46 protein-coding genes, 2 tRNA genes and 1 pseudogene (1 of these 49 running past the window's edge) are annotated in these 57,671 nt (G+C 60.4%); 25 read left to right on the plus strand and 24 right to left on the minus strand.

All coding sequences use genetic code 11. The features are described from left to right. Nucleotides 1–78 precede the first annotated feature (78 nt). A complete protein-coding gene (locus FHS49_RS18305; protein ID WP_221240585.1) occupies nt 79–444 on the plus strand; it encodes a transposase in 366 nt (121 codons plus the stop codon). A 490-nt stretch (nt 445–934) separates the two neighbouring features. Here the strand turns inward: FHS49_RS18305 and FHS49_RS18310 are convergent. Then, nucleotides 935–1,009 (minus strand) — tRNA-Glu (locus FHS49_RS18310). A 397-nt stretch (nt 1,010–1,406) separates the two neighbouring features. Beyond that, on the minus strand, nt 1,407–1,673 hold the full coding sequence (locus FHS49_RS18315) for a hypothetical protein (protein ID WP_184021742.1): 267 nt from the start codon (nt 1,671–1,673) through the stop codon (nt 1,407–1,409). Nucleotides 1,674–1,983: 310 nt separating this feature from the next. On the opposite strand from FHS49_RS18315, the gene FHS49_RS18320 reads away from it, so the two are divergent. Continuing rightward, nucleotides 1,984–4,974, plus strand: coding sequence for a TonB-dependent receptor plug domain-containing protein (locus tag FHS49_RS18320; RefSeq protein WP_246351025.1), 2,991 nt, complete (start codon nt 1,984–1,986; stop codon nt 4,972–4,974). A 155-nt stretch (nt 4,975–5,129) separates the two neighbouring features. Here FHS49_RS18320 and FHS49_RS18325 read toward each other — a convergent pair whose 3' ends face one another. Beyond that, complete coding sequence (locus FHS49_RS18325) at nt 5,130–5,819, minus strand: HPP family protein (protein ID WP_184021842.1); 690 nt, start codon at nt 5,817–5,819, stop codon at nt 5,130–5,132. 476 nt (nt 5,820–6,295) lie between these two features. Between FHS49_RS18325 and FHS49_RS18330 the strand changes: the two genes are divergently transcribed. The 4 genes from FHS49_RS18330 to FHS49_RS18345 all read left to right on the plus strand — a co-directional run bounded on the left by FHS49_RS18330 (nt 6,296) and on the right by FHS49_RS18345 (nt 16,542). After that, nucleotides 6,296–11,977 (plus strand): Ig-like domain-containing protein, encoded by a 5,682-nt coding sequence (locus tag FHS49_RS18330; RefSeq protein ID WP_184021745.1) that lies wholly within the window; start codon nt 6,296–6,298, stop codon nt 11,975–11,977. A 47-nt stretch (nt 11,978–12,024) separates the two neighbouring features. Then, complete coding sequence (locus FHS49_RS18335) at nt 12,025–13,242, plus strand: TolC family protein (RefSeq protein ID WP_221240583.1); 1,218 nt, start codon at nt 12,025–12,027, stop codon at nt 13,240–13,242. After that, nucleotides 13,242–15,362, plus strand: a complete 2,121-nt coding sequence (locus FHS49_RS18340) for a type I secretion system permease/ATPase (RefSeq protein ID WP_184021751.1) — start codon at nt 13,242–13,244, stop codon at nt 15,360–15,362. The genes FHS49_RS18335 and FHS49_RS18340 overlap by 1 nt, the downstream gene beginning before the upstream one ends. 79 nt (nt 15,363–15,441) lie before the next feature. Further along, on the plus strand, nt 15,442–16,542 hold the full coding sequence (locus tag FHS49_RS18345) for a beta-barrel domain-containing protein (RefSeq protein ID WP_246351027.1): 1,101 nt from the start codon (nt 15,442–15,444) through the stop codon (nt 16,540–16,542). Here the strand turns inward: FHS49_RS18345 and FHS49_RS18350 are convergent. From FHS49_RS18350 to FHS49_RS18365, 4 genes are all read right to left on the minus strand, one after another. Then, the gene (locus tag FHS49_RS18350) at nt 16,523–17,242 is read right to left on the minus strand and encodes a response regulator transcription factor (protein ID WP_184021757.1); all 720 of its coding nucleotides are present in this window, start codon (nt 17,240–17,242) and stop codon (nt 16,523–16,525) included. The two genes, FHS49_RS18345 and FHS49_RS18350, sit on opposite strands and share 20 nt — an antisense overlap. Nucleotides 17,243–17,739: 497 nt before the next feature. Then, entirely contained in the window at nt 17,740–18,423 is a 684-nt protein-coding gene (locus FHS49_RS18355) for a hypothetical protein (protein ID WP_184021762.1), read from the minus strand. A 209-nt stretch (nt 18,424–18,632) separates the two neighbouring features. Continuing rightward, on the minus strand, nt 18,633–18,851 hold the full coding sequence (locus tag FHS49_RS18360; RefSeq protein WP_184021764.1) for a hypothetical protein: 219 nt from the start codon (nt 18,849–18,851) through the stop codon (nt 18,633–18,635). 295 nt (nt 18,852–19,146) lie between these two features. Beyond that, nucleotides 19,147–21,249 (minus strand): TonB-dependent siderophore receptor, encoded by a 2,103-nt coding sequence (locus FHS49_RS18365; protein WP_425502729.1) that lies wholly within the window; start codon nt 21,247–21,249, stop codon nt 19,147–19,149. Nucleotides 21,250–21,362: 113 nt separating this feature from the next. On the opposite strand from FHS49_RS18365, the gene FHS49_RS18370 reads away from it, so the two are divergent. The 3 genes from FHS49_RS18370 to FHS49_RS18380 are packed head-to-tail and all read left to right on the plus strand — an operon-like array spanning nt 21,363 to nt 23,556. After that, nucleotides 21,363–21,689 (plus strand): hypothetical protein, encoded by a 327-nt coding sequence (locus FHS49_RS18370; RefSeq protein WP_184021767.1) that lies wholly within the window; start codon nt 21,363–21,365, stop codon nt 21,687–21,689. Then, entirely contained in the window at nt 21,686–23,278 is a 1,593-nt protein-coding gene (locus FHS49_RS18375) for a PepSY-associated TM helix domain-containing protein (protein ID WP_184021770.1), read from the plus strand. Before FHS49_RS18370 ends, FHS49_RS18375 begins: the two co-directional genes overlap by 4 nt. Continuing rightward, a complete protein-coding gene (locus FHS49_RS18380) occupies nt 23,275–23,556 on the plus strand; it encodes a hypothetical protein (RefSeq protein ID WP_184021773.1) in 282 nt (93 codons plus the stop codon). The genes FHS49_RS18375 and FHS49_RS18380 overlap by 4 nt, the downstream gene beginning before the upstream one ends. Here FHS49_RS18380 and FHS49_RS18385 read toward each other — a convergent pair. The 6 genes and pseudogenes from FHS49_RS18385 to FHS49_RS18410 form a co-directional block, all read right to left on the minus strand. Next, nucleotides 23,553–23,882: an SRPBCC family protein gene (locus FHS49_RS18385; RefSeq protein WP_221240584.1), complete on the minus strand. Its 330-nt coding sequence runs from the start codon at nt 23,880–23,882 to the stop codon at nt 23,553–23,555. The genes FHS49_RS18380 and FHS49_RS18385 overlap by 4 nt on opposite strands. 283 nt (nt 23,883–24,165) lie before the next feature. Further along, entirely contained in the window at nt 24,166–24,675 is a 510-nt protein-coding gene (locus tag FHS49_RS18390) for a sigma-70 family RNA polymerase sigma factor (protein WP_184021776.1), read from the minus strand. After that, a complete protein-coding gene (locus FHS49_RS18395; protein ID WP_246351030.1) occupies nt 24,672–25,196 on the minus strand; it encodes a hypothetical protein in 525 nt (174 codons plus the stop codon). The genes FHS49_RS18390 and FHS49_RS18395 overlap by 4 nt, the downstream gene beginning before the upstream one ends. Nucleotides 25,197–25,473: 277 nt before the next feature. Further along, nucleotides 25,474–25,775, minus strand: a pseudogene (locus FHS49_RS18400) (GIY-YIG nuclease family protein). A 232-nt stretch (nt 25,776–26,007) separates the two neighbouring features. After that, a complete protein-coding gene (locus tag FHS49_RS18405) occupies nt 26,008–26,493 on the minus strand; it encodes a hypothetical protein (RefSeq protein ID WP_184021779.1) in 486 nt (161 codons plus the stop codon). Between the two features lie 123 nt (nt 26,494–26,616). Further along, on the minus strand, nt 26,617–27,537 hold the full coding sequence (locus FHS49_RS18410) for a nucleotidyltransferase and HEPN domain-containing protein (RefSeq protein ID WP_184021848.1): 921 nt from the start codon (nt 27,535–27,537) through the stop codon (nt 26,617–26,619). A gap of 321 nt (nt 27,538–27,858) precedes the next feature. Here FHS49_RS18410 and FHS49_RS18415 point away from each other — a divergent pair, with 321 nt between their 5' ends. After that, nucleotides 27,859–29,028: a Fic/DOC family N-terminal domain-containing protein gene (locus tag FHS49_RS18415; RefSeq protein ID WP_184021850.1), complete on the plus strand. Its 1,170-nt coding sequence runs from the start codon at nt 27,859–27,861 to the stop codon at nt 29,026–29,028. A 293-nt stretch (nt 29,029–29,321) separates the two neighbouring features. Here FHS49_RS18415 and FHS49_RS18420 read toward each other — a convergent pair. Beyond that, nucleotides 29,322–29,395, minus strand: a tRNA-Gly gene (locus FHS49_RS18420). Between the two features lie 192 nt (nt 29,396–29,587). Here FHS49_RS18420 and FHS49_RS18425 point away from each other — a divergent pair. Then, nucleotides 29,588–30,517, plus strand: coding sequence for an ROK family protein (locus FHS49_RS18425; RefSeq protein ID WP_246351033.1), 930 nt, complete (start codon nt 29,588–29,590; stop codon nt 30,515–30,517). Nucleotides 30,518–30,931: 414 nt separating this feature from the next. Here the strand turns inward: FHS49_RS18425 and FHS49_RS18430 are convergent, their stop codons facing one another. Genes FHS49_RS18430 through leuC form a run of 4 tightly spaced genes read right to left on the minus strand, consistent with a single transcriptional unit; the run spans nt 30,932 to nt 34,882 of the window. Beyond that, nucleotides 30,932–32,065 carry a zinc-binding dehydrogenase gene (locus tag FHS49_RS18430; RefSeq protein WP_246351036.1) on the minus strand — a complete coding sequence of 378 codons (1,134 nt, stop codon included), beginning with the start codon at nt 32,063–32,065 and terminating at the stop codon, nt 30,932–30,934. Next, a complete protein-coding gene (locus tag FHS49_RS18435) occupies nt 32,062–32,916 on the minus strand; it encodes an isocitrate lyase/PEP mutase family protein (protein ID WP_184021782.1) in 855 nt (284 codons plus the stop codon). The genes FHS49_RS18430 and FHS49_RS18435 overlap by 4 nt, the downstream gene beginning before the upstream one ends. Nucleotides 32,917–32,918: 2 nt before the next feature. Next, nucleotides 32,919–33,512: a 3-isopropylmalate dehydratase small subunit gene (gene leuD / locus FHS49_RS18440; protein ID WP_184021785.1), complete on the minus strand. Its 594-nt coding sequence runs from the start codon at nt 33,510–33,512 to the stop codon at nt 32,919–32,921. Continuing rightward, nucleotides 33,509–34,882: a 3-isopropylmalate dehydratase large subunit gene (gene leuC, locus FHS49_RS18445; protein ID WP_184021788.1), complete on the minus strand. Its 1,374-nt coding sequence runs from the start codon at nt 34,880–34,882 to the stop codon at nt 33,509–33,511. The genes leuD and leuC overlap by 4 nt, the downstream gene beginning before the upstream one ends. 380 nt (nt 34,883–35,262) lie before the next feature. On the opposite strand from leuC, the gene FHS49_RS18450 reads away from it, so the two are divergent. The 5 genes from FHS49_RS18450 to FHS49_RS18470 all read left to right on the plus strand — a co-directional run bounded on the left by FHS49_RS18450 (nt 35,263) and on the right by FHS49_RS18470 (nt 39,258). After that, nucleotides 35,263–36,168 (plus strand): VOC family protein, encoded by a 906-nt coding sequence (locus tag FHS49_RS18450; protein WP_184021791.1) that lies wholly within the window; start codon nt 35,263–35,265, stop codon nt 36,166–36,168. A 33-nt stretch (nt 36,169–36,201) separates the two neighbouring features. Then, nucleotides 36,202–37,062 (plus strand): alpha/beta fold hydrolase, encoded by an 861-nt coding sequence (locus tag FHS49_RS18455; RefSeq protein WP_184021794.1) that lies wholly within the window; start codon nt 36,202–36,204, stop codon nt 37,060–37,062. A 2-nt stretch (nt 37,063–37,064) separates the two neighbouring features. Next, nucleotides 37,065–37,724, plus strand: a complete 660-nt coding sequence (locus tag FHS49_RS18460; RefSeq protein ID WP_184021797.1) for a hypothetical protein — start codon at nt 37,065–37,067, stop codon at nt 37,722–37,724. A gap of 39 nt (nt 37,725–37,763) precedes the next feature. Continuing rightward, on the plus strand, nt 37,764–38,489 hold the full coding sequence (locus FHS49_RS18465; RefSeq protein ID WP_184021800.1) for a DUF3108 domain-containing protein: 726 nt from the start codon (nt 37,764–37,766) through the stop codon (nt 38,487–38,489). Between the two features lie 61 nt (nt 38,490–38,550). Beyond that, a complete protein-coding gene (locus FHS49_RS18470) occupies nt 38,551–39,258 on the plus strand; it encodes a hypothetical protein (RefSeq protein ID WP_184021803.1) in 708 nt (235 codons plus the stop codon). A gap of 42 nt (nt 39,259–39,300) precedes the next feature. Here FHS49_RS18470 and FHS49_RS18475 read toward each other — a convergent pair whose 3' ends face one another. The 4 genes from FHS49_RS18475 to FHS49_RS18490 are packed head-to-tail and all read right to left on the minus strand — an operon-like array spanning nt 39,301 to nt 44,637. Then, nucleotides 39,301–40,116: a cupin domain-containing protein gene (locus FHS49_RS18475; protein ID WP_184021806.1), complete on the minus strand. Its 816-nt coding sequence runs from the start codon at nt 40,114–40,116 to the stop codon at nt 39,301–39,303. 2 nt (nt 40,117–40,118) lie between these two features. After that, nucleotides 40,119–41,717, minus strand: coding sequence for an FAD-binding oxidoreductase (locus FHS49_RS18480; protein ID WP_246351039.1), 1,599 nt, complete (start codon nt 41,715–41,717; stop codon nt 40,119–40,121). Continuing rightward, nucleotides 41,714–43,060, minus strand: coding sequence for an MFS transporter (locus FHS49_RS18485; RefSeq protein ID WP_343053024.1), 1,347 nt, complete (start codon nt 43,058–43,060; stop codon nt 41,714–41,716). Before FHS49_RS18485 ends, FHS49_RS18480 begins: the two co-directional genes overlap by 4 nt. Then, nucleotides 43,057–44,637: an alpha/beta fold hydrolase gene (locus tag FHS49_RS18490; RefSeq protein WP_184021811.1), complete on the minus strand. Its 1,581-nt coding sequence runs from the start codon at nt 44,635–44,637 to the stop codon at nt 43,057–43,059. Before FHS49_RS18490 ends, FHS49_RS18485 begins: the two co-directional genes overlap by 4 nt. A gap of 242 nt (nt 44,638–44,879) precedes the next feature. Here FHS49_RS18490 and FHS49_RS18495 point away from each other — a divergent pair, with 242 nt between their 5' ends. The 5 genes from FHS49_RS18495 to FHS49_RS18515 all read left to right on the plus strand — a co-directional run bounded on the left by FHS49_RS18495 (nt 44,880) and on the right by FHS49_RS18515 (nt 52,036). After that, nucleotides 44,880–46,142 carry an MFS transporter gene (locus tag FHS49_RS18495; protein ID WP_184021813.1) on the plus strand — a complete coding sequence of 421 codons (1,263 nt, stop codon included), beginning with the start codon at nt 44,880–44,882 and terminating at the stop codon, nt 46,140–46,142. 152 nt (nt 46,143–46,294) lie between these two features. After that, on the plus strand, nt 46,295–48,553 hold the full coding sequence (locus tag FHS49_RS18500; protein ID WP_184021815.1) for a TonB-dependent receptor: 2,259 nt from the start codon (nt 46,295–46,297) through the stop codon (nt 48,551–48,553). Nucleotides 48,554–48,782: 229 nt separating this feature from the next. Beyond that, nucleotides 48,783–49,520, plus strand: coding sequence for a GntR family transcriptional regulator (locus FHS49_RS18505; RefSeq protein ID WP_246351042.1), 738 nt, complete (start codon nt 48,783–48,785; stop codon nt 49,518–49,520). 141 nt (nt 49,521–49,661) lie between these two features. Next, nucleotides 49,662–50,678, plus strand: coding sequence for a zinc-binding dehydrogenase (locus FHS49_RS18510; RefSeq protein ID WP_184021819.1), 1,017 nt, complete (start codon nt 49,662–49,664; stop codon nt 50,676–50,678). Next, nucleotides 50,675–52,036 (plus strand): MmgE/PrpD family protein, encoded by a 1,362-nt coding sequence (locus tag FHS49_RS18515; protein WP_184021822.1) that lies wholly within the window; start codon nt 50,675–50,677, stop codon nt 52,034–52,036. Before FHS49_RS18510 ends, FHS49_RS18515 begins: the two co-directional genes overlap by 4 nt. Nucleotides 52,037–52,070: 34 nt before the next feature. Here the strand turns inward: FHS49_RS18515 and FHS49_RS18520 are convergent, their stop codons facing one another. Together FHS49_RS18520 and FHS49_RS18525 are read right to left on the minus strand one after the other, a co-directional pair. Beyond that, a complete protein-coding gene (locus FHS49_RS18520) occupies nt 52,071–52,904 on the minus strand; it encodes an SDR family NAD(P)-dependent oxidoreductase (protein ID WP_184021824.1) in 834 nt (277 codons plus the stop codon). Then, a complete protein-coding gene (locus tag FHS49_RS18525) occupies nt 52,901–53,197 on the minus strand; it encodes an REDY-like protein HapK (protein WP_343053025.1) in 297 nt (98 codons plus the stop codon). Before FHS49_RS18525 ends, FHS49_RS18520 begins: the two co-directional genes overlap by 4 nt. Nucleotides 53,198–53,301: 104 nt before the next feature. Between FHS49_RS18525 and FHS49_RS18530 the strand changes: the two genes are divergently transcribed. From FHS49_RS18530 to FHS49_RS18545, 4 genes are all read left to right on the plus strand, one after another. Next, entirely contained in the window at nt 53,302–54,519 is a 1,218-nt protein-coding gene (locus FHS49_RS18530; protein WP_246351045.1) for a class I SAM-dependent methyltransferase, read from the plus strand. Beyond that, complete coding sequence (locus FHS49_RS18535) at nt 54,519–54,878, plus strand: hypothetical protein (protein ID WP_184021828.1); 360 nt, start codon at nt 54,519–54,521, stop codon at nt 54,876–54,878. Before FHS49_RS18530 ends, FHS49_RS18535 begins: the two co-directional genes overlap by 1 nt. After that, nucleotides 54,875–56,251, plus strand: a complete 1,377-nt coding sequence (locus FHS49_RS18540; protein WP_184021831.1) for an FAD-dependent oxidoreductase — start codon at nt 54,875–54,877, stop codon at nt 56,249–56,251. The genes FHS49_RS18535 and FHS49_RS18540 overlap by 4 nt, the downstream gene beginning before the upstream one ends. Before the next feature lie 103 nt (nt 56,252–56,354). Continuing rightward, nucleotides 56,355–57,671, plus strand: partial view of an FAD-binding oxidoreductase gene (locus tag FHS49_RS18545; RefSeq protein WP_184021833.1) — the 5' portion only. The gene runs 303 nt beyond the window's last position; 1,317 of the gene's 1,620 nt are visible here — the first part of the coding sequence; the start codon lies at nt 56,355–56,357; the stop codon falls past the right edge of the window.

Below are 57,671 nucleotides of genomic sequence, written 5' to 3' on the forward strand. Positions count from 1 at the left end.
GACCGACACGCTCACCAAGCTCGCCAATGGTTATCCCGCGAACAGTGTCGGTGACCTCATGCCCTGGACCAACGTGGGCTGAGAACATCGCTTACGGACCGACGGCGCTGGACGGTGGAGCAGAAGCTGGCGGTGCTGCGGGATGCCTTTGGTCCGCAAGGCTGTGTGCGCACCGCGATCGAACGGCATGATGTTGGCAGCGGTTCGATCTACACCTGGCGGCGTCAGGCAATGTCGGGTGAACTTGGCGGTGCTCGCCTGCCGATCGGGCCAGCATTTGCCGAGGTCCAGATCAGCGAACCGCCAGCGTTATCCGCTCCGCCGGTCGCCGCTGCCTTCGGCGGCCTGATTGGGATCGATCTGCCGTCAGGTATCCGGGTGTTGGTGGACGCCAAGGTCGATGCTGATGCTTTGGCACGGGTGATCGGTGTCCTGACGCGATGATCCCATTGTCTCCCCCGACGTAATCATCCAGCGATGCCGGCAGCAAAAAGTCCTGCCTACGGTCTTGCTCTTCAACAAAACGGCCCATGTCAAAGCTTCCCGAAATCCGGGATAACTCTACCATGAAATGGTGTTTTTACACAGCCTCGGTCGAAAGTCGCCGTAAAAGCGGACGGTCTGCACATGGGGAGCGACAATTGGTTCTGAGCGTCTGGGAATGGTCGGATCTTAACTGTCTGCTCTTTACACAAACGCTCCTGTCGGTTTGACATCGATAATTACGGGTCGGCGATGCACCAATGGATTGCATCGCTGACAAAAGGGGATGCTGCATGATATTTTTCAAGAACAAGTCAGTGGACGGGTCATAGCCGAATTCAGCCAAAGTGGGTCCATTCGCCTCCAGTCACATCCGTCTCTGTATTATGGACAAAAAATGGACATGTTGCGGTATCGTAACGAATATCCAACGCTAAGCCATTGATATTGCTGGTGACCCCTACGAGAATCGAACTCGTGTTTTCGCCGTGAGAGGGCGACGTCCTAACCGCTAGACGAAGGGGCCAGTCTGGACCAAGTGGCGGCCAATATGGCGCGGGCACGTCGCAGTCAAGCGATCTTGATTTGGGATCGCATCGCTTGGCTCATCCCCGCGACCGCCATTTTGTGGTTGGCCTGAGACTTCTGGATTGCGCGGCTCAGGACCGATTGCTGCTTACGGGAATAGCGATGGCTTGATGCAATGGCGTTGAAAGGAGACGACCATAAGCGCTAACCGGCGGCAAAAAGGGAGCGTGTGAACGGAATTGGGCACCAGCACAATTGGCTAAAAGCCTATGTTTGACGTATTAGATGCTGCGAACCACAGTCCCACGAGGTCAGTGACACGTCGATCAATGGTCAAATAACTCTGTCCGCCGATTGACACGTCACTTGCCCGACGCCGCGATTGGCGAAAGGCGTCAGCCGTGCAGATCGATCTCGAGCCGTTCTCGCACTTTGGGGCTGAATAACGTCTCCACGTCGCCGACGAATTTCTGCGCGATGCTGCCGACACCAAAGGAAATGCTGTAGCCCCGGAGCAGGCGACTGTTCGTAATGCCCTTGAGTTCCACGGTTTTGCTCGAGAGCAGCAACCCACGCAGCATGTTGCAGATCTGTTCGGCGTCTTCCTTGCCCACCAAGCGAATTGTGACGTGCGTCAATTGCTCTGGATTTTTGTCGGCCAACTGATCAATCCTTAAAATAGAAAGCCGCGCTCTTTCCGCGGCCCAGATCCCCGCATCGCACTGATGTGTTCGTTGGAGGCCCGATACACAAGCTTGGGCTCCGCTGAAAGACCGCGGTTTATCATCCGACAGGGCGGCGGTTGATCTAGGCACAATCGCTTGTTCATAACGATAGTGAAATGTGGCCTGCAGGCAACACGCAGTTCGGAAAAAGCGTAGTCTTTTGTTCTTGTACGATTGTAAGCGTTGACCGTGAGGCATTTTGAGGAAAGGTTTGAGTTGGGAGGGCGTGTAACAGGGAGTTTTTACCTTGAGCCATCCAACGTCAAAAGCCATGTTCTGTTCAGGCGTCTCGCTCGTCGCTGCTCTGGCCTTGGCTTCTCCGTCTTTCGCCCAAAATTCTTCTCAAGCCGAAGATGAGGCCATAGCCTCATCTCCCGATGAGATCGTCGTCACCGGGTCCCGCATCGCGCGCCCGGAACTCGACGTGGCAAACCCCATCGTTACCGTAACGGCTCAGGCGATCGAGAATACCGGCCAGATCAACATTACCGACGTGCTTACTCGCAATCCAGCGCTGACGGCGTCGGTTGGTGGCTCGTTATCCGGTGGTGCCGATGCCGGATTTGGCGAGACGGGTGCCAATTTGCTGGATCTGCGTAATCTGGGCACAAACCGCACTTTGGTCTTGGTAAACGGTCGGCGTCATGTCGCGGGCGTTCCCGACAGCGCGGCGGTCGATATCAACTCGATCCCGCAAGACCTGATCGAGCGGGTAGATGTGCTGACGGGCGGTGCGTCGGCCGTATATGGCGCTGACGGCGTTTCGGGCGTGGTAAACTTCGTTTTGAAGCAGAAGTTCGAAGGTTTGATCGCGCGCGGGCAAGCCGGGATTTCTAGCCGTGGGGATGCGGGGCAACGCTTCGGTTCGATTGTAGCGGGGACAAACTTCGCCGATGATCGTGGCAATGTCACCCTGGCATATGAATATAGCAAAAACGATCGGCTCAGCAGCTTCGACCGTTCATTCTCCGGAGACCCCGCAAAGAATTTCGCGCTCTATCGCGACCTCGATGATTTTCCGGATGATCCCGCCGTGATCGACCGCATCCTGTATAATAATCTGACATGGGCCGATAGCGCGCCAGATGGCGCGGTCGATCTGGATCTCGATGGCATTCCCGATTTTACGGGAAGCGGGCTAGCTTACGACAGGGGCTTATCGATTCCGTCATCCGGCGGGCGGGCAGTCGGAGGCTCCAATACCCCGACTGCGGGTTATTTTGGCGATCTTTTACCAAGCAACGAACGCCATGCCGGCAACCTTCTGGCCAGTTTCGAAGTCTCGCCCGCTCTAAGGCTGTTTGGCGAAGCGAAGTTTGTTCGCACCGATGCGTTCTCAGTCGGCCAGCCGAGCTTTGATTTTTTCACATTTCTCGCTCCGGACAATGCTTATCTCAATGACAGATTTGGTATCGGGGCCGCTCCCGATGGCGCATTAATTTCCAGAGACAATTTCGATTTCGGCATTCGCGGCGAAACCATTCGGCGCGAAACGGCCCGGTTCGTCGTTGGCGCTGATGGCGATATATCGGACAATGCTCGCTACGAACTTTCCTATGTCTATGGTCAGACAAAGTCCCGGAGCACGCAAACTTCCAACTTAATTGCCGATCGCTATTTCGCCGCACTCGATGCGGTGGTCGATCCCGGCACCGGCAACATCGTGTGCCGGTCCACCCTGGATCCGGCGTCGAATATCGATCCCAATAATTTCGATGCGCCGGCAACGACCTTCACGCCCGGTACGGGCAGTATCTGTCGACCGCTGAATGTCCTGGGAAGCGGCGTCGCGTCTCCTGAGGCCTTGGCGTTCGTACTGGCGGACAATATGACGCGCTCGATCATCAAGCAGCACGTCGTTTCCGGTTCGGTGACTGGCGATTTCGATGCTTTGTTCAAACTACCCGGCGGGTCGCTTGGATTTGCCGTAGGCGCTGAATACCGTAAGGAATCAAGTCTTCAGACGCCCGACATAGCGATCCAGAACGGCGAATTTCGCGACTTTGCGGCTATTCCGATCAGCGGTGGCAAGTTCGATGTCAAGGAAGCATTCGCCGAGTTGAACGCGCCCATCCTGGCGGATATGCCGTTTGCGCATCTGCTCTCGGTTTCTGCGGCCATTCGGTTTTCGGATTATTCCACGGTTGGTAATACAACGACGTGGAAGTTCGACGGCATATATGCTCCGGTACCTGACGTCCGCTTCCGGGGCTCTTATTCCCAGGCGGTACGCGCGCCTAATATCGGAGAGCTGTTTTTGCCCGCGACTGGTACTTTCGGTTTCGTAACCGATCCATGCGACGTTCAGCGCCTTGGCGAGGGCACACAATATCGTGCAGCAAATTGTGCTGCGATATTGTCAGGATTGGGACTGACACCTGCGCAGATCGCCGGGTTCAGCCCCTCGACTGATTCGGAGGCGACGACGTCGCGCCGTGGCACTGTCGGCGGCAATTCCGGCCTGCGGGAGGAAACCGCAAAAACCTGGACGGCGGGCGTCGTGATCCAGCCAAGCTTCATTCCGCGCTTGTCGATCACGTTCGACTGGTATGATATCAGGATCAAGGGTGCGGTGAATACGCCGACGCCAACGGAGTTGGCCGATCTATGCGTCGATCAGCCGAGCGTGGACAATATCTATTGCGCAAACGTCTTTCGCGAAGCCGGCACCGGTTTCGTTCTGGGTGATGGCAGCGATCCACAACGTCGCATCGGTTTCAACGTGCGTCCGGAGAACGTGGCGGCATTCAAGACAGCCGGGGCGGATTTCTCTATTCGATATCGTTTGCCGGAATTCGGATACGGTAATTTCCAGCTCAATTTGGTTGGAGGCTATCTCGACAAGATTGAATTTGTCCCGACGCTGGGAGCGGATACGGACAACGACATCCTGGAGGCCTACAACCCCAGATGGCGCCTCAATGGCAGCGTGGACTGGCAGCTCAACGACGTATCAATCTCGTATAACATGGCGTATTTCAGCAAAACTCGCCGTTTTACGACCGAGCAATTGGCGGCAAATCCCGACATCTCGGATCCCAAATATTTCTTCTACAAAGAGCGTTGGGAGCATGATCTGCGCTTGAGCGTGGATGTGGGCGATCGGTTTACGCTTTATGGCGGGGTCAATAACATATTTGATTCAAAGCCGTCATTTGATCAATTGAGTTATCCGGTCTCCGGCATTGGCCGGTTCTTATATGCTGGAGCCAAGGTAAAATTGGGCAAGCTGTTTTGAAAATAGGTCAGGGGGCTCCGGCCCCCTGACCATTTCATCGACAGGCTCTACTCCTGTGAGAATTGCCTCAAGCTGGAGACTTGCGTGCCACCAGCTTGCCGACCGTGGTTTTGCCAGCATGAAATCACAAGGCGGCAGAAAACGATGCTCGACCTTTAACGGGATTCGGATGGGTGAGTTTCTTGGCGGATTGCGGCATGTGCTTCGGCGCGGGAAAACAGCAAAGCGAGATCTTCTCGGCTGACGTCAAAGGTCTCACCCAGATCCTCAAGCGCCCGATCGATATCTCCGATCATGAATCCCGAATCCGGCGCTGGCGCGACAGTCCGCCAAACCATCGGAACAGCGCGATGCGGATAGGAATGCCCGGAATACCGGTGGAGCAACCAGCCGATGAAAACGAGCAGCGCCGAATTCAACACATCGGGTGTGATCAACATTTCAGGATGACCGCCGAAAACATGACCCCCCAGCACAGCGCTCAGTGCGACCGCCCCGCCCGGCGGATGGAGGCAGCGTGACAGCGACATGACGAGAATAGCCGCCGATACGGCAACCGCTGCGGCCACGATAGGCGGATGGATCATACCGTTGATCGCGATCCCCGTAAGCGCAGAACTGACGTTTCCTCCGACGATCGACCACGGCTGCGCGAGTGGGCTGGAAGGCACCGCGAACAGAAGAACGGCCGACGCTCCGATCGGAGCGACCAGCCAGGGAAGCGACTCTGGACTCAACTGAACCGATGTCATCCCTACAAAGATGATGCCGATCATGGTGCCCAGGCACGCTATCAGCCGGTCACGCAGACTGCCGCCTGCTAGGAGCGGCGCAAACAAGCGCATGTATAGCGTAGGCGACGGAATGACGATGGTCCCGGATAGCTGAGGCGGTTGCACTGCCAATTTGTCCCGCGGCGCGCCAGAAAGCATTTGCTCGGTTCCCAGAAACTCTGCTTGGATCCTGATCGCACGGTCGCGGTCGGTAGAAACGGCGAGCCCTGATGGTTTCGCGGGCCAAGTTTCGATCGCAACGCATGAAGAACAGGGGCGGCGGTATCGGGTTTGAATCTGACAACGGACCAACGTGGTTGCGCGATTGCAGGAAATTGGCGCAGATATTTATTGCCTATAAAGAAAATTATCAAATGCATCATGGTTTAGAGTAAACAATAACCAAAATCGCGCGATAGTATTAGCGATCGTAGTATTAATATATTAATTTAGCGCATTCTGTTGTTATTAATTGAAAATCCGGAAGTTAGTTTTACGAATACTGAATTGAGTCGGATAAAATTCCGACGTGTTCAGGAGGGCGTATCATGGCTATTCAGGTAAAAGTCGCATCGGCTGATGAAAATGTCGCGAATTCTGTTGAGAAGACCGTAAACGGAGACCTCTCCCTCGCTCCTGGAAGCAAAGTGGCGTTGAACGTGTCCCAGGACATGATCGCAGGTTACGGCCGCGAAGGTGCTGATCTTATCGTGCAGTTGAAATCGGGTGAATCCATCCGGATCGCCAATTTTTACGCACCCTCGCCAACGCCGAGCCAGCTTTATCTGGTCGATGGAGATCAGGAACTTGTCCAGGCAGAATTATCGCCCGCGGCATCAAGCGGCGCGGTAATGGCGAGCTACACTTTCACGGGGATGCCCGCAGGGTTTGCTGCCTTCGCGACTGATACGGCCTCCAATGAGGACAGCGGCGGTGGATTCGGGATCGGCGCGATCCTGGGCGGGGTCGGACTCGCCGGCGGCGCACTGGCCCTTGCCGCGGGCGGCGGCGGCGGTGACGATCCACTTCCGCCGGCCTCCGCCCCACCTGCGGACACCACGGCGCCGGCTGCGGCCACCGGGCTGGTGATCAACGCTGCCGGGACGCAATTGACCGGAAACGCAGAGGCCGGCGCAACCGTGCGCGTGGACATCAATGGTGACGGCGTACCGGACGCCACGGCCAGCGTCGGAAGCAATGGGCAGTTCACGGTCGCGCTCAGCCCGCCGCTGACGAATGGTGAAACGGTCAGCGTCACGGTGCGCGATGCGGCCGGGAATGCGAGTCCTGCGGCGACCGTCACCGCATCCGATACCACTGCGCCGGCGCCCGCGAGCAATATCGATATATCGGACGATGGCGCGACGATTACAGGCAATGCCGAGCCCGGGGCCACAGTAAGCATCGATACGGATGGCGATGGCGATGCTGATGGCACTGCGACGGCCGGCACTGACGGCACCTTCGAAATTCCGCTTGTTCCGCCGCTGACCGATGGCGAGACGGTGACGGTCATCGTCACCGATCCCCGGGGGAATGACAGTGCGCCCGTCGATGTGACCGCGCCCGATCTGGTTCCGACCCCGCTCGCGCCGGCGATCGATCCCAGCAATGGCACGATCATCACCGGCACGGCCGAGGCGGGCAGCATTATCACGCTGACCGATGCCGGCGGTGCCGTGATCGGCACGGGCACGGCGAATGGCAATGGCGACTGGAGCATAACGCCCACGCCGCCCCTGGCAGACGGGACCGTGGTCACCGGCGTGGCGACCAACAGCGAGGGTGACAGCGGTCCGCCAGCGACGATCACGATCGATGCGATCGCGCCGGCCGCGCCCACGATCGATCCCAGCAACGGAACGCAGGTCACAGGCGGTGCTGAGGCCGGCGTGGCGATCACGCTGACCGACGCTGGCGGCGCCGCTATCGGCACGGTCACCGCGGACGCCAATGGCAATTGGACATTCGCGCCCGCGACGCCGCTTTCGGACGGCACGGTGATCAATGCAGTCGCGCGCGACGCGGCGGGCAATGTCAGCCTTCCCGCGATGACCGTTGTGGATGGGATCGCGCCGGGCGCGCCCGTGATCGAACCGAGCAATGGCACGATGATCAGCGGCGCGGCGGAAGCCGGCACAACCATTACGCTGACGGATGGCAATGGCGCGACCATCGGCACCACTGTTACGGGCAGCGGCGGACTCTGGTCGTTCACGCCCTCCACGGCGCTGGGCAACAGCACTGAGATCAACGCCACCGCCACTGATGAGGCGGGCAATGTCAGCCCGTCTGCATCGACCATCGTCGATAGCATCGCCCCGGCGGCCCCGACGATCGATCTGAGCGATGGCACGATATTGGTCGGCACAGCCGAAGCCGGCAGCACGATCATGCTCAGTGAAGCCGGTTCGACGATCGGCACGGCGATCGCAGATGGGAATGGTGATTGGACGTTCACGCCAGGATCGCCGCTGTTGGACGGCACGATCGTCAACGCGGCGGCCAGCGACGCTGCGGGCAACATTGGTCCCCAAGCGACTGTCACGATCGATGCCACTGCGCCGCTGCCGCCGGTGATCGACGCCAGCAATGGCGCGGTCTTGACCGGAACGGCAGAGGCCGGGAGCATCATCACACTGACGGATGGCACCAATGCACCGATCGGAACGACCAGCGCCAATGGCTCCGGCAACTGGACATTCACGCCGGGCGCGACGTTGCCGGATGCGACCACCGTGCGGGCGACGGCCACGGACGCCACCGGGAATGTCAGCCTGCCCGTCAGCGCGATCGTCGATAGCGGGGCTCCGGTGGCACCGACGATCGATCCCAGCAATGGCGTGCTGATCAGCGGCACAGCGGAAGCCGGTGCGCTGATCACGCTGAGCGATGGCGCGACCCAGATCGCCCAGGTCATCGCGGACGCCAACGGGGATTGGAGCGCGATACCATCGACGCCCGTAGCGCATGGCATCGTCGTCACCGCAGTCGCCCGCGACGCTGCCGGAAACGCGAGCCCCCCGGCAACGGTCACGATCGACAGCGTCGCGCCCGCGGCACCGGTGATCGATGCCAGCAATGGTGCAACCGTGAGCGGTATGGCCGAGGCGAACAGCCTCGTCACGCTTACCGATGGCAATGGCACGCCGCTTGGCGCGATCAGTGCGGATGGAGCCGGTAACTGGACCGCGACGCTCACGCCCGCGCTGGCGGATGGCGCGATCATACAAGCAACGGCAACCGATGCGGCAGGCAACGTCAGTTCGCCCGCCGCCGTGACCGTGGACGCAGTGCTGCCCGCAGCGCCCGTCATCGATCCGAGCGATGGCGATCTGTTTACGGGCACCGCCGAGGCCGGCAGCCTTGTGACCCTGACCGGGACCGGCATCAATGCGGCGGTCACGGCCGATGCGAATGGCGACTGGAGCTACACGGCATCGCCCCAGCTTGCCGACGGCGTTGTCGTGACGGCAACGGCGACGGACGCGGCGGGCAACGTCAGCCCTGCCGCCACCATCACCGTTGACGATGTGGCGCCAGCGGCACCCGACATCGGCGACAGCAATGGCGTCAATCTGGTCGGCACCGCCGAGGCGAATAGCGTGATCACCTTGACGGTGGGCGCTACCACGCTGGGGACGACCAATGCCGACGCTGCCGGCAATTGGTCTTTCCAGCCCAATCCCGCGCTCACCAACGGCGTGATTGTGAACGCCACGGCAACGGACGCCGCAGGCAATGAGAGCCTGCCGGGCAGCGCGATCATCGATACCAGCTTGCCATCCATTCCGGTGATCGATCCGAGCAATGGCACGGTGATCACGGGCACCGCGGATGCGGGTGACACCGTGACCCTGACAGACGGCAACGGCGATCCGATCGGGTCCGATGTGGTGGATGGTTCAGGCAATTGGAGCGTCACGCCGATAGTGCCGCTGCCCGATGGCAGTTTGATCGTTGCCGTGGCCGAGAATGGCGTCGGTACAGATAGCGCGCCGGCGACCAGCGTCGTGGATGCTGTGGCACCCGCTGCGCCCATTATCGACCCCAGCAACGGCGTAGAGATCGGCGGTGTCGCAGAGGCGGGCGCCCAGATATCGCTGACCGACGGTCTCGCTAACCCTATCGGCTCGACCGTGGCAGATGCGAATGGGAATTGGAGCTTCACACCCATCGTGCCGTTGCTCAATGGCGTGATCATCAGTGCTACCGCGACGGATGCCGCGGGCAATATCAGCCCGCCGGATACCGAGACGGTGGATGCCATCGCGCCGGGGGTTCCGGTGATCAATCCCAGCAATGGCGTGATCCTGACGGGCACGGCAGAAGCGGGGAGCACGGTGACCCTGACCGGGACGGGCATCAACGCCGCCATCACCGCGGATGGCGCGGGCAATTGGACCTTCACGCCATCCCCCGCATTGGCGAACGGCGTGATCGTAAGCGCAACGGCGACAGACGCGGCGGGCAATATTGGCCCTGCCGGCACCGGCACGATCGACGCGCTGGCCCCGGCCGCGCCCGCCAACCTCGTGGTATCGGCCGATGGCACGACGCTGACCGGCAACGCCGAGGCCAACAGCCAGATACGGGTGATTGTCAATGGCGATACCGCCAATCCCGTGCTCGCAACGACCTCCGCGGGAGGAGTTTTCTCGGCCACCTTCACGCCGCCCTTGATCGCTGGGCAGGAATTGAGCGTCACCGCGACCGACGCCGCGCGCAATGTCAGCCCGTCTGCTTCTGCGGAGGCACCCGATCTTGCATTGCTCACGATCACCGTAGCGGAAGCGGCCGACGGCTATATCAACGCCGCCGAGATCGGAAACGGCATACAGGTCAATGTCGGCCTGACCGGTGGGACCGACGCGGGCGATATCGTCACGGTGCGCTTCACCGGGCAGAATGGCTATGTGGCGGACCAGCTTCATACGGTTACCGCAGCAGAACGCACCGCGGGGAATTTCAATCTCACGCTCACGCCGCCCGTTAACATGGCCGCCTATCCTGAAGGCGCGTCTTCGATCTCCGCCAGCGTCAGCGGCGGGCCGGCCTCGGCGGCGGTCGCCTTCACCGTGGATACGATCCGGCCGGCGACCCCGGTGCTGTCTCTGGTCGCCAATGTCCTGACGGTTTCAGCCGAACCCGGCACGGAATTGACGGTCAGCGTCAATATCGGCGGCGTGGTGGCCGATGTGCAGGTCACGGTGGACAATAGCGGGCTTGCCTCGCTCGATTTGTTGACCGATCTCGATATCGATCTCACCTGGGATCAATTGCTGAACACGTCGGTCAGCGTGCGCGGCGAGGATCCGGCAGGCAACCCCAGCAATGTAGCCACCATCGGCATCGGCAACGTCCTGGATGGCCAACTTGTCACGCTTGGCAATTTCGGACTCTATTCGAACCTGAATATCTTCCAGGGACCGCTGGCGCTCGGCGTCAATGGTACGACTGAGCCGGGCGGGAGTGTCAGAGTGGAGGCAACGCTTGCGGGCGCGGTCGTCACGCTCAATCCCACCGTGCAGCCCGATGGGAATTTCCAGATCAATCTGCTTGGCGGACTGGGTCTCAATCTGACCCAATTGCTCAACTTGAGCACGGGCGGCGGTCTGTTGAGCCTGAACCTGATCGCGACGGACGGTTTCGGCAATGACAGCGCCGCTTATGGATTGACGATCGGTGGACCGAACGGCCTGCTCAATCTGGGCGCGATCACGATCACCGGGACCGGAGGAAACGATGTTCTATCCGGCACCGATGGCTCTTCGGAGGCAATCAATGCGGGTGCCGGATCGGATGCGATCTTGCATGTTGGCAGTGGTGACAGCGTGGTGGCCGGCGATGGCAATGACACGATCGAAATCGTCGCTGCCAATTTCACAACGATCAATGGCGGCGCGGGCTTCGACACCATCCTGTTCGATAATGGGATCGACCTGGATTATAACGCGCCCGGCATCGGCAGTTTCTCCAATATCGAGCGTATCGATCTGGGAAGCGGGGATAGCGGGAGCGCATTGACGCTGACCGCCACCGAAGTGGACGCCATCACCGATGCGGGCAATGTCCTCCAGATTACCGGAGAATCCAATGACACGCTGAACGTGATCGGCGCCGTGGATACGGGCGCGACCCAGACCTTGGGCGGCCTCGTTTATGATGTCTACACCTTCGGTGCCACGACCCTGCTGGTGGAGGATAACACCGTGATGGTGGTGCATTGAACGTCCGAAAGGGGGGCGAAGCATGGGCGTTCAGGCTTGTGAGACCGGTGGCCGCATTGCTGGTGGCCTGTTTCCCCGCCGCGGCATGGGGCGCACCGATCGAAGAGGCGGTCCGCAAGGGGTTGGCAATCAACCCCGAAGTGCGCGCGGCCCAGTCCGATGCGAAGGCCGCCGATACGGATGTGGAAATCGCCAAGGGCGGTTATTACCCTTCCGTGTCCGTATCGGGCGGGCCGCGTTCGATCGATCTGGATGGCGTGGCCTATGACGTGACCGCGGCGCAGATGCTGTATGATTGGGGGCGCGTCGGCAGCACGGTGGACAGCGCCAGGGCGGCGCGGCGCAAGCTGGATCAGCAAGCGCTGGTCAAGATCGACGAGGCCGCGCTGGATATCGTGGAGACCTATCTCGATATCCTGGTCACGGAGCGGCAGATCGACGCGCTCAATGCGCACATCCGACGGCTCGACGAGATCAAGGATATGACCGAGGCGCGCAGCGAAGGCGGCTATGCCGATCGCAGCGAAGCCGAACGCGCCGATCTGGAAATGGCGCGCGCATGGGAACAGCTTGCCGTGGAACAGGGCGCGCTCCGCGATGCGCGCAGCCAATATCGCCTGTTGGTGGGTGACGAGGCCGACGGGCTGGAAGAGCCGTCGCCGGCATCCGTGCCCGGCTATGTCGCCAGAAGCGATCTGACGGCGATCATTCTGGATTCTCCGGTATATCGTCGCGCGCTGGAGGATACGAAGTCGGCGCAGGCCAGTCTGAAAGAGGCCAGATCATCACTGCTGCCGCAACTCAACCTCGAAGCGTCCACGGTGCGGCGCGATATCGGGGGGCGAGCGGAAAATGACTCGGTGATCGCTTTGCGGTTCCGGATGAACAATCTCCAGGGATTCTCGAATTTCCTTCGTCCCAAAGGTGCCCGTCAGCGCGTGGAATCGGCGCAGTGGAACGAGGCCGCCGTTCAGCGAGAGACAAGGCGGCAGGTGCAGAATCTGTTCGACAGCGCGGATATGATGCGTTGGCGCGAAGAGGCGTTGCGTCGTCAGATCAAGACGTCGGATGAGGTGGGCGGCACCTATCTGGAGCAGTTCAAGGTCGGGCGGCGCGATGTGATCGATCTGCTGAGCGTGCAGCGCGAACGCTTCGATGCGGATCGTCAGTTGATCAGCCTGCATATCGATGAACTGCGGGTCCAGTACCGTGCCGCCGCCAAGCTGGGGCTGATCGGCCCGCTTCTCGAAAATGGATTGCGCTGATGCCAAACACTGATCCTCTGCGCGATGGCCTCGTGCTGCTGTGCGCGCTGCTGGGCCGGCAGACCAATGCCGCCGAACTGGGCGATGGCCTGCCGCTGGAGCAGGGAAGGCTGCCGCTGAACATGGTGGCGCGCGCGCTCCGCCGGATCGATATCGCAGCGCGCGTGGCACTGCATGATCTGCGCGATATCGAAACATATCTCATGCCCGCGCTGCTGATCCTGAACGATGGACGCGGCCTCATCCTCACGCGCCTGTCCGATGATGCGGCCGATGTCCTCGTTCCCGACAGCGGCGGCGGTCAGCAACGCATGACGCTGGCGGCACTGGACGCGCTTTACAGCGGCACGACCGTGTTCGCAAAGGCCCGATATCGCGACGATGGCCGCACGGGCGGCTTTGCCGCGACCACGGGCGAGCATTGGTTCTTCGGCACACTCAAGCGCTATCGGCGCGATTATGCGGAAGTGGCGCTCGCCGCGATGATGGCCAATCTGCTCGCGATCGGCTCGGCGCTGTTTGCGATGCAAGTCTACGATCGGGTGGTGCCCAATGCGGCGTTCGATACGCTGTGGATCCTCGCCAGCGGCGTCGCGCTCGCCATCCTGCTTGAAGCGGTGTTGCGTATGATGCGGGCATCCTTGCTGGATAACATGGGCAAGAGGCTCGATCTCAAGCTCTCCTCCCAATTGTTCGAACGCGTGCTGAATACGCGGTTGTCCGCCAAGCCGCCCTCCCTGGGTGCCTTCAGCACGCAGATTCGGGAGTTCGAATCCGTGCGGGAGTTTTTCACCTCGTCAAGCGCGGCGGTGATCAGCGATTTGCCCTTCGTTCTGGTGTTTCTGATCATCATCGCCCTGATCGGTGGACCGATCGTGTGGGTGCCAGTGGGGGCCATTGCCCTGATCCTCATTCCCGGCCTGATCAGCCAGCGCAAGCTGGGGGCGCTGTCCCGCCGCAATCTGCGCGAAGGCGCGGTGAAAAATTCGATCCTGCTCGAATCGATCGAGAATCTGGAGACGGTGAAAGCCGCGCGGGCCGAGGGGCGCTGCCTCCGTCTCTGGGAAGACCTCACCGCCGAACTGGCGAGCACCGCCACGCGCACCAGCGCGCTGGCCACCGCGCTCAGCTACAGCGCCTCGATGGTCGCCCAGCTCTGCTATGTCGGTGTGGTGGTCTATGGGGTGTACCGGATCAGCGATGGCGCGATGACGGTGGGGGCGCTGATCGCCTGCTCCATCCTCGCCTCGCGCGGAATCGCCCCGATGTCGCAAGCGGCGAGCATCCTTGGTCGTTGGCAGCATATCAGGGTCGCGCTCGAAGGGCTTGATCAGTTGATGAACGCGCCCACGGAGCGGCCGCAGGGCATCGTCTTCATTCGGAAGGAGCGGCTGGCGGGTGCCTATTTTCTCGAAGAATTGAAGCTGCAATATGGTGACAGTCCGCCGGTGGTGAACGTGGCGAAGCTCGTGATCCACGCGGGCGAGCGCGTAGCGCTGCTGGGCGGAAATGGTGCCGGAAAATCGACCCTGCTCCGGCTTCTGTCTGGTCTGGCCGATCCCGCATCGGGGCGGCTGATGCTGGATGATGCGCGTATGAGCGCTATCGATCCGGCGGACCGGCGTCGTGCCATCGGCTATCTTCCGCAGGATGTGGCGTTGCTGCACGGCAGTCTGCGCGAAAACCTCAATCTGGAGGGCGCGGCGCTCAGCGATGATGATCTGTTCGAGGCACTGGATGGCGTGGGCCTCGGCGCATTCGTCCGCGCCAATCCGTTGGGCCTGGACATGCCTATTCTGGGGAGCGGGAGCTTTTCGGGTGGACAGCGTCAGGCCGTGGGACTCGCGCGTGTGCTGCTGCAGGATCCCCGGATCGTGCTGTTGGATGAACCCACCGCCTTTTTCGATCAGGGCAGCGAGAAGCATGTGATCGATTACCTGCAGAATTGGCTGGGTGACCGCACGCTGATCGCCACCACACACAAGAAGAGTCTGCTCGTTCTGGTGGATCGCGCCATTGTGCTGCGGCAGGGGCGGGTAATTATGGACGGGCCGCTGGATTCGATCGTGACGGGTCATCGGGTGCAAGTGACAGCGGAGGAGAGCGTCAATGCGCGTTAGGCCGTCCCCATCCGATCACCTCCGGCGCGAGCTGGCGGACCCGTTCCTCACGGACGCCCATCCCCGCTCAAGACTTCTCTTGTGGACGATCTTCGGCTGCCTCGTCCTGTTCATCGGCTGGGCCGCATGGGCGCAACTGGATCAGGTGACGCGCGGCGAAGGGCGGATCGTGCCCTATAGCCGGCTTCAGAAAATCCAGAGCCTGGAAGGCGGCATATTGGAGGCGCTTCTGGTGAAGGAGGGGGATCTGGTTCAGGTCGGGCAACCGCTCGCCCGGCTCGATCCCACCCGTTTTCGCACATCCTTCATGGAATCTTCCAACCAGTCGGTGGTGTTGAAAGCGGCGATCGCGCGTCTGGAAGCGGAAGTGCTGGGGAGAGGAGCGATCGCCTTTCCAGGCGATGTCCCGGCGAATGGACCGCTGGCGCGATCGGAGCTGGAGCTGTTCCGGTCCCGGCAAGACAAGTTGCGCGAGGGGGCCGGGTCCATCACGCAGCAGATCCACATCGCGGAGAGCCAGCTTAACATTGTCCGCCCCCTCGCGGCGCGCAAGGTGGTGAGCGAGATGGAGGCGCTGAAACTCAGCCAGGATATCGCCACACTCAACGGCAAGCTGGCGGAATTGAAGAACAGCTATGCCCAGGAAGCCTATACCGAGCTTTCCACCAAAAAAGCCGAATTGAGCGCGCTCGATCCGATCGTCCAGCAACGTCAGGATCAGCTTCGCCGGACCGAAATCCTCTCGCCCGTGCGCGGCCGCGTGAACAAGATCGTGATCAATACGCGCGGGGGCGTGATCCAGCCCGGCGAGCCGATCATGGAAGTGACCCCGGTGGAAGAACGCCTGCTGGTGGAAGCGAAGATCAAGCCGCGCGATGTGGCGTTTCTCGTGCCGGGCATGGCCGCCAAGGTGAAGATCACCGCTTATGATTACACCGTCTACGGCGATTTGCACGGAACGCTGGAGCAAATTAGCCCCGACACGATCGAGGAGGATACCCCGCGGGGCAAGGAATCCTATTATCAGGTGGTCATCAAAACGGATGGCACGCAATTGGTGCGTGGACGGGAAGTGCTGCCGATCATTCCGGGCATGGTGGCGGAGGTGGATATCTTGAGCGGCAAACGCAGTGTGCTCAACTATCTGCTTCGGCCGCTGCTCAAAGCGCGGCTGGAATAGCTTCCTGCCGCGCAATCAGCCTGGCTGTACCAACGAAGATATAGCCGATGCCTCTGGCCGACCGCAGCGGAAACGGCTCGGCGATTTCTAGCTCAACCTTGCTGCGCAATTTGGAGATGACCACATCCAGGCTGCGGCTGCTGGTGGGCGTCCAGTTTCGCCGAAAGCCATGAAGATCTTCACGTTTCATAGGGGTGTGCGTCTGACGGAAGAGCGGCTCCAACACCGCCAGTTCCGCAGAAGACAGCGGGACGACTTGGCCGGCCGGTGCCACGAGACTTTGGCTTTCGAGATCCAGCACCCAGGCCTTGCCCCGATCAGCCTCTCGTGGCTGCATCGCGGTGTTTGAGAGGTAGCTGATGTTGGCCAATGCCGCGTTCAATTCCTCCACATGGACAGGCTTTTCGAGCAGGTTGCAGGCACCGGCCTTTCGGGCGGCAATGCGCTCCTCGCGGCTGAAATATTCGGTGAACAGGATGATCCCGATCAGCGAGCGCCTGCGAATTTCCGAGACGATGTTCAATTCCTGTTGCCGGGACGTGCACAAATCGAGGATGACCAGATCGAAATGGGACAATCCGATATTGGCGGGCACACATTCGCTCGTCCGCAAGTGATTCACCAATGATGTTCTGCCAGCCGTTACCTGTTCGACCAGTCTGGCCAGATGGGGGTTGTCGCTGATCAGCGCGATACGCATTCTCTCTCCATGATTCCAGGCCATCGATGCACCAAGCCGGGCTTCCATTTTCAAAGCGCGGTTCAATTGAACTAACAAAAAAGCGAGGATGATGCGGGATGATTGCGCCCATTCCGGTCGCTTGGAGAGCGAGCTTCAGAGGTGGCCGGGCCGGCAGTCGCATGACGCCATGGATTGCACGCCGAGTGCCTGCCGAGCAGCGGCGCGTTTCCGGCAAGTTCGGATTACGATCGAGGGCATCACACAGGCAATATTACATACGAAATGGTCGCAATTTTCAGATCCAACGCTCCAACGCCTTCATCACAATGAACGCGCACTTCGGCGAGTCGCCGGGCAATGTTTGAACTGTCGGGTTTGTAGAGCGTGATGACATTACCTGGCTCCGTCATTGCGAGGAGCGCAGCGACGCGGCAATCCAAGGTGGGCATAAATCGATCTGGATTGCTTCGCTACGCTCGCAATGACGGGTTGGATCGACCTAAAGTCGTCGCGCTCTAGGTTTGCGCCGATCGAGCGTTTTTGTGCCTCACTGGAAATGACCAGCCGGCTATCACCGTAATGGGGCCCGCCGCGAAGCCGAACGCCAACAACGCTCCCAGGGGTTGCGTCCCCAATGCGGTCGACACCGCACGCCAGACGTCGCTTGTGCCAGATAGCTGAAAACCGACGATCTGGATCATGATCACGCCCAGCGCCACCGCCCAGGGGCGGCCGGCCCGAGGATCGCGACGCCATAGCCAGAGGGCGATTAATCCGGCAATGAGATTGGCCATCTGGACGCCCCAACCGAAAATCGGAAAATCCTGCGGCCCCCGAATGATGAGACCGGGGACGGTTTTGTTGATCACCCGGCCGAGCACGGGGCTGAGCAGCATCAGCGCGGTCGACAGCATGTAGGACGAGTGCAGCCGCACCGCGCGACGATGTCGAAGCGCCATGCCCACCGAATAGAGCACGGCACCGAACGCCAGCCAGTCGATGAAGGCGAGCGGCGCCCCCCACAGAGCATAGAATGGATCGCCGCCAACTGTCCCGATCGCCATCGAATGGATCACGCCCATCGATCCTGCGCCGAACAAGGGGACCGCCACGAAAGTCGCCTGTCCCAACCTGCGATGGAAAGCAATTTGGCCGCGATGAGGCGTCATGCTCTGCGCGAGAAGCAGCAGCATCCACAACGAAGCCGTGACTCCATGGATATGAAATCCCAGGGGTGCCGTGGACAATATGCTGAAGTAACTACGCCAAAAGGCAAATATGGTTGCTGCGAGAAGTGCGACAATGAAAAGCCAAGCGTGACGATACGGCATTTTGGCCCCCCAACGTATCGCGGCCGTTCCAGGCCGACCGGACGGTGGATACAATAGGTCACGAACGAAGTCCTGAACTATCGGTAGCCGATCCTGGGAACGCCCGTTTTCAGCCCAAGCCAGTCAAGCACACCCGGGGCTTCGGCAATGCCGGCATCTGACCCGCCATCGAAATCGGCAGCCAAGTCAAAATGGCTGATGCCCAAGCCTACCGCTTCGATGAGGCCGATGCCGATCATTATCAAAAATGAAGCGCTGAAAATGGCATATTCTGGTGTCAAGAATAGGGTAAGCATGTTCGCGGCATATCATCTGGTGATGAATGAATATAGCACGCAATCAACGTGAATTTCTGACTGCGCGGATCTCTTGCAGAAACGTACAGCTCTTCGCAGAAGACGATGCTGCGATATGCCATATGATGTGCGCGATGCCCAGACCGAGCAGTAGCTGACTGTAACGGGCTTGTGACTGCTCAGCAGGGCTGTGTAGCGACGCGATCGCTTTTTGTTCAATCCTCCAACAGAACGTCCAAGGTTATCGTCGGCAGGATTGATGACCGACACTCTCCCGATTGTCGTGAAACGAGGATCAGAAGCGCACGCCCACGGTGGCCATGATATTGCGCGGCGCACCCACAAAACAATCGCCGCGCGCCAAGCAGGACGCGAAAAAGCGGTTGTTGAGCAGGTTGGTCGCGTTGAGCGCGAAGCGCCAGCGCTTCCAGTTGATTTCGGCGAGCGCATCGACCGTAGTGCGCGACGGCGTGACGAGCGTGTAGAGCGCACCCGCGGGAATCGCAGGATTGAGCCCATAGGGGTCGAGCGGGCCGGTTGATTTGCTCTTGCCGCTATAGACGACGCCCGCGCCCAGGCGCAGTTGCGCTTCGTGTACGAGGCCGAAAGTCTTTGCCGACCAGATGGAGGCAATGTGGCGCGGCATATAATCGAGGCTTGTATTCACCTCGGAGCGAAGCTGGTTATAGCCGTAATTGACCAGCAACTCGAAATTGTCGGGAAGCGTATGGCTGGCCTCAAGCTCGAGGCCCTTGGTCGTCAGTTCGCCGGATTGGGTGGTGGCATTGTTCGCCAGATAGAGGACGCGGTTGCGCTCCTTGATATGAAATCCCGTGACAGTGATCAGCGTGTTAGGCTCCGGCTGCCATTTGACGCCCGCTTCGAACTGGGTGCCGGTTTGCGGTTTGTAGGGATCGCCAATGCTGCCATCGCTGTTCATAATGGAACCGGCAACCGGCAGGAAGCTCTCGGTATAGCTGAAAAAGGGCGAGACGCCTGCGCCCAATTCTCCGATGATGCCGGCGCGGAAGGTGGTGGCCTTGTCTTCCTGTCCGGCAGAACCGGTCACGCGGTCGCGCCGCGCGCCCAGGACGACGGAGACGCGGTCGAAGAACCGAATCTGATCCTGAACATAGACGCCAAGCTGCTTCTGCGATTCATAGGTAAAGGGGCCGCTGGGATCATAGGTCAACAACGCGTCGTAATCGATATCATAGAGATCGACCGTTTCGAATCCGCCCGCATAGCGCTTGCCGACCTTGTTCCAGCTATAGTCCACGCCGGCGAGCAACACATGCTCGATATTGGCACCCGTGTTGAACTTGAACTGCAGGTTGTTGTCGGTCGAGAAGACATTCATCCGCGCATCGCTGGCGTCGGCATAGAGGCCGATGGTCCGACCGTCGGTGCCATAGACCGAAAAGGGATCGGTCGGATACGTGTAACTGTCGGCATAATGCGTGAAATATTCAAGATCGCTGTCGATGTAGCGGGCCTTCACGCTCAGGCGAATATTGTCCGAGAAGCTGTGGGTGATGGAGCCACCACCCTGCAATGAGCGGCCATTGTAACGGTCCCAGCCAGCCTTGCCGACGAAGGTGAAGCGATCGAGCCGGCCGCCCGGGTTGGCGGGGTTCGGCCTGAAGGTGCCCACGATTGGCAGGAATTGGGAGGTGGAGCCAGTGTCATCCTCCTGATAGAGACCGGTCAGCACGATGTCTGTATCGGGGGTTGGCTGCCAGCGGATCGATGGTGCGAACATCACGCGATCGTCGGGAACATGATCGACATAAGTGTCAGCGTTACGAACGCGGCCGACGGCGCGGATCGCCAAAGTGTCCGACAGAGCAAAATTCACGTCGCCCAGCAATTCCTTGCGATCATAGCTGCCATAGACCGCGCTGATTTCGCCGCGCGTTTCGAACTCAGGAGTCTTGGTGACCAAATTGACGAGGCCGCCGATCGAGCCTTGGCCAAACAGCACCGACGCGGGTCCACGCACGATCTCTACCCGGGAGAAATTGTACGGGTCCGACGTGATGCTGGCGTAATAAGAGAAGATATCGCGCATCCCGTCGCGGAACTGGAGCGCGTCGATACCGCGGATGTTGAACCCGTCCACCCGGGTGTCGCGGCCATAGGGATTGGCAAGAACCCCTGCGGCATATTTCACGGTGTCGCTTATGCTGATCGCGCCTTGGGAGAGATATTGTTGTGACGTGATGACCGTGATGGGCTGGGGCAATTCGATCAGCGGCGTTTCCGTCTTCGTGCCCGCACTGGCGGCGGTGACGACAATCGTGTTGCTGTCCTCGTCCGTCAGCGCGCCCTCATTGGCCCAAGCCGGCTGAATGGCAAAAGCACCGACCAACCCTGCCATCATGAACATTTTTGCCATTGTGCGCTCTCTATTCCGCTGCATCATTATGTGCACGCCGCCTAATCTTATTGCGATCAAGTATCAATAGCATTTTTCTTGCCATGTGCGCGCAGCCTGCTTATCGAAATCGAATGTTGGCACCGACGGAAAAACCGCGCGCTTCCCGCCGCCGCCTGTGGATGCGCTTCGTCCTGGCCGGACCAGTTGCGATCATTGTCGCTTTGACGCTGCTGGCCGGGATGCCCTTATGGTTGCCCGGCGGCGCCGCCGGCATCGACAATCTTGCCGTGCCACTCGCGCTCGCGCCGCTGATCTGGGCCGGCTTGTTCTTCCATGCGTGCCTTGATCGGAGTCTTGCGCGCATCGCCCTGGTCGCGGCTGCGCTCTTCCTGGTGCACGGGGGACTCGTCGCCTCGCGCATGATTGCAACGGTCCCGACGGCGGAGAAAGCCAAATGATCCATTTGAAGAAGGACGAGACCAAGGCGATGGTGGCGGTCCACGGCTGGTCCGGCATCCTGCTGGGTATGTTGCTTTATGCCGTGGTGCTGACGGGCACCGCCGCGGTGTTTGCTGCAGAGATCGGGGCTTGGTCGGCGGGCCACGTTACGACGCAGTCCGTTTTCGAAAAGCCGATCGACGCCACAGTGCGTCGCCTGGCGGCGTTGACGCCGGCCAAATATCATGAGGGCGTCAACCTGTTCGAGGTCGGCGATCACGGCCTTGGTGCCTTCTTTCACCGGCACGAGACGGACGCTGAGGGAATGCCGATCGAACGCGGCATCTATTACCAGCTCAAAGGCGATGGCCGGATCGACCGCACCACTTTCGGTGCCGGCGATGAGGTGTTCGGCCCGCGCAATGATGACGCACTCAGCAGCTTTCTGGTCGATACCCATGTCCGGCTGCATGTGCCCAATCCCTGGGGGCTGCTGCTGACCGGCATATTGGGTCTTGCCATGCTGGTGGCGGCGATTTCGGGATTGCTGATCCACCGGCATCTTTTCAAGGACATCTTCACCCTGCGCACCCGCGCCAATCCGGCGCTGGCTGACCGCGATCGTCACAGCGTCGCGGGCACCTGGAGTTTGCCCTTTGCCTTCGTGCTGGCTTTCACCGGTAGTTTCTTCTCTTTCTTCGGCACCATCGGCGTACCCATCGTGGCCATGGCTGCGTTCAACGGCGATGTTCAGGCAATGAGCGATGCGGTGTTCGGCAATCCGGGGGAGCCCGATCCGCGCCCGGCCGCCATCGGCAATCTCGACCGCATAACAGCGGATTCCATCCGCCGCACCGGTAGCGCGCCAACCTTCGTCGCGATCGAGAATTTCGGCCGGGCGGACGCGAAGATCACCAGCTATCACAACCCCAAGGCCAGCGACATCGAGCCGGTCTCCCTGCTATATGACGGCGCAACGGGGTCTTTCGCTTATGCCAAGCCTGCCGTCGGCACGCGCCCGTCGGTTGGCGGAACGCTAACGGGAATCATGGGGCCGCTGCATTTCGGCAATTTTGCCGGCATGTTATCGAAGGCGATATGGTTCGGGCTGGGTTTCGCCATGTGCTACGTCACCTTCACCGGAATGCGATTATGGATCGTTCGGCGGAGCGAAGACACGCGTTCATTGGCCTGGTTGGAGCGGACGCTGACCGTCGTCGGCTTCGGCCTGCCTTTGGGGCTGATCGTATCCGCTGCCGCTTTTTTGATCGCTATGCCACTCGGATTGGCGGTTTACTGGACGACCTCGGCATTTCTCATCGCATCAGCTTTGGTCATCCTGATGGGGATTTTCGCGCCCTCCAATGATGTGCTCGCCATCATGATAAAGGGCACCATGGGGCTCACCATGCTTGCTTTGCCGCTGTTGCGCTTGTTCGCCGCTCATGGTCCCGGATGGGGTGAAGCGATCTCCGTTGGCCAATCGATCATCGCGGCGCTCGACATCGCCTTTTTGCTGACCGGCATCTGGCTGGTTCGCGGCTGCCGGGCGGCGGTTCGCGTGCAGCGAGAGGCCAAGCCCGGCCTGGGACGTGCGGCGCAAGCATGATGATGCTTACGACCCTGACCGCGCTCCTTCTTTCGGCAGGTCCGATTCTTTTTCTCTGCATCGGCGATCCCAAGCGGCGGCGATCGATGGAAAAGAAAAGCAACGGGATGGCTGCCAATAAGCGTCGGATACTGGTGGCCACAGCCTGTCTGCCGGGACTTGGCTGTGCACTGGTCGGTGATACCGCCGCCTTCCTGATGTGGCTCGGCGGATGCGCCTTGGCTGGATGGGCGGCAGCCTTTTGCTTTCGCGCAGTGGTTCGCGCTGACGTCAGTTAGGCCGGGGATACGACCTTATCCTGTGGGATGACCGCGATATCGTGAGAGGGACGGCTCAGGCCGCTGGAACGATCACATGCTCTGGCCTTGGCAGCGCGTGCAGCAGCAACCAGACCGTCCAGCCACTCCTGATGGCCGTTGATCATCGGGTTCGGCATCGCCTTAGCGGGTTCCTTCGCAGGTGCGCCGTTCTGCGTCTCCTGGGTCAAGATACGGACGCGACCACCTGAAAGGCCTTCGATCAACCAGGCATGGTGCACGTCCAGGCGGCTGTCGCCTTCGCCCGACCAGCCATGCCAGGCCAAGCGCGCCGGCTGTCCCGCCACAGGCGGCACATGCTCGACCACTTGGGAATCAACCGGAAAGCCGAAGGTCTTAAAGAAGAAGCGAATGCCGGGCTCAAGTTCATGCTACAATGAGTGAAGGGAATCGAATTATTCGGTATGAATGCTAGAAATCAGCTGATTTCCAACTGCCAAATAATATAAGGCCACCGATTAAGCCCCCAAATTATTTTGCTGCCGGTCTAATTGAGTAGCGATCATCACCCAGGATGAAGCGTGTTAAGTCTATACAGCATTCGTGAACGGCATCAAACCAGTTCAGCCCTCACTCCAGCCTGGCGACCGCTCTGCGGCACCGGGCCAGGGAGCGCTTCATGTGATACTGAACGGCCTTGTGGGTGATGCCCAGTTGCTCCGCGATTTCTCTATAGGTCCTGCGTTGTAAACGGTGCATCAGGAAGATGCGCCGGGTTCTGGATGGCAAAGCGAGCAGCGCCCGACGAGAGACCCGCCGCAAATCCATTTCTTCGATCCGCCCCGTCTGTTCTGGGCGCACTGGGGCATCTCGTCCCTCGTCCAGCGAAAAGAAAATGGCCTGATCCCGGACATATCGCCGCGCGCGCTCTATCAGCAGATTGCGCGCGATCGTTGCCAGATAGGCTGGGGGATTCTCGATCCTTTCCAACGTCCCACTGCGAAGCAACCGCGTGAATGCGTCCTGCACCAGATCGGGCGCGGCGTCAGGGCCAACCCTTCGTCGAAAATAGTGAAGCAGTTGCCGGTGTTCAGACCGATAGACGGCCTCGAACGCGGCATTCGAGCCGGGCGCATTCATGACAATACCCCCTGACGTTCGCACGCACTCAGCGGTGCGTCGCGCGATGCGCGGAAGAGGGTGATGCCCGCTTCTATCCGGTCGAGGATGAAGGTGTCGCGCTCGGCCCGCGCGATACGGATATCGGCCTTTGAGTAGATTTCGACATTGACCGCGCAACGGTCGCCAAGCTCGCTACCGATGACCTCGCGGGCGCGCTGCCAGCAACAATCATCGGCGAACAGCGGATGATTGACGATGATCCACAGTTCGTAATCGGAAAAGTCGATCGACCGCTTGTCTTCGTACCAGGATCGCCGCGCATAGGGACCGATCAGGATGATCTGCCTGATCTTCCCCGGCTTAGGCGCTTGCACCTGAGCCGGATCGAAACAGCTTCGCAGAATGCGCGTGATCCGGTCGATCTCGCGCTGCTTGCGCCGGATTAGGTGGCCAACGCGCGCCATCACGACTTCGTGCGCGTAAACGTCGTTTGTTTTTGGGTTAGTCATTTGCAGCTCGCACAGCGGCGGTCCGCGCATTGATGCGCGGATGTGCAAGCGGTGTCCGCTATGGGCCGCCGCAGCGGCTTTCAGCAACCGTCCGACGCTCGGCCGGACCTACATGATGCCTGGCAGGAAAATCCTCGGGATGACCGCCAGTCATTCCATCCCGTAACGGCCATTGTGCCAGAATCGGAGAGTTTGGGCAAGCTGGGCAGTCAGCACGGATTTGGCTCAAAGCAGCCCTTCTCGAAGCGACCACTTGCGGACATGGCTTCATCGTCATCCCGGACTTGATCCGGGATCCCGCTCTTTTTCAGGCAAGCGTTTCGAACATATCGTGCCATTGGGCATTGCTCTGCTCGATCAGGGCAAACTTCCATTCCCGTCGCCAGCGCTTGATGCGCTTTTCATGGGGGCGATGCACTGAAGGATATCATCGCCGCGCTCCGCCCACACAAGTCGGGTTAGCCTATATCGCGTGCAGAAATCCGATCCCTCATTACGCCGATGCTGATAAACGCGGGCTGCAAGATGCGTCGTGACACCGACATACATCGTGCCGCGATAACGATCGGCCATAATGTAGACCCAACCGCCTTTCCTTTCACTTCCCATACGCAAAACTTGAAGAAAAGCGGGACCCCGGGTCAAGCCCGGGGTGACGAGGAAGGTGAGCGTGATACCAAAACCCGACAGTCCGCTTCCCACCAAAGCTCGACGGCCAGCCAACGCCTATGCGATAAAGCTATCTCAAAGCGGACGGGCGGGTTTGGAGCGAAAAAGCAGACCATCACAAATCGACCCTTTGTTGCCGCTCGGGGCAGATTAGACGTTTCCCGATAGCGAACTATTGGCGACAAGCATCAGCATCGCTTTTGCGAGAATACACTACCCCGCCCCCATCAGCGGCAATTTGGATGCGTCCGGCATATTCTTCTGGATGCCTCATTCGATCTCTGTTCTTACCGGGCGCGGGCAGCAACGGCCAGAAGAAGCCGATGCCTCGCGTAGAAAGGAATTGGTAGTGTCCAGTCGGCATACGCTTCAGCAGCAATGCAGGCCGCACATTTAGCTGATAGCTCGTCTTGGAAGGCTCAGCGATATAGCTAAACTTGCGACGGGCAGGCTCGATGATATAAATCGCATCCTCGCGGATATCGAGGGGCGGGGCATTGGCAGCGACATAACATCCCCACACCAATCGCTGATTAATGGGTTCAGGGCGCAGGAATATTGCTGCGAGGAGCAGCAGTACGACAAGGGGTATAAAGATGATCCCCCAACCAACGACCTTGGCCTTCAGTGGAACGTCTTGGAAAAGCGATGCTGCCATAACCACAGTATGCCAAGGCTGACATCAATCGTCACGACCCAACGTCAGCTATCGTCGCTTTGTTACTCAAAAGCCGACGGCCCGCAATCCACCAAAGTTTGCCGTTCCGCGCGGCCTGCCCGGCTATCGACGGACGGCTTCTTCCAGTTCCGCGATCTTGTCGGTGCAGACTTGGTGGACGATGCGGCCCAATTCTTCGACGCGTCCGCCGAGCCAGGCCAGCTCCTCTTCGCTGATCTTGTAGTGTTTGGAGTAGCGCGCCTTAGTGTAGGCTTCCTTCAATTTTTGAAACATCGCGCGTTCGCTGCGATTGCTCTCGGGCCAGACGCCATGAAGGCGGCGGTCAAGTCCTTCGGCAAGCGAGCGCAGGAAGGCGATGTTGTGATTGTACGGGGTATAGTTCGTCAGAGTAAGCAAAACACAGGAATAAAGGCGCTCAGTTGCCTGATGCAGTTCAAAGGCCGCAATTTTTCCGCGCCCTTTTTCAATCGCATGTTTTGCCTGATCGTAGAAATCTGACGAACTGGTAAGCCATTCTTCGAAATATTCTTTCGCGGCGACGAGTGCCTGCTCCGGTGTCTTCGGCTTGGGCGTGGTCAGTTGGCGATCGTCGGCCTCGTAAAGCGCAACACCATCCTTTGCGACCTCCATGAAGAACACGCGACCATGCGCGAGCCCGTCATTCACCTCATGCAGGCTGTGCACGATGAAGTTGACCGGGGTGCGCAGGGTCTTCTCGATCGTATAGGCGCGGATCAGCCGTTCCTCAGCCTTCGCCCAATAGGCCGCGCGGTCGGTCAGTTCCTGCTGGCTGACGATGATGAGGATGTCATAGTCGGATTTATACTGGTTCGCCGACAATGGCGCATCGACCCAGTCGCCGCGCGCGTGGCTGCCAAACAGGATGATTTTCAAAATGCGCCCGCCCTTGCGGCGTCCGGTCGCATTCTCGTTTGCCTGGCCGAACTCGTCGAAAATGATCTCGACAATGCGCTCAAGCTCGCGCTGCTTGGCCGCAGGAAGATGGTCGAGGTCGGTTCGCATGGTCATGAATCTTCGGGAATTCGTTGCGCTTTGGCAAGGGCAATCGGAAGTTTTGGCACGGTCCAGGGACTCAACTACAAACTCCGATATGAAGCTGAGCACTTTGATCAGTCCATTCTTAAAACCCACAATGTCGCAAATACCTTCCCTTAACTCACAAATTGTAGCGCAATGTTCGAAAGAGCGCGGCTTATACCCAAAGACCGGCTCGATAAGCTACCAACGGCGAACCCTTCTTTTCATTCTATCAAAAGAAGGAATATTCCATTATACCTTCTTTTCGAGCTTCGCTAGGAAAGGTTGTCTGTTTTGACGAAGGGTGTGGATTGGAGCACGAGACTTTGCCGCGTCGTTGAAACAACCGCAGGAGGTGAGCGCGTCCGCGCGCTCGTTCCGCCTCCATTACCACCCAGGCCGCCAATCGCACTCGCCAAGCTATCGCGCCTGCATGATGAGGCCAATCGCGCGCTCGGTCGGCTGGACGGCGTGACGACCATTTTGCCTGATGCCGACCTGTTCCTTTATGCGTATGTTCGCAAAGAGGCAGTGCTTTCCTCACAGATTGAAGGCACCCAGTCTTCGCTTTCAGACCTGTTGCTCTTCGAGAATGAGGCCTCGCCGGGTGTGCCGCTCGACGATGTGCAGGAAGTGTCGAATTATGTCGCGGCCATGCGTCACGGCCTTGCTCGGCTACGCGAAGGCTTCCCGTTGTCGTTGCGATTGATTCGCGAAATGCACACGGAATTGCTCTCCAGAGGGCGCGGCTCCACCAAACAACCTGGTGAGTTTCGCACCACGCAAAACTGGATTGGCGGCACGCGCCCCGGCACGGCGACGTTCGTGCCACCACCGGTTAACGAATTGGGTGCCTGCCTCGATGCGTTCGAAAAATATCTCCATGCCGAAGAACAGGATTTGCCGCTTCTCATTCGGATCGGCATGGCTCATGTCCAGTTCGAGACGATACATCCCTTTCTGGATGGCAACGGGCGGATTGGGCGGCTCCTCATCGCATTGTGGCTCTGCGAAGCCAAAGTGATCCACGAACCGATTCTATATCTCAGCCTCTATTTCAAGACGCACCGGCAAACCTATTATGAACTCTTGCAACGGGTTCGTGATCGGGGGGATTGGGAGGCTTGGCTGGTCTTCTTCCTCGAAGGCGTTGTCGAAACTGCCGATCAGGCAGTGGATGCAGCACGACGCCTTCGCGGCCTCTTTGCCGATGATCGCATAAAGATCGAAGGGCTGGGCCGCGCGACGGGCTCAGCGCTGCGGGTTCATCAAATGATGCAATCGCGCCCCATATTATCGGTGCCTATGGCGGCGCAGCAATTGAGCCTATCACTTCCGACTGTCAGGGACTCAGTGCGGCATCTTGTCGATCTCGGTATCTTGAAGGAAATCACTGGCCGCAAGCGTGATCGCCAGTTCGCCTATCAAACTTATCTCGATGTCCTATCCGAAGGCACGGAACCTCGCGCGGGCTAGTTGGAAAATTCCCGCTCATTTGATCTGCGCTCCTGATCATTATCAACAAGTAGGGCCTTGCGCATTAGCCACTTTGTACGGCTTTTCCTTGGGCTTAGCGCTCCGGATTCCGGTGTCTGTCAGCGCCATTGAGGCCCTCGCTGCGGATGGGGGCTTCGCGAGGCCCCCAAATTAGGCCCCCATCGGCCGCAATTGCAGGCAGACGACGGCATTCGCCGACAATCGGAGAATGCTTTAAAGTACAGGAAAATAGGGGATTTTTCAGCTGTTGGCGGTCATCGTCAAACAGGATTTGGAGCGGGTGAAGGGAATCGAACCCTCGTCGTAAGCATGGGAAGCTTCTGCTCTGCCATTGAGCTACACCCGCAAAGCCATGATATCGCAACCCGATATCATGACGGCGCCCTGAAAGTCGCTGACCGACTTTACCGGAGGCGGGGACGCTATCGCCGCGGTGGCGGGGGATGTCAACGGCGCTGGGATCGATAGTTGGGCGTGACGGCGCGTGCGGACGGCGATAGTCCTTCCGGACCAATTCTTGAATGACGGGCAAAATAGAATGATCGACGGCGCGCACGCACCTCTGTTTGGCGCCATCGAGGCTGGCGGCACGAAATTCGTCTGCGGCGTGGGCAGCGCGGCGCTGGGGTCGCTGGAGAGCGCGACCATCCCGACGCGCGATCCCGACGCCACTTTTGCCGATGTGCGCGCCTTTTTTGATAGGGCGGCGCGGCATGGGCCGGTCGGCGCGATCGGGATCGGCAGCTTCGGCCCGCTGCAGCTTGATCCCGCAGCGGCAGACTTCGGGCAGATTCTGCGCACGCCCAAGCCCGGATGGACCGGTGTCGATCTGCCGGGCCGCGTGCGCGCGTTCAGCGGCGTGCAGGTCGCGCTCGATACCGATGTCAACGCCGCCGCGCTGGCTGAGGCGGCGGCTGCAGGGCCGAATATCGGCACGCTTGCTTATGTCACGGTGGGAACGGGCATCGGGGTCGGGATCGTGATCGATGGCAGGCCGGTGCATGGGCTGGGCCATCCCGAGGCGGGGCATATGCTGCTGCGCCGCCACGAAGCCCATGCCGGCTTTGCGGGCATCTGCCCGTTTCACGGCGATTGTCTGGAAGGGCTGGCGAGCGGCCCCGCAGTGGCAGCGCATTGGGGGGCGTCACCCTCATCTTTTCCGGACGCTCATCCATTCTGGGATATGGAGGCCTATTATCTCGCCCAATTGTGCGCCACGCTGTTTCTGACGGTCGCGCCGATGCGGATCGTCCTAGGCGGCGGGGTGATGAAGCAGCAGGCTTTTTTCGCACGAATCCGCGCCAGGACGCTTCACCTGCTTGGGGGCTATGTCGGCGCGCTTGACGACATGGCGGCGATGGACAAGCGGATCGTCCCGCCGCTATGCGCTGAGCCTCCGGGCCTGATCGGGACCTATATTCTGGCGGAACGGATCGCCGCCGGAGGGTTACCCCGTCCCGCTGAATGATCGCCGTGAGTCACATGTTTGACATGAGGTGATGCCAAAGACGCTCATCTTTTAATCGGCGATCCAATCAGATGGTGGCTTGGGAACGGACCAATATTGGGATCGTAAGAGCCCTGCTCGTCATTTTGGCGATTCTGGGATTGGGCGGTGGTGCCCCGGCCTTTGCCGAGAAAGGGCCGGCCGCCGTCGATTATGCGCAACCCGCCATGCCGCTGGCAGACGCGCTCAGGCGATTCGCCAGAGTGACCGGCTATGATGTGGTCTTCCAGGAAAGCTTGCACGATCACGTTCGAGCGGGAAACGCTCTAAGAGTAGCGCGGCCCGGCCGGATACGTCGATCGATCGTGTCCGGCCATGGTTTCAAAATATTGGAGATGTGCCGCTGGCATCTCGATGACGGCCGGGGGGGGGCAATTACCCGCCGGGCACCACGATCTGCCGGATGGCCTGACCATCGGCGAGACTGTCGAGCAGATCATTGATTTCCGACAGCGGACTGATCGATGTCAGGAGTTTCTCCACCGGCAATCGTCCGGACTGCCACATGGCGATATAGCGGGGAATGTCGCGGGCCGGTATGGCCGATCCCATGTAGGAGCCGATCAGGGTCTTGCCTTCTGCGACCAGCGAGACCGCCGGTATGTCGAATGTCTCGGCCGGATTGGGGAGGCCCACGGTTACGATGCGCCCGCCGCGCCGCGCCGCCGCATAGGCTGCCTTCAGCACCACAGCCTTGCCGACCGTCTCGATCACGACATCGGCACCGCCTTCGGGAAAGGCGTTCCTGATGTCATCGTCTTGCTCCGGCGCGAACGCCATCGCGCCAAGCTCCGTTGCAATGGCCCGCTTTTCAGCCGATGGATCGATCGCCACCAGGATGCCGGCACCGGCGGCCCGCGCTGCGAGGAGCGCGGAAAGCCCCACGCCGCCCAGGCCATAGATGAGTATATTCTCGCCGGGACGAAGCGCTGCCGAATTGATCACCGCGCCCGCGCCGGTCAGCACCGCACAGCCGAACAGCGCTGCGATATGCGCCGGAATATCCCGGCTGATTTTCACGGCCGAACGGCGATCCACGACCACATGCGTGGCGAAAGCCGATACCCCCAGGTGATGATGAACATCATGGCCGCACTTGTCATGCAGACGATGACCGCCGTTCAGCAATCGCCCGGCACCATTCGCCGCCGCGCCCTCCGGGCACATATAGGGTTCGCCGGCCTTGCACCGGATACACTCGCCACAAGAGGGAAGAAATGTGAGGATGACCCGGTCGCCCAGGGAAAAACCCTTGTCGTCCTTTGTGCCCAGGGCTTCGACGATCCCAGTGGCTTCATGGCCAAGCGCCATGGGCATCGGCCTGGGGCGATCGCCGTTGACGACCGATAAATCAGAATGACACAGGCCGGCCGCGTCTATGCGAACCAGAAGTTCGCCCGGAGCGGGTGGATCCAATACCAGCGTTTCCAGGCTGAGCGGCTGATTCTGCGCATAGGGGCGCGTATTGTCGCCCGTCTGCTTCAATACGGCGGCGGTGATTTCCATCATCTTGCCCACTTCTTTTCGAAATCCCAGACTTCCTGGAAGCCGATCATGCCGCAAAATTCCTTGAAGTTGAATATCGGCATATCGGCAGGTTCGCCGTCTCCCTGATCCCGCAGCTTGATGAACGCGGACTCGATGGCGGCGGCGGCGATCAGGCTGGAAAGCGCGGGGTAGATGGCAAAGGCATAGCCGATGTCCTTCAGCACATCGCCCGTCAGGATCGGGGTCGAGCCGCCATTGGCCATGTTTGCCATGACGGGCTTTTCGAAGGTGGAGCAGGCCAGACGCATTTCCGCCTCGCTCTCCATCGCTTCGGGAAAGAGAATGTCGGCACCCGCTTTCGAATAGGCTTCGAGACGGCGCAAGACGCTGTCCATGCCTTCCGATTGGCGCGCATCGGTGCGGGCGATGATGAGCATGTCTTCGCGCGTGTCAGCGGCGACCTTGATCTTGTCGACCATGTCCTCGATCGGGATCACGCGGCGATTGGGCGTGTGGCCGCATTTCTTTGGAAATTCCTGATCCTCGATCTGGATCGCCGAAACGCCCGCCGCCTCATAGCCCTTTACGGTGTGCTGCACGTTCAGCAGCCCGCCAAAGCCGGTGTCGGCGTCGGCGATGAGCGCTGCCTTGCTGGTTTTTTTCAGTGTGGCTTGGCGGTCGAGCATCTGGGTGTAGGATACCAGGCCGGCATCCGGCAGGCCATAGGCCGACGCCGTCAGCCAGTAGCCACTGCCATAGACGATATCGAAGCCCACGCGATCGGCGATCACGGCGGTGATCATGTCGTGAATGCCCGGCACCACGAAGAATTCCTTCAGCGCCAATTTGTCACGCAGGCGGGTATCGGCCATTTTCATTTCCTTGCTGTCCAGAGCCATGGGGCTGCGCGCTGTTGCGCCGCCTCGAATGCGGTGATGTCCCCGCCGTGCAGTGCGAGGATACGGGTGGTATCGTTCCAGCCCTTGAGCAGAGCCTCGCGGCGGTCATTGGCCACATCGAAAGCGATGTCGGGCAGGCCTTGGGCTTTCACCAAGCGCGCTTCCAGATCGACTGTGATCGTCCCGCCCGCTTCTGCGTGGCTGCGCAACGCGCCAACCCGTGACGCGTCGAGCCGGATGGGCAACATATTGTTACGAAAGCAATTGGCGTAGAAAATTTCGCCAAAGCTCTCGGCGATGATGATGCGAATGCCCAGGTCGAAGATCGCCCAAGGCGCCTGTTCGCGGCTTGATCCACACCCGAAATTCGGTCCTGCGATCAGGATCGGGCGGCTGTCGCCCGCGCGGATCGGAAAATCCGGCTCATCGCGGCGATCGGCAAAGGCATAGGCACCCAGCCCCTTTTTCTCGGTGATGAGGAGGAAACGGGCAGGGTAGATGATATCCGTATCCATATCCGCATCGGGCAGGGAAATAGCCGGGCCGGTGACGGTGACCAATTTGCTCATGCCAGCATCTCCCGCACGTCGACGATACGCCCGCTGATGGCAGCAGCAGCGACCATCACGGGGCTCATCAGATGCGTGCGCGCACCCGCCCCCTGCCGGCCTTCGAAATTGCGATTGGAGGTGGAGGCGCAGCGGGCACCCGCAGGCAGGCGATCCGTGTTCATCGCAACGCAGAGCGAGCAGCCGGGTTCGCGCCATTCGAAGCCGGCGTCCAGGAAGAGCTTGTCCAACCCCTCCGATTCCGCCTGCGCCTTGACGCGCATGGAGCCGGGCACGACGAGCGCGCGGACGCCGGGCGCGACATGCCCGCCGCGAATGATCGACGCGGCGGAGCGCAGATCCTCGATGCGGCCGTTGGTGCAACTGCCGATGAAGGCGTGATCGATGGTAAGCCCGTTCATGGCCTCACCGGCATGGACGCCCATGTAACGCATCGGCTTGGCGAAACGGTCGTCATCGGGCAGCAGGGAGCGCACAGATACCACTTGATCCGGGCTGGTGCCGAAGGTGACTTGAGGCGCGATCGTTTCGGATTCGATCGTGATTTCGGAGTCGAACAGGGCATCGGCATCGCTGGTGAGCGTGCGCCAGTAAGCGATGGCTGCATCCCAGTCCGCGCCATGCGGGGCGCGCGGACGGCCCTTCACATAAGCGAAGGTCTTGACGTCCGGCGCGACGAGGCCCGTGCGTGATCCGGCTTCGATCGCCATGTTGCACAGCGTCATGCGCCCTTCCATCGACAGCGCCTGGACCGCTTCACCCGCAAATTCCGTCGCATAGCCGGAACCGCCGGATGCGCCGACCGTGCCGATGAACGCCAGCGCCATGTCCTTGGCGGAGACGCCGGCTTGCAGCTTGCCCGTGAACGTGACGCGCATCGTCTTGGCCTTGGCCTGCCACAGCGCCTGCGTGGCCATGACCGTGCCGCATTCCGATGCGCCGACCCCGAAGGCCAGGGCGCCAAAGGCCCCATGAGTGGAGGTATGGCTGTCACCGCATACCAGCGTCATGCCCGGGAGAGTGAAGCCCTGTTCCGGTCCGATGACATGCACGATGCCCTGATCCTCGCCGTCGAGCCGCAGATATTCGATACCGAACTCAGCGCAATTGCTTTCGAGGAGTGCGACCTGTGCGGCCGCCTGGGAATCCTTGATCCCCTCCGCACGATCATGCGTCGGGACGGAGTGATCGGCGACGGCAAGCTGCGTTTCCGGGCGACGCACCGTCAACCCATCCTCGCGCAACGCCTCGAAGCTTTGTGGCGTACTCACCTCGTGGAGCAGGTGGCGATCGATATAGAGAAGCGCCCTGTCGTCGCTCTCGACGACGACATGCGCGTCCCAGAGCTTTTGGTATAAAGTCCGCTGCATCAGCTTATTCCCGTGGCGTGGCAGGGGCTGCTTAGCAGCCCGTCTCGCGGCCCGACTTCCCTGATCAAAATGGCCATGCACTGACATTCCTGTTGATCTCAATTGTATTGGGTATATATCAATTAAAATCGGGATGTCGAGGTGACGGGCGCGCTCTTTTGCGGGGTCGCCGGGAAAAATTTCTCAGGACCATCGGCGCTGGATTTCAGTCCTTTGGTCGGCGGCTTGATCGACGGGCGCATCTTAGGGCCGATGGGCTAACGTTGAAAAAGTGATCGTCTGGCGCAGAAAGACGCTTGCCAATTGTATCATATATATATCAAATGGCGACATTGGCGATGCGCTATTTGGCGATCTCGCACAGATAGGAAGGACGAGGCATGACGCTTCTGAAATGCGCGACGCATATTGTCGGGGACGTGGACGCGGCCGTGGCGCGCTATTCGCAATGGCTGGATTACACCGTGGTCGAGGACGGGGTGATCCCTGCGGATCTTGCCGCAGCATGGAATGCGCCTGCCAGTGCAGGGCGCCGCTATGTCCTGATGCAGCCTTCATCGGGCAGTCCTGTCTTCCTTCGCTTTATCGAGGGCGACGACGTGCCCGACTATCGCCCCATCCGCACCTATGGCTGGGCGGCGATCGAAATCTGCGTGTCCGATGTCGAGATCGTCAACGAGCGGATGATCGCTTCCAAGGTGTTCGATGTCATCGGCGCGCCCAAGCCGCTTGATGGCTTTCCCAATGTGAAACCGATGCAGGTGCGCGGACCGGATCAGGAAACCGTCTATCTCACCGAAATTCGCGTCGATGATCCATCAAGCGGGCTGCCTCAGGTCAAATCGCTCGTCGATCGGCCGTTCATCCTCGTCCTGGCCTGTCCCGACCTGCGCGCGACCGCCAAATGGATGGCGGATGTGCTTGGTCTCGAGGTGATCGATCCCGTGGCCATCCGCTATTCCATGATCTCGCTCGCATTCGATCTGCCGGCGGAAAGCAAGCACGAACTGGTGACGGCGAAGTGGCAGGGTCAGGTGTTTCTGGAGGCGGATCAATATCCCGAGGGGACCACCGTCCGCCCCGCGCATCCCGGCGCTTTGCCACCCGGCGTTTCGATTGTTTCGATGGTGCACCCCGATCTGGCGCGGCTGGAGGGGCATTGGGCTTCGCCGCCAGTGTCGCGCGATGGCGCGCTTTATGCCGGTGCGCGCGTCGGCCTGCTCAAGACGCCCGAGGGCGCGCTTCTCGAAGTGATTGAAGGCGATCCGATCGCCTGGGGCAACTGAGGCCGCCCTGCGCGGCTCCATCAAGGATCAAGCATGACTGAAACAGTTGAAATCAAACGGGGCTTTGTCGATCTGGCGCATGGCCAGATCCATTATCGCCATGCGGGATCGGGTGAGCCGATTTTGACGCTGCACGCATCGCCGGGCAGCTCGCGCCAGCTTCTGAGCGTGATCGGCGGCCTGGCGGCCGGGGGCAAGGTCTATGCGCCCGATACGCCGGGCAATGGCGACAGCGTGCCGCTCTTCGATCGTGAACCCATTCTGCCCGAACTGGCCGAAGCGGCGCTCCGCTTCATGGATGCGATGGGGTTGGAGACGGTGAAGCTCTATGGGTCTCACACCGGCGCGGCCATCGCGGCAGAGCTTGCGATCCTCGCGCCCGAGCGCATCAGCCATATCGTATTGGATGGCGTAAGCTGGCTGACGCCGGAGGAGCTGGAAGACATATTGGCCAATTATGCCTTTCCCTTTGTGCCCGATCAGGACGGCGCGCATCTGACCCGCCTGTTCCAGTTCTGCCGGGATCAATATATGTTTTTCCCCTGGTATAAGCGTACCCGGGAAGGCCGTCGCGACAATGGTCTAGGCAGCGCCGCCGATCTCCACGCCTGGGCGTTGGAAGTGATGAAGGCGAGCGAGACCTACCACCTCAATTATCGCGCGGCGTTCAAATGGAATGCGCGCGATCGCCTGCCGCTTGTCACGGTGCCGGCGCTATTCATGGCGGGCGAGAATGATCCCTTGTTCGATATCACGAGCGAATTGTCATCGACCATTGCCGGTGGGCGCTTCGTTGCCCTGCCGCGCTTCGATGCCCCTAACTTTGTGGATCAGCGCCACGCCGCGATCACGACGTTCTTTGCCGAACGCTCTTCCACCCCGACGGAGGCTTGATCATGGATTTCGGCGGATCACTGCTCACATTTCTCCATATCTTGATTCCCATCTACTGGCTGGGCGGAGACCTGGGAGCCTTTTATGGATCGACCTTCATGACCGATCCAAAGCGGTCGGTCGCTGAGCGTTTGATGGCGCTCAAGATCCTCAACAATATCGATATGGCTCCTCGCACGGCGCTGATCCTGTCTTTCCCTACGGGCTTTGCCTTGGCCTGGGCCAAAGGCTGGATCGATGTATCGGGTGTCGCGGTAGCGGTCGTGGTCGTAGCTTTCCTGATCTGGCTCGCTTTGGCCTGGGCCGTGCACCTCCAGCACGGTGGCGGCAGCGGCATCAAGAAACTCGATATCGCCATCCGCTACGTCGTTCTGGCAGGGCTGGCCTATGGCGGCACGATGGGCCTCACCGGCGGTCTGCCCATCCCCTTCTTTATGGCGATCAAGCTCTGCATTCTGGCGGTTTGCGTTGCTTTGGGGCTGCTCGTGCGCCGGCAATTGGTGCCCTTGTTCGGCGCGATCCGCACGATGATCGCGACCGGGCCGACGCCCGAAAGCGACGCGGTCATTGCCGCCGTCAATGCCAAGGCACGCATCTCGGTGCTGACCATCTGGGGGCTGGTCCTGCTGGCCAGCTTTCTCGGTATCGCGCGCCCGGCCTAAGCGCTTTTCCACCTGCTCATATAAATGGAGAGACACGTCATGAAACATGAAACGATCAGCGGTAAGATCCTCTACACGTCCAGAAAGCCGGGTCGCGAAGGTGAGGAGCGGGGCCGCGAATATTTCACCTTCACCAAGCATAGCGATGGCAGCCGCACGTTGCGGGCGCTGTGTGAGATCGAAGAACCCAGCCCCACGGTGATGCGCGACATCACCTACAGCCTCGATGCAAACGATATGCCGACCGATTGCTTCGTGCGCCTGATGATCGGTGACACGTTCATGGGGGCCGGCCTGTTCCGGATCACGGAGGATTTCGTGGAATGCGAAAGTTTCGGCCCGTCGATCGGCCGCCTTTCGCAAAAAGTCCCCATCGTCGGGACGTTTGACGGCTTTGGCACGCACCCGATTCAGGGCGACGCCTATATCACCAAGAAGATGGACAAATCCAAGGGGCCGCACGCCCGCGCGCTGCGCACCTTCCTGCCATCGCCTGACCATCGCGGGGCCACGCCGCCGATGATCTCTGAAGTGAACATCCAGCTTGCCTATCTGGGCGACGAGACGGTGACTGTAGAGGCTGGCACCTTCGCCGCTTCTCATTATCGCTTCAGCGATCCCGACGCCGGCATGGCGACGGCGGACGGCGCACACCCGGATTATGACGTGTGGGTCACGGCAGACGACGACGCCATTTTCCTCAAGGGCGGCGTCGGCGGCTATATGCAGACCTGGTACGAACTCGCCGAACTGACGCGCCGCTGATCGACAGGCCTGCGCCGCCGCTGGATTGAAATGGCGGCGCAGCGCCTGCTGGAGATCTGACATGCAGCATCGATCGCTCGTCGGAAAGATCCTCTACACCTCCATGAAGCCGGGCCGGGAGGGGCAGGAAAGGGGGCGGGAGGATTTCACCTTCACCGTCCATCCGGATGGTAGCCGAACGGTGCGCGCGCTCTGCGAGATCGAGGAGCCGGCTCCTACGGTGTTGCGTGATATCACCTGCAGTTTCGATGCGAACGATCGACCCACGGACTGCTTCGTTCGGCTGATGATCGATGATCGGTTTCTGGGTGCGGGTCTGTTCCGCTTCACCCAAGATGCGGTGGAATGCGAGAGCTTTGGGCCTTCCATCGGCCGCGTATCGCAGACCATGCCGCTCGGTGGATCCTATGACGGCGTCGGGATGCACCCGATCTCAGGGGACGCCTATATCGTCAAGATGATGGACAAGGCCCGCGGGCCGCACAGTCGCGTGGTGCGCAGTTTTATTCCCTCGCCCGACCATCGCGGCGTCGGCGCGCCCTTGATCGGGGAGGGGCGGATGCAATGCACCTATTTGGGCGATGAGAACGTCACCGTGAAGGCGGGCCGTTTCGAGGCATCGCACTTTCGCTTCACCGATCCCGAAACACAGAGCCATCCCGATTACGACATCTGGGTCACGGCCGATGACGACGCCATTTTTCTGAAAGGCGGGGTCGGGGGCTATATGCAGACCTGGTATGAGCTCGTGGCGTTACACCAGCGGTAACGCCATTTCCGAAACGCCATGGCGCGCGGCAGCAGCCCGCGGTCAGAACGCCTCCGGTCCGTCCCAGGGGCGGGTCCAGCTTTCGGGCGTGCCTTCGGGGATTGCGGGAGCGTAGGGTGCGCCGATCGGCAGCGGCTTGGGCGCCGACCATTCGGTGCGGACCTTGTTCGCGCCCGCCCGCATGATCTGGAAGAAGCCGGCTTGCGACACATGGGGGCCGTGCACGATGCCGGGCGGACGATAGAAATAAGCGCCCGGCCGGATCAATCCCTCGGGCGTCCACATCTCGCCCTGAAGCATCAGCATCTCTTCAAAATGATCATGAGTCTCCGCTGGCATGGCGTCGGCCGGAGGCACGCCATGGGGCAGGCCCAGCAGCAGGAAGGTCCGCGAACTGTCATTGGGGCCAAGACGCATCACTTTGCGGGCAAGGCGCAGATGCGCAATCTGGGGATCACTTGCAGACATGTCCCACGGCACCGACAGAGGGTCGACTGTGATCGCCTCCGACACGCCTGAAATGCTGTTGGGATCGTCGCGGCCATAGCGGAAGATGAGCAGGGTGGCGCCCTGTTCGCTCGCCCTGATGCCGGCGCTCTCCCCGCGCGGGATGAAACCATAGGCATGATAGGCGCGCGCCTTTTCATCGATCACGATGGTGCCATCGAGCACGAAATATTCCTCGGCGCGGTCTTCCGGTCCCATATCCTCACGGATGAACCCTGCTGGATAGCGCACGATGCAGGTCTCCGCGCCGTCCGCCGGATCGAAATTCAATCGTTTCACCCGCGTGCCATCGGCCTGCACCTGCCAGTCGATATTCTGGCATTGGACGAATTCGATATAGGGGCGGGCCATGGTCAGGCGGCCAGGCCGAGGGCACCCGGATTGATCCGGCCCTCCGGATCCAGAAGGTGCTTGACGCCTTCGATCAGCAAGCGCGATTCAGGACGCATGATATCGGCATAGTGATAGGTGCGGCCGATCTGATTGGACTGCGCGCCGAACGCGGCGAACAGTTCCACGATCTCTCCGCGCACTTTCATGACAAGCGCGCGCGCCTGTGGATTGGGAACGGGCTCTGCGGTCTTCGCCTTGGTCTCCGCGCTCACCATGGCATGGTGCATCGGCAACCAACTGTCATGCCAATTGAACACCGGCTCATAGCTGAAAACGTGACTGCCGATCACGGTGAGAAGGCGCGATACGATCACGCCCGCCGCATCCAGATCGCTTTGGTGGCGCGCGATGAGCGCTTCGACCGCATCGACGAGCTTGTGTGCATCACTATGGGCGACCTTGGCATTGAGCGCGATCCATCGATCGCCCGTCGCCCCCAGCACGGCGTCGAGCTGCGAGAAAGGATCGGCGCGGCCGGCGCGGGGGATGGAATTGGGCAGTTCCTTTCCACCGAGCTTCGCCACGATCGCGCGGGCCAGAGCCATGTCTCCGTCTACGGCTTCGCGGCTGCGACCGGCCAGGACGATGTGAAGCGAATAACAACCGTCGTCGATGAAATCGCGGCCAGCCATGGCAAGCTGCGCACCAGCTTTGAGCCCGCGCAGCAGTCCGCGCTCTTGCGTGACCACCTTCATCAGCGTCTTGGCATCCTTGACCAGGTCGCTCGGCGTGGCAAGCGCCTGCCGGGTCTTGTCCGGATCCATCATAAAGGCATCTTCTGCGAGTTCGCAGCGGCCGATCTCGCAAATCGCCTCGACGCCGGCATCCCGATCCTGAAAGCCGAAGGACAGATAGTCGGTGTGCGCCGGGGTGCGCATCATGCGAAAGGTGAGTTGACCCTTGATGCCCATCGCGCCGGCATCGTGCACGAAAAGCCCGGTGGTATCGGGGCCGAAGGTGCGGGAAAACGGACGCGTCGCCGTGGAGATCGCCGTCTGCCCGGTGTGGAGGATGGATCCGTCGGCCAGCACGACCTGCAGGCCCAGCACGATCTCCGCAGAAGTGCCGTAGCGGGCAGTGCCTAGAAACAGCGCCCCGTTGGACAGGCCACCGCCCACGGTCGCGCCCCGACCGGAAAAGGTGCCGAAAAACGGCAAGCGCAGGCCCAGAGGTTTCAGGGCTTCGTGGATGGCCATCCATGTCACGCCCGCCTCGACGGTGATGAGCATGTCCTGCGCATTGATTTCGATAATTTTGTTCATACGCCGCAGATCGACCGCGACCGCGCCTTCGGTTGGCGAGACATAGCCCTGCACATAGGTCAGCCCGCCACCGCGGGGGAGGAGCGCGAGCCCGGCCTTGGCGATTTCCTTTGCGGCGGCACTCAGTTGTTCGATCGAATCCGGACGGATGACGGCGGCGACCAATCCGGACGCGCTGTAGAGATCGGCGGAATGAAGGCGGCGGCTCTCCATGTCGATCAGCAAACCCTCGGCGCCGAGAATGGCATCGAGACTTTCGATCAGGCTGTCGCGGGTGATGGCGGCGGTCGTGGTCAAGCGGCTTCCCTTTCCTTGTGATCCAGCGCGGCAGCACGGAAAGCGGCGCGCCCGGTGTAGAGCACCAGCGTCGCAGCCAGGCCGCATCCGAAGAAGACGACGCCAAGCGACCAGGCAATGCCGCCCGGGCTGGTGAAAATGGTGTCGGACAGAAAACCGACGATGAAATTGCCGGTCGTGAGCGCGATGAGCCCCGAGCAGATATTGTGCAGCGCCATGACCTGCCCGCGCATCTCATTGGGCACGATCATCGAGATGCCCGAATAGACCCCGGAGATATTCCAATTGAGGAACAAGGCGTTGAGCGCGTAACCCAGCAATGCGAGCGAGCCGGATGGCACCAGACAGGCGAATGTGCCAAACACCACCATGGACAGGCCACAGGCGATCGCGGCGAGCATCGGCGCATCCGAATGGCCGCGCTTCGTGAGCCAGGAGATCACCCAGCCGCTGTTGATGGCCGCGAAAATGCTGATCGGCATTCCGACGGCACCGAGCAGCCAGCCTGTTTCCGCAGCGCCCCAGCCATGGACCCGTATGAACAGCGCAGGAAACCAGCCGATGATCGCATAGACGCAGACAAGATTGAGCACCGTGCCCAGCATCAGCGATCCGAATGCCCGCGGATGTCTCTTGAAAAGCTGGATGATGGGCCGAAGGCTGATCGGCGGGGTCACGCCGGAAACGCCGTGACGCTTCGGCTCGCGGACCGTCAGCATGATGACGAGGGCGAGGAGAATGCCCGGTGCGCCGCACAGGATGAACACGATCTGCCAGGGGGCCATGTTCTCGAACATGGCGTAATCGACGATAAGATGATCCGCCGTGACGAGAAACAGTCCCGAAAGGCCCATCGCCGCCGCGGTGCCGAGAGAACTGCCCGTGACGAATGTGCCATAGGCCTTGGGTCTTACGTCGGGCTCGAAATAATCTGCGATCAGCGAGGCGGCGCAGGGCACCAGAGCAGCTTCGCCGACTCCCACGAGCATTCGCGCAAAGAACAATCCGCCGAAGCTGCTGGCAAAGGCGCATCCGATGGTGGCGGCGCTCCATAGCAGGAGGCCGATGACCAGCAGGGGCACCCGTCGTGATCGATCGCACCATATGCCCAGGGGGAGGCCCAACATGCTGTAAAACAGGCTGAAGGCCATGCCCTGCAACAGCCCGAATTGCGTATCGTTGATATGGAGCGTCGCCTGCAACGGCACGATGAGCAGGCCGATCGACACCCGGTCCAGAATCGCCAGGGCATAGGCCAGCGTCAGCAGCGAGACGACATACCAGGCATATTTCCGCGGCGGCCAGTTATGGTCTTTTGCGGATGGCATGGCGAGCGCGATCACAGCGCGCCCTCCAGAGCGAATGCGGTGAGGAAGGTTTCGACCGCCGCGGCGGCATCTTCGATGGTATCAGGCCGTGGCAGCGCGCGGGCGCTGGGCAGACTGCCAGCCACATTGGTCACCGCTCCATAGCCCGGGTCGTCGGGTCGCGAGAAGAGCAATGCGGGCTGACTGAAAGCCGAATAGGATTCCGCATTGTCGATCTGGGCCAGCGCGCCGACGGCATCGCCATAATGTTCCGGTTGCTTCAATATGCCGAGCAGCGCGTCGTGCAGGCCGAACGCGTCGAACTGGGGAGCGATTGTGCGAAGCGCCGTGGCTTCGGTGGCATACCATGGCCAATTCGCCTCGCCGTCACGCAGCATGTGCCAATAACGGTGAATGTGCCCACCCCCCGTATCGAATGGAAATTCGGGGCATATGGAATCGCTGTTGATCGCCATTGTGCTGAAGCATCCGTCGAGAATGATATGGCCGAATTTGGCGGGATGACGCGCTGCGAGCAGCGTGCCCAGGGGGGTGGCAAATCCCGTGGCCAGAATATCGGCCTTTCCGATTCCGAACTGGTCAAGCATGGCTTCGAGCGCGTCCGCCATGGATATCAGCGACGGCGACGGGAGCGCGGCGGATTCCCCGAAGCCCGGCAGATCGGGCACAATCGTGGCGCGGGTGGACAATGCCTGCTGCCAGCGCAGCGCGTGCAGGGTGGTGGGCGCGGACAAAATCAGCAGCGGCGTTCCGCTTTGCGGCCCCGCGCGATTGACCAACATCGGACCATGCGGAAGGTCGGCATAAATCCGGCGTTGAACAGGTTGCTGTGGCGGGGCCGCATGGACAGCCTTGTCTTGCGATGCTTCCCTGAAAGACCTTTCCAGCCATGCCAACCATTTCGATCGATCGGACCCCAGTCGCTCGACGGTCAATGCAGCGTTATCCTGTGTCGGAACGCGCGCGAGATGCGCGTAAAGCACATCGCTCTCTTTGGCAGCGATCAGCGTTTCGGACTTAACCTTGAGCAGAGCGGGCTTTGGATCATAGCGCATGGCAGCCGCATAGGCCGCCGCATAATTCGGCCCGGCTGCGAAAAAATCGATGATATAGTCCGCGATCCAGCCATCCGTCGGCGTTGCGATCGCCATGCGCGTTTGCGGTCGCTGATCGAACCAAGGGAACCAGCGCACCATATCGCGCATCCGCGTCCATTCTGCCGCCAGATAAGCGCCCGATCCGTCGATCGTGAACGGGCGCATATATTGGTCGATAAAAGCCACATCCGCAGCTTGCTCCGGGATCGAAAGGCCATCCAGGATCAGTCGGCAGGGCTGCCCGGTCCGCGCCGCATGTTCGAGCGCGATTTTCGCACTGGTGTGGGTTGCGTACAGGGGGGCGTGACTGAGCCCGAGCGCCGCGAGAGCCGCGCCCAGCGCATCGGCGAAATCCGCGATCGTGGGTGAAGCCTGATCGAGTGGTTCGGAGTTGCCATAGCCGGGGGTGTCGAGCGCATAAACGCAAAATTCCTGCGACAGATACTGCATCGTCTCGATGTGCAGGCGTGACGATCGGGGGGAGTCGTGAAGCATGACAACGGCTGGGCCTTGGCCGGCAACACGGTAGTGCAAGGCGCGTCCTGCTACGTCTGCGAAACGCCGCTGCACGACGGCAGCCCCTTCAAAAAAGGCTGATTTGCCCACATCCATGACCACTGCTCCATCAGGCCGACATGGCGCGTCCGACATAAGGCTTGCGCAAAGTCATTTGATATATTCTTATAACGTATGGTGCGGCATGGTCGACCGCTTGTCCAGTCCTGGAGTGAAGATTGATGAACGTCCAAGCTTGGCAGGGGACGCCTGCGGGATCCCGCGAGACGCGGCAGGGCTGGCTAGTCGTTGCCTCGGCGATGATCGGCGTCGCGCTCGGTCTCAGCCCCATTCCCTTTTACACCATCGGCATGTTCGCGCCGGAATTGTCGCGTGAATTCGGCTGGAGCTTCGCGTCCATGATGGGAAGCATCGGCGTCCAATCCGCCGTGGTCATGGTGGCCAGTCCGCTCGCCGGTTTCGCGATCGATCGTTATGGTGCACGTCCCGTCGCACTCATCTCTTTGGGCCTGTTCGGCCTGTGCTTCATGAGCCTGTCTCTGAGCACCGGATCATTGACATTATTCTATGGGCAGTGGGTGATCATGTCGGTGCTGGGCGCGGGCACGCTTTCGGCGACCTGGACCCGCGTCGTGAACGGATGGTTCGACAAGAACCGCGGTCTTGCGCTGGGCATTGCAAGTTCGGGCACCGGCATCACCGGGTTTTTGATCAAGCCGTTTGCCGCTTGGATCATTGCCGATTTCGGCTGGCGCACGGCCTTCGTCGCCATCGGCGCACTGCCGATCCTGATCGGCATTCCGATGGTGCTCTGGCTGTTTCGGGAAAACCGGAAGGCCAATCTGGCCGTTGCGACTCCGGGTGCCGAGGAGCCGGTCGAGGAATATGGCATGACGCTGGGCCAGGCGCTTCGCAGCGTGAAATTCTGGATCCTGGCGGTCTCGTTCTTCCTCATATCCTTCGCATTGACGGCACCCACGCCAAATCTTGAAAACATCCTCAGGTCGTTCAAGTTCGAGCTGGCGGAGATCGGGGCGATCACGGCCAGTTTCGGCCTTGCCGTCATTGCCGGGCGGATCATCGGCGGCTGGCTCTTGGATCGCTTCTGGGCGCCTGCGTGCGCTTTCATGATCCTGCTTATCCCAGCCATTGGAAGCTGGCTGCTTTCAGGCGACGCGCTTGGAAGCGAGGGTGCCTTTGCCGCCGTGCTATTTATCGGCTTTGGCGCAGGTTTCGAATTCGACCTCCTGGCCTTTCTCATCAGCCGCTATTTCGGCCAGCGCAATTATGGCGTGATCTATGGCTGCTTCTACACGGTTATCGCTTTTGGCGGCGGGCTTGGGCCGGTGGTCTATGGATACGCGTTCGACATGACGGGTTCGTATGGCACCGCGCTTCGCCTTGGCATCGGCTTTGTGATTACCGGCGGTGCGCTGCTTCTGCTGCTGGGGCGCTATCCAAAATGGGAGAAAGAGGCCGGATAAAAGCATCTTATATCAATCGGTTATCGCTGCAGGCCTTTTACTTCTTGACTCATGGGCAGGAATCATTTGTCTTAATGGTATAAGAATAATACAAACATGTGACGAAGCGCGATTTCGCAACGGGACGGCTTCAGCGAGAGAAGGGGTATAAAATGACTTTTAGACTTTCCATTCGGGCTTCGTATCTTGCACTGGCAGCCAGCGCGCTGGCTGCGACGGGCACCACCGCCATGGCGCAGACGCCCGACCAGGCGGCTGAAACCGTCGAGGAAGAAAGCGGCGGTTTCGCTGGTCAGGATATCGTCGTCACGGCGCAGCGTCGTCCCGAGCGTCTGCAGGACATCCCTCTGACGGTGACCGCGTTCAACGCAGAGACCATCAAGAGCCTCAATCTCAACGACGCGATCTCGGTTTCGAAATACGTCCCGTCGATGATTTCGCAGCATAATGCGGGTCTGGCCACCGCCAACTCCTATTTCTTGCGCGGCCTTGGCAATACGCAGTCAGCGGCAACCTTCGATCCGCCGGTCGGCACGTATGTCGATGACATTTATGTCGCGCGCCAGAACGCCAACAATTACGCATTTTTCGATACGGAGCGCGTCGAAGTGCTGCGCGGCCCGCAGGGCACGTTGTTCGGCCGCAACACGACGGGTGGTGCGGTTGCGATCATCATGCGCAAGCCCAAGGATGAGGTTGGTGCGAAATTCGAAATGTCCGCCGGCTCGTTCGATCGCGTCACGGCCAAGACCAGCATCGACCTGCCGATTTCCTCGACGATCCTGACGAAATGGTCCGCCTTCTATGTCAAGGACGATGGCTATCTCAAGAATATCACGACGGGCGAGACCCTGAACGGCGAACGCAGCTATGGCTTCCGCGGCGATCTGCGTCTGTTGCCGACCGATGATCTGACCATCGATCTGTCGGGCGAATATACCAGCAACACCGGCACCTATTTCGGTGTGCGCACGCTGCCCACGCCGTCGTCGCGTTTCGGCACGACCACCACGCCGGTGTTTTACGAAGCGGCCACCAACATGCGGCAGACGAGCTGCAAGGGCGATCCCGTCACCACCTTGCTCACGACCGGCGACGGCCTTTGCCTGAATTCGGAGAACTATGCGGCATCGGCCAACATCACCTATTCGCCGGACGCCGGCACGCTTCAGGCGATCGTTGGATATCGCAAGCAGGATCAGGGCTATATCAACAATTACAGCTCAGGTACGGTCAACAAATTTGCCGGCTTCATCCTGGCGGACAAGATCGACAACTCCCAGCATTCGGGCGAATTGAAATGGAATAGCGAGCTTTTCGACGGCAAGCTCAAATATGTCGCTGGCATATTCTATCTCAAGGAGATCAACGATCTTTCGACGGCGACCTTCTCGGGCGGCACGACCGCTTATAATCTGACCGCGGATGTCCGCTTCCATCAGGAAGTCGAAACGGCGGCGGCTTATGCGCAAGGTGATTATGAGATCGTTCCCGATCTGATCGCGACGCTTGGCGCCCGCTACACCTGGGAAGTCAAAAATCTCGATTTCTTCCGGTCCGATCGCTTCCCGGGCTTTGGCTATGACAGCGCAGCCGTGATCGCCACGGGGGTTCCGTTGCGCCAGACCCAGAGCCGGGTCACCCCGCGCATCGCGCTGTCCTACAAGTTCGATCCCAACGTGCTGGTGTTCGCTTCGGCCACGAACGGCTTCAAGTCGGGCGGCTGGAACGGGACCAACAGCAACCCCGCACTGGTCCTGCCGTTCCGCCCCGAAGTCACATGGTCCTATGAGACCGGCTTCAAATCGGAACTGTTCGATCGCAAGCTACGCTTGAACGGCAACGTCTATCTGGCGATCACCAAGGATCTTCAGGTTACATCCGGCATCATCATCCCGCCATTGACCACGGTTTCGCAACTTGCGCGCAATGCGGGCAAGCTTCAGACCTATGGTTTCGAATGGGAAGCAGCGTTCTCGCCCAACCGGTATTTCAACATCTTCGTGAACGGCTCCATCAATCGCGGCAAATATCTGTCGACCGTTCAGACACCGGGCGTGCCAGCCAATCTGCAGATCCAGACATCCACCGTTCCGGTGCGTGTGCCTGATTTCCAGATCGCTACCGGTGCCACCTTCAAGGTGCCAGTCGATGCACTGGGTGGCGATCTCGGCATCACCGGTGCATTCCGCCATAACTCGCCCTATTTTGTTGCGGCACTCAATACGGCGGCAGCGCCCACCGAGAATTTTGTCGATCTGACGGCGACCTATGACAATGAAGACGGTAAATGGGGGGCATCCTTCGGGGTGACCAACCTGACCAAGCAGGAAACCATCACGGCGAACTTCATCTCGCTCTTTCCTGGCGATCCGCGCCGCTTCACCGGGCGTTTCTGGTTCAACTTCTGATCCCGATCCGCTGGATTTCAAGAGGGGGCTGCCAAATGGCGGCCCCCTTTTTTTCGTTTACGTCTCAGCGCGAAGCAATTCTTTCCTCGCTATCCGATCAGTTTGACTCTTTTTTCCATCGATTTCTTGACGCCGGCCTGAAAAAACGAAACTAGGCGATGGCTATTTCATGAAGCAGGACGTCAAATCAGGGGGTGGTATAGTGATTGACCGGGCTGCGGCGGTACCTTTGTATCACCAGATTTATCTTCAACTGAGAGATGAGATTTTAAGCGGCCAGCGGCCCACCGGCAGCGCGCTGCCGACCGAGCAGGAACTGTCCGAAATTTATGCCGTGTCGCGCATCACCGCGCGTCGGGTTCTCACCGAATTGGCGCAGCAGCATTTCGTGGAGCGCAAGCGCCGACTGGGCACGCGCGTCATCTTTCAGTCGCCCGCCACGCCGATGGAAGCCAATATCGATCAGGCTGTCGATTCACTGCTGGCGTTCGGCCGCCGCACCCCTGTCACCGTGATCGAGGTCGCAACCGAAAACCCTTCGGCCATTGTCGCCAGCGCCTTGAAAATAGACCCCACCGATCAGGTCATTCGTGCTGTGCGCGTCCGTTCCATGGATGGCGAGCCACTCGGTTATATCGTCAGCTATGTGCCCGCAGCACTTGGTGACGTGATCACGACCGCCAATCTGGCCAAGGCGCCGATCCTCAAGATACTTGAAGAAGCGGGTCACCGGGCGGTGCAGGCGGAGCAGACGATCAGTGCGATGCAGGCTGATGCCGTCATTTCTCAGGCGCTCAACATCGAATCGCGTTCCGCGCTGTTGCGGATCGCGCGCACCACCTATGACAAGGATCATAAACCCTTCCTCCTGACTTTCGCGCACTACCGCGCCGACAAATTCACGATCCGGCTTGATCTCCAGCATCCGGGCGGTGCCACCTTGACGCCGACCATCACGCAAGGCTGACCATCTGGGCGTGGACAACGCCATAATTGTTATATAAGCCATACAAATGAGCATTGATGTGAACTTGCCGAGGGTGAGCGCATCGATGATCTGGGGCCGTGTGCATTTCGCGCGCCGGACTCATCAGATCAGGAGTATCAGGTGAAAGCATTTCAGATCGGCGAACAAAGCGGAATCCAGAGCCTGACGGCGACGACGCGGCCAGATCCCGTCGCAGCGGCGGGCCAGGTGGTGGTCGCGCCGCGCCTCATCAGCCTCAACAATCGCGACATTCAGATCCTGCGCGGATCCTATGGTGCCAAAAAGCCGCAGGAGCGGGTTCCCGTGTCCGAAGGCGTGGGCATCATCACGTCGGTCGGTGACGGCGTCACTGCGTTCGCCGTGGGTGATCGCGTGATCAGCAGTCACTTCGTCAACTGGTCGGGCGGCGATTTTGGATATCATGCCTTCGGCTTCGATCTGGGTGTGACGCATGATGGCTGGCTGGCCGAGCGCGTCGCCATCCCCGCTCATGCTCTCATTCGCGTGCCTGAAGCGTTGTCGGACGCGCAGGCCGCGGCACTGCCTTCGGCAGGGTTGACCGCCTGGAATGCCCTGGTGGAAGTCGGCAAGGTCAAGGCCGGCGATCTCGTTCTTTGCCTTGGCACGGGCGGCGTGGCGACATTTGCGCTTCAGATCGCCAAGGCCAATGGCGCGCGCGTGGCCATCACCTCGTCCAGCGACGAGAAGCTTGCCCTTGCCCGAACGCTGGGTGCCGATATCACGATCAACTATCGCACGAGCGCCGATTGGGCCGCCGAACTGATGGCGCAGACCGGCAATACGGGGGCCGACATCGTGGTCGAAACCGGTGGCCAGGGCACGCTGGGCCAATCCATCGCCGCGGCGGCGGTCAACGGGCGCATCGTCATCATCGGTGTGACCGCGGGTCAGGGCTTGAGCGTTCCGAATTATGGAACGATCATCGGCAAGAATCTGACGCTGAAGGGCATCGCGAACGGCAGCAATGCCATGCTCGCCAAACTGGTGCGCGCGGTTGAGGTCAACAAGATCGATCCTCTGGTTGCCAAGACGTTCAAATTCGATGAAGCGCCCGAAGCCTATGCCTATTTTGCGGCGGCCGAACATGTGGGCAAGGTGATGATCGAATTGGCATGAGCAATGCCGCGTCGATACTGGCTGATCATGCACTCGGCGTGGAATGGTCAGAATTGCCGGACAGCGCGCGTCGCGCGGCGCTGAACTTTCTTCATGATACGCTGGTCGTGGGCATTGCCGGTCGCAATGCCCCGCTCGCGGAATCCGCATATGCGGCGGCCAGAAAATGGAGCGGGCAGGGCGGCAACGGCCTGGTGCTGGGTCGCCCCGAGGCGGCATTGACGACGCCGCACGCGGCGTTCGTCAATGCCTATCAGATCCACAGCCAGGAATATGACTGCGTTCATGAACCCGCTGTCGCTCATCCGATGGCGAGTGTCGGCGCGGTGCTGCTGGCCGAAGCGGGACGGTCACCGGCCAACGGCGCGGATTTTCTCTCCGGCATGATTGCCGGGGTCGATATCGTGGCGACGCTGGGTGTCGCGGCGAAATCGCCGCTCAAATTCTTCCGACCGGCTACGGCAGGGATTTTCGGATCAATCGGCGCCATCTGTCGTATGCGGCGCCTCTCACCCGAAATCACGATCAACGCGTTCGGCTATGGCCTCGCCTTTGCCAGCGGCACCATGCAGGCGCATCTTGAAGGCAAGCCCGCACTGGCGATCCAGGTGGCAGCAGCAGCGCGCTCGGCGATCGAAGCGGTAGATCTTGCGCTGGCCGGATTTGAAGGACCGCAGGGGTCCTTCGATGGTCCTTTCGGCTATATGGCGCTGTTCGAAGACGACGTGGATCTCGAACACGCACTCGGCCAATTGGGAACATGCCAACGTATCGAAGAACTGAGCTGGAAACCCTTCCCCACCGGGCGTGCGGCGCATGGTGCAATCATCGCGCTGCAGCGCTTGATGCAAGATCATGGGATCACGTCGGATAATCTGGAACGGTTCGTCTACCGTGCGCCGCCCCTGATCCATCGTCTGGTGGGGCGTCGGCCCTTTGCGGGCATGGGCATTGCCTATGCACGGCTCTGTTTTGCCTGGCTCGGTGCGGTCGTCCTCACGCGGGGGACGATCGACCTGACGGACTTTACGCCTGAGCGTCTCGCAGACCCGGCCATATTGGCGCTGGCAGAGCGGATCGAAGTCGAGATCGACGACAATCGCGATGCCGCCGCCTTCGTGCCGGCCATCGGCATTGCGACGATGCGCGGCGGCGCGGCATTCAGCCAAATGGTCGATCGGCAATTCGGCTCACCCGAATGGCCCTTGAGTGCGCAAGAACATCTGGCCAAGGCCGCGCGCTGCCTGGCATTCGGGGATATGCCAGGCATCCACGATGCCCTTGCGGCCCTGATGGAGCGCTTCGATGGCGTGGGCGATGTGCACGACGCGCTCGCCGAGGTGATGGGTCGCGTTTGATCCCCCTCCGGTCGGAGGGAGGATCAAACGGGTATCAATGCGGTTCCTCGCCGCCCGAGACATTCAGGGATTCGGCTGTGATATAGTCCGCCGCATCCTGGCACAGAAAGGCGACGGCGTTGGCCGTATCCTGTGGAATACCGGGGCGTCCCATCGGGATGCGCGCGGCCATATCGGCCATATATTGATCGAGTGACTTGCCCTGCCGCTCCGCGAAATAGCTGTTCTGCCATGCGCCAAGCCCGGTGGTGACATGATTGGGGCAGACGTTGTTCACCGTGATGCCATGGCTGCCCAGTTCGATCGCGGCGGAGCGCGCGAGGCCGACAAGCCCGTGCTTCGACGCCGTATAGGCTTGCGCGCAGGGAAAACCGCTTTTGGCCGCCTGGCTTGCGATGTTGATGATGCGGCCACCCTTGCCCGCCGCGATCATGCGCTCCGCGGCAGCGCGCAGGCCGAAAAAGGATCCGGTCAGATTGACGTCGATCACCGCCGTCCAATCGTGCTCGGTCACTTCGAGCAGCGGCTTCATGATATAGCCGATGCCCGCGTTATTCACCCAGATATCCAGACTGCCATGCTCGGCCACGGCATGATCGGCCAGCGCCTGAACCTCGTCCCAGCGGCGCACGTCGCAGGCCATAGCCGAGACTGCTACACCCTTTGCCTTGATGGCTTGCGCGATCTCTTCCATCTCGGACGAGAGCCCGATCATCGAGTCAGGGGTTGCCGCATCGCGCGACGCGCCGATGTCGGACAGGACGATATTGGCACCATCTTCGGCCAGGCGGAGGGCGATGGCCTCACCCAGACCGGCCTTGCGGCCCGAACCCGTGATAACGGCGGTCTTGCCGGCGAGGGGCTTCATGCCGCGCTCTCGATCGGGCGCGTCAGAATGAAAACGGGGTCGGCCCAATCCTGAAACTCTCCGGCGATTCGCGCCATGGCTTCGGTCGATACTTCCTGACCGAACAGATCCATGTCGGCGACATCGATGATTTCAATAAAGTCATAAGGCGGTTTGGCATCGCTGCCCAACACGCCCGTGCTTTGGAAAAGCGTAAAGGAATCGACGGATTTCAGAGCGTTGACCGTGGGAAGATCGGTTGTGACCGCCCAGCGCTCATAATCTGACGCTGTCTTTCCAGGCTTCAGGTTCACCAATACGATTATTCGCGTCACGGGTCGTTCCTCTCTTGGCATTCGAAATTTACGGTGTCATATTGTTATAAACATATACCAAACCAAGGGAAGCGGGATTTGACATGACACGCCCCAACGCGCCTGAGCAAATGCCCTATGAGGGGCCACCCGATTATCGCGTCGTCGGGCGTCATGCGGTGTTTCCGCAAACCGATCATGACGAGATCGAGCGGATCAATTTTCTCGCGCAAATGAACCGTCATCTCTCGACGCGCGTCGTTCCCGGCGTCCGCGCAGCCTATGACAATCGCATCGCGCCCGGTTTCGAAAAGGCCAACGGCCGGGCTCTCGCCGATCGGCACGAGGCTCGAAGGGCGTCTCTGCAAGATCCCGCTTTCACGCTCTGGTCAGCGTTGCGGCGCATGACGATGGAGCAGCGCCAGCAGGCTGGCCGCTGGACCGCCATCCGCCAGCGCGAAGCCCTGGCAGAGAAGGCCGCGGCGCTCACTGAGGGTGACACGCGGCTTCGGCTGGACCCAAGCCTTCCCATTCCGCGTTATGTTTCCGCGGTCGATCATCATTGTATGCCAGGCAGCTATCACAGCGAATATTTCCCGGGTGATGTGACCAACGGAGCCAATTACGATCACGCAGGCTTCGTCACGACAGCGGGACTGCTCGGCAAATATTCGGATGGCGGCGGTCATGCCGTCGTCAAATGGGTCCAGCGCAATTTCCCCGACTTCAAGCCCCAGGCGATATTGGAAATCGGCGGGACTGTCGGTCACTCGAGCCTGCCTATCGCCATCGCCTATCCCGAAGCGCATATGACCGTGGCCGATCTGGGTGCCCCGGTGCTGCGTTATGGTCTGGCCCGCGCCAAGTCGCTTGGCGTGGACAATATTTCCTTCGTTCAGGCGAGTGGAGAGGATTTGTCGATTTTTCCGGATGCCAGCTTCGACTGGATCCAGACCACCATGTTTCTTCACGAACTCTCGAACAGCGCACTTGATAATATCATGCGCGAGACGCGACGTTTGCTGAAGCCGGGCGGCATCGTCCTTCACGTCGAACAGCCTCAATTTACGCCTGACATGCCCTTGTTCGAGCAGGTGATGCGGGATTGGGACGCCTTCTACAATAATGAGCCATTCTGGAGCCGGATGCACGAGCTCGATCTCGATCAGCATATGGTGGACGCCGGTTTCGATCGCGAAAAGCTGATCCATGGCGGGGTCACGGGCGTGGTGGATCGGGATCTGTTTCCCGATGCGGCGGAGGACGATACCGAAGATTATGGCCGCAAGGCCGCATGGCATGTCATCGGGGCGACGGTCTGATGAGCGTGAACGATGCCATTGCGCAAGCCGGCGCCAAGGCCGCCGGCAAGAGGCCGTATTTTCTGGATGAGGAGGTGGAAACCGTCCTCGCGATCACCATGGCCACGGTCCAGGAACTGGCCGTCTCCCGCCAGCGGATCGATACGCTGGAGCGTCTGCTTGAAGACAAGGGCGTTCTGAAGCGCCAGGAAATCGAAACCTTCACGCCCGATCCCGCCGCCGCGATCGAACGTGCGCTTTCCAATCAGGAATTGATCGCCCGCATCCTGCGGATCGTGCAGCAGCGCAACGAAGCCGCCGATCTGGCTAGCGATGTGGCCTCCGAAGAGGTGGGGAATGAAATCGGGTCCCGGCCTTGAGTCGTTTCGATTTTTCGGTGCCCGTTCTGATCGCTGGTTCGGGCGCTTGCGGCGCGGTTGCGGCACTGGCGGTCGCAGATGCTGGCGTGATGCCATTGGTCGTGGAGCGGGATGACAGGCCGGGAGGCTCCACCGGCATGTCGCAAGGGCTGTTTTGCGCGGCGGGCACGCGCTCGCAGCAGGAGCACGGCATAGACGATAATGCCGACATCTTTTTCGACGACATCATGGCCAAGACCAAGGGCCTCGCCGATCCCGTCATCGCGCGCACGCTGGCTGCAAATAGTGCGCCGGTGCTGGAATGGCTGCGCGATGTTCATGGTCTGCCATGGGAGTTGGATACGCGCTTTCGCGCTTCCTATGGCAACAGTCGCCAGCGGGTTCATGGCTGGCCCGAACATAGCGGGATGGATATGGTGCAATGGCTCCATCGTCGCATGAACGATGCCAGCATCGATGTGCTGATGCAGACCAGATTGGTCGATATTTTCATGGACGAGGGGCGGGTGGTCGGCGCCGCGCTTGAGCGCGCGGATGGCGTGATCGAGCATGTCGGCTGCGATAGCCTGATCATCGCCTGTGGCGGCTTTGGGGCCAACAGGGCCATGACCAACCTCCACATGCCGGAAACGGCGACGTTGCGCTTCAACGGCCATGAAGGCAGTCTGGGCGAAGCCATTGAAATTGCCGCGCGTCTCGGTGCGGCCCAGGGGGATATGGGCAGCTATCAGGGCTATGCAATGCTCACTGATCCGCAGGGGATATCGGTCCCGCCGCCGGTGCTGATCGAAGGCGGCCTGATCGTCAACAAGTCAGGCGATCGCTTCACCGATGAATCACATGACATCGCGGGCATGGTGCATCCGCTATCCGTGCAGTCCGATGGCATGGGGTGGGTCATCTATGATGCCGAAATCGAATCCCGATGCGCGCTCATCCCGGAACTGGTCCAGTTGATGGCGTTGAACGCGCAGAAGGAAGCGGACAGCATCGCTGAACTGGCGCGCCTCACGGGCACCGATCCGGCCCGCCTGAACGCCGCCATTGGCGAGGCCCAAAAGGTGGCCGACGCACACGGCACAGATTCTTTCGGCCGCGTCTGGGCCGATGGCCGGGTGCCGCGGGCTGCCTTCCGCGCGCTCAAGGTGACCGGTGCGCTCTATCATACGCAGGGCGGCCTCCAGATCGATGAATCGGCCCGCGTGCTCCGCCCTGACGGGACGGCCTTTCCAAATCTTTTTGCAGGGGGCGGTTCGGCACGCTCCGTCTCGGGGCCGTCATCCTGGGGCTATCTCCCCGCCATGGGGCTGACGACGGCGGTGGTGCTGGGGTGCCTTGCCGGTCGGGCCGCGGCATCCGCCAGCGCTGCCTGATTGTCCTGCGAACATTTGTGCAGCGTCTTGCAACCTCGAATTTATATGTCATAACACTAATACATATTAGATGGTCCGAGCGACTCTCAAGATGGGAATGAGTATGCAGCAAGACACACAGGTTGCGCCCTCGACAGGGTTACCGGCATTGATGGAAATGCTGTCCGGCATCGTGGGGGCTGACCGTGTCAAGGTTGACGAGGCATCGCGCCGCCTTGTGAGCGAAGATGTCTGGATGCCCGTGAATGCCGTGGCCGCGCTGATCGTCGCCCCCGGCTCGACACAGGAATTGGCTGCTGTCGTCCGTGCCGTCCATCAGGCTGGATTCTCCATTGCGCCGCGCGGTGCCGGGATGAGCTATACCGCGGGTTATGTGCCCGCAAATGATCGCACCGTCTCGATCGACCTGACCCGGCTGGATCGCATCTTGCGCGTCAGCCGCGAGGATATGACGGTCACGGTCGAGGCAGGTGCAACGTGGAAGGCGATGAACGACGCCTTGGCCGTGCAAGGGTTGAGAACGCCTTTCTGGGGTCCGATGTCCGGCCTCTCCTCCACGATCGGCGGCGGTCTGTCGCAGCTCAACGCCATGTTCGGTGCCGGCCATTATGGCACATCGAGCGAGAGCGTCGTTGCGTTGACCGTGGTCGCGTCAGACGGTGCCATCATCCGCACAGGCGCACGCGGGCCAGATGGTGATACGCCGCATTATCGTCATTTCGGCCCTGACCTCGCCGGTCTGTTCTGCGGCGATTGCGGGACGCTGGGCATCAAGGCGGAGGTGACGCTGCGCATGATTTCCATGCCCGCCTATGAGGATCATGCGTCATTTTCCTTCCCCAGTGGCGAAGCTTTGCTGCAGGCGATGGCGGAGATTGCGCGCAAAGGGATCGCGGCTGAAACCTGCGCCTTCGATCCGGGTCTCACCATGGTGCGGATGAAGCGGGCATCGCTGGTATCGGACGTCAAAACGCTTGGCGCAGTCGTCGCCAAGGAAAAGAATTTCGGAAAGGGCTTGCTCGCCGCCGCCAAAATCGCGCTGGGCGGGCGCAATTTCATCGCCCCGACCGATTATCCGCTGCATGTGATCTGTGAAGGCCGATCAAAGGGTGCGGTGGAGGCCGATATGGCCGAAGCGCGCCAGATTGCGGCCGTATTTGGCGGGGCTGAAATAGAAAACAGCATCGCCAAGGTGATCCGGGCCATGCCTTTCCCGCCGCTCAACTCGATGCTGGGGCCGACCGGCGAGGCGTGGGTTCCGGTGCACGGAGTCTGCTCCCTCTCGACCTCCCCCGCCATTTTTGGAGAAATCCAGCGCCTTTACGAACGCCGCGACGCAGACATGAAAGCGCAGGATATCCATGTCGGCTTTCTGTTCACGACCATGGCCAGCAATGCCATCGTTATCGAACCCGTCTTT

The organism is Sphingobium boeckii, from assembly GCF_014199215.1.
GTDB lineage: Bacteria > Pseudomonadota > Alphaproteobacteria > Sphingomonadales > Sphingomonadaceae > Sphingobium_A > Sphingobium_A boeckii.

Coding starts and splice junctions, on each gene's coding strand:
- FHS49_RS18325 (WP_184021842.1), bottom strand. CDS start 5,819: ATGCGCTTGTTTGCGCCGCTCCTAGCAGGCGGCAGTCTGCGTGACCGG.
- FHS49_RS18330 (WP_184021745.1), top strand. CDS start 6,296: ATGGCTATTCAGGTAAAAGTCGCATCGGCTGATGAAAATGTCGCGAAT.
- FHS49_RS18340 (WP_184021751.1), top strand. CDS start 13,242: ATGCCAAACACTGATCCTCTGCGCGATGGCCTCGTGCTGCTGTGCGCG.
- FHS49_RS18350 (WP_184021757.1), bottom strand. CDS start 17,242: ATGCGTATCGCGCTGATCAGCGACAACCCCCATCTGGCCAGACTGGTC.
- FHS49_RS18360 (WP_184021764.1), bottom strand. CDS start 18,851: ATGCTTACCCTATTCTTGACACCAGAATATGCCATTTTCAGCGCTTCA.
- FHS49_RS18365 (WP_425502729.1), bottom strand. CDS start 21,249: ATGGCAAAAATGTTCATGATGGCAGGGTTGGTCGGTGCTTTTGCCATT.
- FHS49_RS18370 (WP_184021767.1), top strand. CDS start 21,363: ATGTTGGCACCGACGGAAAAACCGCGCGCTTCCCGCCGCCGCCTGTGG.
- FHS49_RS18375 (WP_184021770.1), top strand. CDS start 21,686: ATGATCCATTTGAAGAAGGACGAGACCAAGGCGATGGTGGCGGTCCAC.
- FHS49_RS18380 (WP_184021773.1), top strand. CDS start 23,275: ATGATGATGCTTACGACCCTGACCGCGCTCCTTCTTTCGGCAGGTCCG.
- FHS49_RS18390 (WP_184021776.1), bottom strand. CDS start 24,675: ATGAATGCGCCCGGCTCGAATGCCGCGTTCGAGGCCGTCTATCGGTCT.
- FHS49_RS18395 (WP_246351030.1), bottom strand. CDS start 25,196: ATGCGCGGACCGCCGCTGTGCGAGCTGCAAATGACTAACCCAAAAACA.
- FHS49_RS18405 (WP_184021779.1), bottom strand. CDS start 26,493: ATGGCAGCATCGCTTTTCCAAGACGTTCCACTGAAGGCCAAGGTCGTT.
- FHS49_RS18410 (WP_184021848.1), bottom strand. CDS start 27,537: ATGCGAACCGACCTCGACCATCTTCCTGCGGCCAAGCAGCGCGAGCTT.
- FHS49_RS18425 (WP_246351033.1), top strand. CDS start 29,588: ATGATCGACGGCGCGCACGCACCTCTGTTTGGCGCCATCGAGGCTGGC.
- FHS49_RS18430 (WP_246351036.1), bottom strand. CDS start 32,065: ATGATGGAAATCACCGCCGCCGTATTGAAGCAGACGGGCGACAATACG.
- FHS49_RS18435 (WP_184021782.1), bottom strand. CDS start 32,916: ATGGCCGATACCCGCCTGCGTGACAAATTGGCGCTGAAGGAATTCTTC.
- leuD (WP_184021785.1), bottom strand. CDS start 33,512: ATGAGCAAATTGGTCACCGTCACCGGCCCGGCTATTTCCCTGCCCGAT.
- leuC (WP_184021788.1), bottom strand. CDS start 34,882: ATGCAGCGGACTTTATACCAAAAGCTCTGGGACGCGCATGTCGTCGTC.
- FHS49_RS18450 (WP_184021791.1), top strand. CDS start 35,263: ATGACGCTTCTGAAATGCGCGACGCATATTGTCGGGGACGTGGACGCG.
- FHS49_RS18455 (WP_184021794.1), top strand. CDS start 36,202: ATGACTGAAACAGTTGAAATCAAACGGGGCTTTGTCGATCTGGCGCAT.
- FHS49_RS18460 (WP_184021797.1), top strand. CDS start 37,065: ATGGATTTCGGCGGATCACTGCTCACATTTCTCCATATCTTGATTCCC.
- FHS49_RS18465 (WP_184021800.1), top strand. CDS start 37,764: ATGAAACATGAAACGATCAGCGGTAAGATCCTCTACACGTCCAGAAAG.
- FHS49_RS18470 (WP_184021803.1), top strand. CDS start 38,551: ATGCAGCATCGATCGCTCGTCGGAAAGATCCTCTACACCTCCATGAAG.
- FHS49_RS18475 (WP_184021806.1), bottom strand. CDS start 40,116: ATGGCCCGCCCCTATATCGAATTCGTCCAATGCCAGAATATCGACTGG.
- FHS49_RS18490 (WP_184021811.1), bottom strand. CDS start 44,637: ATGCTTCACGACTCCCCCCGATCGTCACGCCTGCACATCGAGACGATG.
- FHS49_RS18495 (WP_184021813.1), top strand. CDS start 44,880: ATGAACGTCCAAGCTTGGCAGGGGACGCCTGCGGGATCCCGCGAGACG.
- FHS49_RS18500 (WP_184021815.1), top strand. CDS start 46,295: ATGACTTTTAGACTTTCCATTCGGGCTTCGTATCTTGCACTGGCAGCC.
- FHS49_RS18515 (WP_184021822.1), top strand. CDS start 50,675: ATGAGCAATGCCGCGTCGATACTGGCTGATCATGCACTCGGCGTGGAA.
- FHS49_RS18520 (WP_184021824.1), bottom strand. CDS start 52,904: ATGAAGCCCCTCGCCGGCAAGACCGCCGTTATCACGGGTTCGGGCCGC.
- FHS49_RS18530 (WP_246351045.1), top strand. CDS start 53,302: ATGACACGCCCCAACGCGCCTGAGCAAATGCCCTATGAGGGGCCACCC.
- FHS49_RS18535 (WP_184021828.1), top strand. CDS start 54,519: ATGAGCGTGAACGATGCCATTGCGCAAGCCGGCGCCAAGGCCGCCGGC.